We start from the raw sequence: 52,641 nt of genomic DNA, 5'->3' as shown, positions 1-52,641 counted from the left end.
TCTCAGACCTGGAATTAATCCCAGCACTAATGCTGGTTCTAATGCCAGAACATCGCTCAACTGGCTCGTTCAGCAAAATCCGTTCGCCGGACGCTCACAGTTGAGGGATGTGTAGTTCCTGATCAACACAATGCCGGCATGGTTTTTCATCTTTCCGACGACAGGTGACGAGATCGTTCATTAGCTGTCCATGGATCGATGATATCGATTCCAAAACCTTCAAAATCTTTGGTGTTGCGCGTCGCGCGAGTGAGATCGCGAGCTATCGCGATGGCGGCGATCAAACTGAACCACCTCATTCTTTCCGGTGACGATCGAGAGATAATTTCCGCCAGCCATGTATGTTGCGAGCTCGACACGAACATGTGCCCCTCAACACTAAATTAACACTGCCACTCGCGGACCTGGAATAACAAATAATGCGTTAGTGGAAGGCCAGTGGATCACCTGATGGGGAATATTCTATCGTTCGCTCGCGATTAGCCTGACGAGCGTAAGGGAGCAACAACATGCCCGAAAACTCAGCAATGAAATATCGGTTCGAGAAGCAAATGCGAATGATCCCAATGGTTGCCAGTGCAGCGGTTGTATTGGGTTTGATAGCTTGTACCACCTTAACACCGGAGATCCAGCCGCTTCCAGGTAGCCTGACATACGGCGGCACGGTAGTTCATTCTCCGTACAAGCCAGGAACCGTCATCAAAAACACATTCCTCGGGAAGTTCGGCTATCGCATTAATGAGCGTTATGTCGTCCAGCCTGACGGGACGCTAAAGCTCACCTATCAGAACGCCGGGCAGGACTATTATATCGAATGAAGTGGCTGGCTGGCTTTTCCTTCTGACGTGGAGGGGAGGCCACATCCAGAGAAACATAGCTGTGAGAAAACCCATCTCTTGTAGATGCGATAGAAGACACGCTGGTAGGTGCAGACCTGATTGCACTTGTTTCCGGATAAGTGCAAGACGCCATCGATCGGAATGACAGTGCCGTCCAACTTCCTCTCAATTGAGTTCTTGAGCGAGTCCGATGAGAATCCCTTCAGGCCCGCGGATATAGCAGAGCAGATACGCGTCTTTATACTGGACTACTTCGCCTACGAGCTCCGCGCCGCGCTTGCGGAGTCTTTCAAGCGTCTCGTCGATCTCGTCCACGGCGAACATGACGCGGAGGTAGCCTAGGGCGTTGACCGGGGCGTTCCGATGATCTGCGACGACAAGCGGCGTGAGGAAACGCGAGAGCTCGATCCGGCTGTGGCCGTCCGGTGTGCGCATCATGGCAATCTCGACGCGCTGATCGCCCAGTCCAGTGACACGTCCGGCCCAATCTCCTTCGATCGTGGCCCGCCCTTCGAGCTCAAGGCCGAGTTCGCGAAAGAAATCAATCGCCACTCCGAGGTCTTCGACGACAATTCCTACGTTGTCCATCCGTTTGAGCGCCATGTTTCCAATCTCCAATGGGTCGGTCAATCTACAAGGCATTTGCCTCGTTTAACATAGGACGCTTGAGTTGCCTCAACACCGACAGCGACCGTGCGTATTATTGCTCCGTCCCGCGATACGCGAGTCGCCTGTGAATCTCTCCAAATCGCCGCAGGTTTGCTGCAGCGGCTGATCTCGTGTAAATCATGCAAGGGGCCAGCCCTGCAGAACCGCTGCCATCCCTGCCAAGCCGTGGGGTGCACCGACTGCAAAAGCGATGCACGATTCTATACACTCCCATGCTTGAAGTTAGTAGGTCGAGAAATCGGAGGGTGGCGCTTGCTTGACAATTCCACGACAGGACCGATGTCGCTTAGATTTGGGCCCGGCATTCCGGTCTGCACGGTCCTTCTTTCTGGTCGCCTTCTTCCGCCGGGTTGCACTACCCGTTCTGCCGGCGCCAAGGCTTTCATCACATAGCGAAACGAACGCGGCGAGCTGGACCTGCGTCAGGCGGCAAGACTTCCATAGTCCATGGCATTGAGATCGGCGATCAGGCCAGGTCCCACCGGGTTCCATCCGAGAACGCGGCGGGTCTTTGTGCTTGACGCGGGAAAGTCTAGACCTGCAAACATTGCCATCCAGCCGAAATGCCCGGCAGCCTCTTCGGGAGCGATCGACACGATCGGCAGGTTCAGTCCCCGACCGAGGGCGTTCGCAATCTGACGGCTCTCGACACCTTCCTCGCCGACCGCGTTGTAGCGCGCGCCGGGCTCGCCATGTTCTACCGCCAGTCTGTAGAGTACCGCCACGTCGCTCAGATGCCCGGCCGGAAAGCGGTTGCGGCCCGCGCCGACATAGGCAGAGGCCCCTTTTGCCCTGGCAATCTCCACAAGCGGTGAGATTAGACCTTGCTTGACCGTGTTGTGGACCTGCGGAAGCCTTACGACGGAAACGTTCACACCGGTGTCAAGGAGCGCGTTTCCGGCCAGTTCCGACGCGACGCGCGGATTGGGGTGTTCGAAGTTGGTCACGTCCTCCTGTGCCAGCTCCCCGAGCTCGGCGTTGCCGAGGCCAGTTCCCGATGTGATGACGAACGGACGGCTCGACCCCTTAAGCGCCTCCCCCAACGCCCCGATCACGCGCCTATCCTTCTGGCAGTTTTCGACGAAGCGGGAGAAGTCATGGTCGAAAGCAGTATGGATGACGGCGTCCGCCTTCTCGGCACCGAGACGCACGCTGTGTGGCTCTTCCAGTGTTCCGCGGTGGACTTCGACACCGGCCTCTTCGAGCGAGCGCACGCCCGCCTCGGATCGGGTCATGCCGATGACATGATGGCCCGCCTTGACGAGTTCGGTGACGATGGCTGATCCGATGAAGCCAGTTGCGCCGGTCAGAAAAATACGCATTGGTACCTCCGTGTTGAAGAGGACCGATTATCGCGCCATGATTTATGGTGTTAAAGTAGTGATCTTATCCTATTATAAATGCCAACAGGATATCTATGACAGAGACCAAAGCGCTAGGCTCATTCCTCAGAGATCGGCGATCGAGACTTGATCCGGCTACTTTCGGATTTTCCGGCCGCAGACGGACACCTGGTCTGCGACGCGAAGAGGTCGCGCAACGCGCCAACATTTGCCCGACCTGGTACACTTGGCTGGAACAGGGCCGCGGTGGAGCCCCTTCGCCCGATGTCCTAAACCGTATCGCGAACGGCCTGATGCTGACGGAACCGGAGCGCGAACATCTCTTCATGCTGGGACTTGGCCGACCGCCCGAAGTCCGGTTTCGCGCAGCCGAGGGCATCAGCCCGCGTCTTCAACGCCTTATCGACACACTCGAAGCAAGCCCCGCTCTCGTACGGACAGCCGCGTGGGATATAGTCGCTTGGAACCGTGCCGCAACCGTGGTCTTGACGGATTATGACCGTCTCGCGCCCGTTGATCGCAACATCCTGCGGCTGCTATTCTGCAATCCGGCGATCCGGCAGCACCAGCATGACTGGGATGCCATGGCGCGTTTTGTCGTCGGTGCGTTTCGAGCTGACGCGGTACGGGCGGGAGCAACGACGGAAATCGCCGAACTCGTGGACGAGCTCAGCAAGGCCAGCCCGGAATTCGAGGCATTGTGGCGCGAGAACGAAGTGTCCTCCCTCGGCGAGGGGACCAAACGGCTCAAGCACCCGGTCCTCGGTGATATTGAGCTGGAATATTCCGGTTTTGCGGTCGATGGCAGGCCGGACCTTAGTCTGGTCGTCTACAACCCCGTCCATCCCACGGTAGCGCACCGCATCCGCACGCTGGCCCAGTGAAAAGCAGAAAATAAAGCCTAGTCGGGGAGCAATGCAAAGGTGGTAGCGCGCGCCGAGAGGCGCGCCACTCTCTAAAAACACAAGGCTTTTCGCGCGTAAATTGTCCGCGGTTCACAATCGTAGCCATTGCGGCCTTTTTGGGGGCAAGGTCGAGCGAGTGACGGTTCCCGATTTTCCTTGATCCTTTAGTGTTTGAACACCATCGCAAATGAGAGCATCATTCTCCACCAGCGCGGGTGATAGCGATGAAAACTCTCAATATTTCCTGAGAGCTTAGCGACTGATGTCTCGACGTCTCAGACTTATATTCGACTGCATCCGTTTATTTTGGAATCGTCACGGTAGAGTTTGCGTGGGGAAGCATGGAGCGCCGTCTTGCAGCCATTCTGATCGCTGACGTCGCTGGCTATAGCCGCCTGAGCCAGATCGACGAAGAGGCAACGCGTCGCGCATTCCAGGCTGATATGGATGAGATCTTTCGGCCAAAGATCGCCGATCATCACGGCCGGTTGGTCAAGACCATGGGTGACGGCGTTCTCGTCGAATTTCACAGCGTGGTGAACGCTCTTCAGTGCGCAACTGAAATACAGCGCGAGAAGGCATTGCGCCAACCATCTGTTCCCCCTGACCGTCGACTTGAGTTCCGCATCGGCGTCAATCTTGGCGATGTCATCGTCGAAGGCGACGACATTCAAGGCGATGGCGTCAATATCGCCCATCGCATACAGACGCTGGCGGAGCCGGGCGGGATTGCAATTTCGGGGACCACCTACGATCAGGTTAAATCGAAGCTGAACGTGGACTATGTCTCGCTCGGCAAACAAAAGGTACGAAGCATCGCCGAACCCATACGTGTCTATCGGGTCGTCATCGATCCGAACGCCGTCCGATCGCGCTTTCGTCGGTTCAAGATTTCGTTGCGCAGGCTCGTGGCCCTTGCTGCCATCCTGTTGATTGTTGTCGGTTCCGCCGTCGCCTATCGGTGGCGCGCCTGGGACTTTGTCCAGACACAAAAAGCTGTCGAACGCTTCGCCTATCCACTTCCCGAAAAGCCGTCTGTGGCGGTCTTGCCGTTCATCAACGTCAGCGGAGATTCGGAACAGGATCATCTGGCAGAAGGGTTGACCGACGACCTGATCACGGAATTATCCAAAGTGTCGGGCCTCTTTGTCATTGCCAGACACTCGGTCTTTGCCATGAAGAACGGTGCGGCTAAAATACAGGATGTGGCGGCCGAATTGGGCGTGCACTATGTGCTCGAAGGCACTCTGCAGCGAGCCGGGCCAAGGTTACGCATCAATGTCAAGCTCATCGATGCGTTGACGGGGCTTTCCATGTGGGCCGAGCGCTATGACCGCCAGTTTGCGGATCTCTTCGCAGTCCAGGACGACGTGACTGGCAAAATCATCTCCGCGCTTGAGGTGGAACTCAGCGACGGAGAGCGTAGTCAAATCGAGCGGATACCCAGCGACAACCTTGAAGCCTATGACTATTACATGAGAGCGGAGCAGGAGGGGCTAATCTACGGCGACGTGGATACTTATCGTCGGACGCTGTCGTATTATCAGAAGGCAATCGACCTCGATCCCAACTTTGCCGATGCACATGCGGGCATCGCGCGTGTGGCAGTCGACGTTTGGCGCAACGACTACAACTTCCTCTGGTCGGCGGCGGTTGCCCGCAAGATCGCTTATGACGCCGCGGGGCAAGCGCTCAGGCTGGATCGGGACAATGCGCGGGCCCACACTGTCCTTGCTCTTCTCCAACTTGTCGATGGCAGGGATGCAGAAGCGCGCGACTCGGCGGAGCGCGCTGTGGAGGTGCAACCGAACAGTGCGGAGGCCGCTGGCAATCTGGCATTGATTCTTGCCCAAACGGGAGAGCATGAGGATGCGATCGCCGAGATGGAACGAGCGTTGCGGTTAGATCCGTCGCCGTCGCCGAACTTTCGGCTGCTGGCAGGCATTGTGTTCTACACGGCGCGGGACATCGAGCGGGCCATCCCTCTGATGCAGACGGCAAGTGACGCGCTTCCGAACGCGGAGGCAGGACAGGAATATCTCACGGCCGCATATAGTTTCCAGGGCGATAGCATCCGCGCAAGTCAAGCGAAGGCAAGGCTGTTGGCGCAATTCCCGGAAAGCAACCTGAAATACTATGGCTATCTCTACGACTATTGGCGCGAAGATGACCTCGAACGCCACCTTACTGGGCTGAGATCGGCAGGCGTTCCCGAGTGGCCTTTCGGTTTCGTTGGCGAACAGGCGGACCAGATTGCCGGTGGGGCACTGCGCGAGCTCATCAACGACAGGAGCTGGGTTGGAAAGCACAAGAACGGGACGGCCTTCGTCCAGTTCTTTGACAAGGCGGGTAACACGGCTTACCGGAGCGCCAACACGAACATCACCGGAACCGTCGAGGTGCAGGGTGACAGTCTCTGCGAGAGGTTCAGCGGGTATTTCCTGGATCGCATGGTCTGCGGGCGCGTGTACAAAAACAGGGACGCAGACCACACCGATTCCCAGTATGTTCACGTCACTCCGCAGGCGCTGAAATTCTTCTCACCCGCCCCGTGACCCGTTATTCGGCCGGAACATGTTGCCAATCCTTCTGCATTTTATCCGAGATCAGCGTACTCTGGACCTCCGACCAGTGTTTCTGGGAATCGACGACCTTGGTCGGCTTCTTCTCAAAACCATCTGCAGCGCCCGGGTCGTAGCTGAGATAGAGCTTCCCATCGATGATCCGCCAGGCTTGCGGGTCGATGTTGGTGGTGACCGTTCCGAACGAAACGCCATCGGCGCAATAGCCGCCATATTGAGGGGCATACCTACCCGGATCTGCAATAAAGAGGTCGCGGTTCTTTACGCTGGCAAAATGCCACTCGGCACCCAGCCACCGGTACGTGAAGGTTGGCGATCCCTCGATGGCCTTGCTATCGGTGAAATATGCCACAGGATCATAGCCCTTTATTGCGACGTCCCCGAAATAACCGGTATTCACGGCTTCTTCGGCCGATACTTGCGGAGCGACCCCGAAAGCGACAACGGCGATGATACAGGCACCAAGCCCGACCCTCGATTTGTAAAACATAGTCTCCTACCTTTCCTGCGTAGCAGCGGGCAGCCTTACTTTCGTTTGGTGCATTCGCTGTACAGCCAGTCGCCAACGATGGCGGCTTCCTGACAAACAGCGCCCGCTTTTAGCATTACTTCTGCAGCATCCCAGTGAGAGCGCCAGCCGGCTTGCGTCAGCGGCGTGTAGCCGTTGCGTTCCTTCGCTTCGATATCCGCCTTGCTCGTCAGCAGGAAAGCGACGACGTCTGCATGTCCTTCCTCGGCTGCGGCGTGCAACGGTGACATATGGTAAAAGTTCTTGTCGTCATTCACCTGCGCACCCTTTGCGACCAGTGTCTCGGCGATTTCGAGATGACCGCCGTAGGCAGCCGCATGCAACGCGGTAAGACCTCCCTTGTTCCGAACGTTGATATCGCCACCATTCTCCAACAAAAGCAGAACGACATCCCGATGCCCGGAGAGAGCCGCGATGATCAACGCAGGTTCGCCAGCGTCGTTCAGCTCGCCGATATTGGCATGTGCGGCAAGCGCCTGCTTGGCACTCTCTATATCCCCGCTTTTGGCCGCGTCATGCAGCGCCCCCGCCCAAGTGACGGAGATTCCGAAAAAAAGCCCCAGAAAAAATGAGCTGGCAAATCGCATCGTATGCCCCGGCGCGTCACAGCGGCCAATCAGTGCAAAGCTCTATGAAGTTACCATGCATATTGGTATTCTACCAGCTTCGCCTCGAGCATCCGCAGGCAGAACCGAGCCTCGGCCCGCATCCAGGCTCGTAAAGTCAATGGTGCCCTCTCAGCCATGTGCAACAAGACGGACAAGCATGACGCTCGTGGCATTGCCCAAATCTTGCGTTCGGGGTGGTACAGTCGGGTTCATGTGAAAAGCGTGCCAACGACCATCAGAAAGAGCTTGCCCTGATGCCCGATTAGAGGAGCGGTCATTGGGAAGGCCATTGCGCTTGTACTCAAGCTTTGGTCGCCTCCGCTCTGGTCGTTGGCTTCAGCAGGATGATGAGAAGCAAGCCGGCGACTATGAGTGCCGCGCCTTCGAGATGATAGCGTTGCAACTGTTCGCCGAGGAACAGGTAGGCGAGCACGGCGATAAAGATCGTCTGAATGTAAAGCAGCGCGCCCGCCCGCGCCGCTCCCAGAGCCTCGATGCTGCGATTGAAGAGATAATACATAGCCGCGCCGCCCGGGATCGCGACATACCCGAGCGCGATAAGGCCGCTGGCATTCAGCGTCGAGCGCTCGTCGGAGACAAGCTCAAATAGGTAGAAGGGCAGCGCCGTCAGCACCGCAGTACCAAGGAGCAGCACCAGGAGCGCAAGGCGATTCACATCGAATTTCGCCCGGCGGAGCAGGACGGAATAGAGGCTGAAACAGAACGCGCCAGCGACGATCCACAACTCCCCGGGATTGAGGTCGAGACGCAAGAGCGCAGCCGGGCTGCCCTTGACGATGATGACCACGATCCCGAGAAAGGCGAGGGTCGATCCGATCACCTGCCAGCGTCCCATCGGCTCAGCCAGAATGAAACGGGCAAGAACCATGGTGATGGTCGGGATCAGGGCGATGATGATGCCGGCGGTAGTGGCATCGGCATGTTCGAGGCCGACAAAAATCAGGCCCTGGCAAATCGCAAGCCCTATACCGCCGATGGCGAGTAGCTCGAGGCCGCGAGCCCGCATAAGCGCGATCATGGCGCCGAAATGCCGGTACACCATCGGCATCAGGATCGCCCAGGCGATCAGTACGCGCCAGAAGCAAAGCGCCCAGGGCGGCATCTCCGAAGAGACCCATTTCGCGGCGATATAGACGCCGGCCGACAGCAGCCAGCAGAGAACCCCCACGGAATAGGCGGCGGCAAGTGAACGGCTCACCACCTGTTCCGTCCCGACCGTGTCGCGATGGACCGCCAAGACATGTATCGCCATGGACCAATTATGCCACAGTTTCCGTGCGCCGCACAGATGAAGGCGGCGGCACTTTCGCCTATTGTGCGAGGACGACCCCAGCGTCGGCGCGCCCACTACGATTAGAACACAGCATTTCCCGATGAATAGGCGCTGACTGCTTGGGACGGATCGTCGACGAGCCTCGGCCGCTTTGCGCCACGAGCGGTCGTCCAACAGCCGATACCTGAGGAGTTCCTTTCAAGGCCTGCCGTCCGTGAACTCAACCAGGTCCCAGAGATTTCCGTAGAGGTCTTTGAAGACAGCGACCAAACCGTAATCCGCTTCCTTCGGTTCACGTGCGAACTCCACGCCGCGATCAACAAGCAGCCGATAATCCCGCCAAAAGTCGTCGGTTCTCAGAAATAGGAAGACGCGCCCTCCCGCCTGATTGCCGATCCATTGCGCCTGATGATCGTCGGAAGCGCGGGCAAGTAGGACTGAACAGCCCTTACTTCCACTTGGACCAACAACTACCCAACGTTTTTCCTGCTCCGGCTGATAAGTGTCTTCGATCAGATCAAAGCCTAGCTTCCCGACGAAGATCAAAATCGCTTCATCGTAGTCTCGGACGACCAGTGCAACGTGAGCGAGAACCTGCGGCATGAATCACTCCTAGGTACAGCGCCATGGAACACATAACCGCCAGCGGAGCGACTGTCACCACGTCGGTGACGCGCCAGAAACGGACCTTGTGACCGTCGCAAAAGTTGGGAAACAAGTGCCGGTTTCGCGAATTCTTGCGAACCGCTTTTATTCCTGCAACGCTTATTGACTTGTTCGCAGCCAAGGAAGTCTTTTCGGCCCAGTTCCCTACACTTGATGCCCATGAGAAACCTATAGAACACCCGCTTTTAAGGTAAACGTCAGTATAGTTCACCCCGCCGCGGAAACCGTAGAATTTGTTACAAGGATTGTTTCACTGGGTTACAGGGAAATAATTTGCTCGACATCCCTGGTATTGGAGCTGTTCTTCCGCCTCGGACCTGGAAGCTCACTCGCCATCGTCGTGGAAGGCCCGATTCTAGATACTATCTTCCATTTCACACCCTTGGAAGTCCGTACTGCATCGGAAGCCGATCAGCAAGGTTCGGTCAAGTATCAGCACTTCGGGCTCAATCGAGCCGTCCCAGCTGGTCTGCAGTCCTGGGGTATGCTACTTTCACGAATGCGATGGCTTCTGGCGTTGTTGATGGCTGGGTTTGCTATGGCGAGCACGGTTGCATTGGGGCAACCGTTGTTCGATGCGGTGGCGTCTGGCGATACGCAGGCTGTTGCGCAGGCCTTGGCGAGTGGCTCCAATGTCGACAGCCGGGCCGCTGATCAGGCGACGCCACTCATAGTTGCAACACTGGCCAATCAACCTTCCATGGTCGAATTGCTGCTGAGCAAAGGGGCCGACGTGAAGGCGCGCAACTCCGGCGGCTTCACGCCGTTGCACGCAGCGGCCTATGTCGGAAGCGCGTCGATAGCACGACAGCTCCTCGCCAAAAGTGCTCCGCTCGATGATGCAAAAAACAAGGCGGGCGTCACGCCGCTTATGGTGGCAGGAGAGGAAAATCATGCCGACGTCGCCAAGTTGCTGATCGCGCAGGGAGCCGATCCGCGCCACCCTGAAATTCATGGCTACCTTCCGATCACACGCGCTCTCTGGAAAGGGAACGCGGATATCGTTCACCTCTATAAGCAACATGGCGTAACCTGCCCGCCCGTAAATATTCTCGGCGGCGATGCGTGGTATCAAAAGTGCATGAGTGACTGATCGGAGGACGGATCATGGTCAATAAGGTCTCGGACCGCAAATACGCAGATCGACTGCACCATGTGACGGGGGCCGCGTTCTTGGCCGTCGCGCTGGCCTGTGCCGTACCGGCGCGGGCGGACGGCACAGTCAACACTGGCTATTTCGGTGGAGTTGCCATCGATGGCTACGACCCTGTCGCCTACTTCCTGGATAACCGCGCTGTCAAAGGGTCAGAGAAATATTCCTACGATTGGCTGGGAGCGCCCTGGTATTTTGCCAGCGACGAGCACCGCGAATTGTTCAAGAATAATCCATTGAAATACGCGCCTCAGTATGGCGGTTATTGCGCTGCGGAGGTCGCAGGCTCCGGCTCCGTCACCGTCAATATTGACCCGGAAGCATTCGCAATCATCGACGGCAAGCTTTATCTTACATATGATAAAGTGGATACGCAGGATTTTGCGGCGCATTCCAGCGAAGCCGTGCCGAAGGCCGAAGCGAACTGGCCGAAAAAGCAGGCTGAACTAGCGAAGAATGATTTTCGGTGAGGCGCACGCTCTTTAGTCGATTACAGTGAAGTGGAAGATGGTGCCTGAGTTGACGTAGGTATAGCCTCCACTAAGTTTGTAAACGGGACCGCAATCGGGCCGCCCGAAGAGATTCTCGCTCTGTTCGCACAAGAGGTCCTGATCGACATACAGTTTCGCGGTGTACATTCGGGTCACGGAGCGAAATGCCGCGTTTCCATCTTGTCCGATCTGCAGGATCGCCGGTTGACCGCCGGGTTCGAGCTGGCCCTTCAACGTGTGGCCGAGAACGAGGGACGCTAAGGCAGCGCCGTTGACCCGGTCCCTTTCGTCAGCGGTGAATCCAAACGGCCACTCTGGCAAGCCCGCCTCCCGCAGGGCGTCAATGATGAGCGCCAGATCCTGGGCGTTACGAAAATGCGCAAAGGCGATCCGCCAATCCGACAAAGACCGTTGATTGGATTCAGAGCCGGCTACAAGCTGTAAGCCGCCAGCGAGTGCGGCGCGCGCATCCGGGAGGCGATTGGCGCGTGCATAGGCCGCAGCGAGCATTATCCAGAACTCGCTGACCGCCGGCGCGTCGTCACGTGTGCGTTCGAGGGTTTCGACGGCACCGGCGGTGTCACCTTTCAGCAGAAAGACGAGGCCGGCGATTTCCCGGTCGACGGGCGATAGACTAGGGTCGAGCCTCAACGCCGTTTCGACGGCCACGCCCGCCTCTGCGTGATTGCTTGCGAACAGCTGAACGTAGCCCAGTGCGATCTGTGCGGCCACATCGCCCGGGCCGAGCGCGACGGCGCGCTCCGCCGAGGCGATCGCTTCCTCGTAGCGGCGATCCACGACCTGCATGATGCCAAGTATGGCGTAAGGCGATGCGAGGTCCGGATCGAGCTTCAAGGCAACGCTTGCCTTCTCATACGCTCTCTTTCGTGCGGGAGCGCTCTGAATGATGCCGTTAAAGTTAGCGCGCCAGATATTGACGGTTGTGCGCGCATCAAAAGCAAAGGCCTCGGCGAAGGTGGGGTCGAGCTCTTCTGCCTTGCCATAGAACGCCAGCGCCTGTTGCAACCCGTCGCGCTCACCGGTGCGCGCTGTCTGCTCACCACGCAGAAAATAGTCGTAGGCCTCAAGATTGGCCGTCGGCGCACGCGACAGTCGTTTGGCTTCCGTCGCCGAAGGCTTTAGTCCGAGCGCGCTCACCAACTCTCGCCGCAGGTCGTCCTGAATGGCGAACACGTCAGCTACATGGCGGTCGAAGCGGTCAGCCCAGACGCTCTTGCCACTCGTCATGTCGATGAGCTGCGCATTGATGCGAAGCTGTTCCCCGGACTGCTGAACGCTGCCCTCGACCAAGTAGCGCACGCGGAGTTCGTGCGCTGCATCCGCCAGCACGACAGGCTTGCCCTTATACGCGAAGACGGAATCCCGGGCGATGACATCGACGCCGGCAAGCTTGGCAAGGTCGGTGATAAGATCTTCGGTGATGCCATCAGAGATGTAGTCATGCTTTGGATCGCCGCTCAGGTTGGCGAACGGCAGGATCGCGACCGACGTCCGGCTTGGCGCCAGGGGGGCACGCCAATCGAATGTCAACACAGCGGTTGCGAGCAGGGCAATCAACAGCGCCGCAATCCCGATCGCCGGCAAGATCACGGTGCGGGCGATCGGTCGACGGGACCTTCGGGCAACCTCACTCGCCTTGCTGGAATCCAGCAAAATGCGGTAGACGCGAACAGGATCGGGAATGTTCTTGAGCCGCTTCTCGCCAAGGCTCGTGAACCCCACATCGGCCTTGTGAAGCACGTGATCGAAGGCGGTGCCCGATATACAAATACCACCGGGCTCAGCCAAGCCTTCCAGCCGCGCGGCGACGTTGACGCCATCACCATAGATATCGCCGTCCTCGACGATAACGTCGCCCAAGTTCACACCGATGCGGAAGCGGATCTTCCGTGCTTCCGGGATAGCCGGATCGTGTCCCGCCATCCTCCGTTGGATCGCCGCGGCGCACTGCACTGCATCGACCACGCTGGCAAACTCGACCAGGGCACCGTCACCCATGAGTTTTATGATGTGGCCGCGGAACTCCGCCACGGCAGGGTCGAACAGCTCGCGGCGGCAGAACTTTAGCCGTTCCAGCGTGTCAACCTCCTCGTTTCCCATGAGGTTGCTGTAGCCGACTACGTCAGCGGCGAGGATCGCGGTAAGCCGTCGCTCCATATTTTGTGCCTTGCGCGTTCCACGCTGGCTCAGGCGTCTGCCGGGTGGCTTATTCTAGTCCTATTCCGGAAACCTGGATGTGTCCAGCCGATACGATCTGAGTGTAGCGCGCTTCGCGATACGCTTAGCGCCCACGCCCCCCTGACATCTTTGCGGATGGGTGTCCATCCTACACCGAGGCGGGGGTTTTCGCGGCCGTCCCAAAGAATCACCAGCGCTTCGCCGCGCTCAATTCCTGACATATTTGCAAGGAGACAACCAACCGTCATGGATATCGCGTCATGAACTTGCAAACACGTGGAAAAAGCAACACGCGTGCACCGACCGGGTCCGTTACAGGGCTTTGCTCTGCGTCCGCCACCATGTTTGCAGTGGGAATGGCGCTTCTCGGTTACTGGGGAGTGTATGAACAAGGGCGCTGGCATTCAATCGACTATCTTGTGATGGTTGTAGCTATCATCGGATTTGCAGCACTGGGTTCCGTGCCTTGGATTGTGACCACACCTGTAGCTGAGGAGGATGCAGACAAAGTCGTCGACGCCAGGCGAGCGATGGCACTGGGGACGGCCTTAATCTGGACGGCCGTCTGTGTTGCCGTATTTGCCTAGTTGCCCTGCACCTGATCCCATGCGACCGCCAATGGATCCATTTGAAGTGATAGCCCAGACCGACGTCTCACCCCGAGCCGCTGACGAGCCCAAATCGGTCAACGATATCGTCAAGCGACGTGCAACGATGGCCGGGCTTGCGGACTTGCCTGACCTGTTCCCGTATCGGCTCTTCCTCGTAAAGCCAAAGCGGCGTACCCGCGCTCGAGCCGATGTGAGCGCAGCGTCTGTCAGGTCAGATCACAGGGATTGTGGTCTCATTTCGATCATGCTCGCTGCTCGATCCTTCCCCTCCGCTCATAACCCCAGTCAAAAAATGACTTCTTTGCGATCGCATGAAGGATCAGCAGTCGTATCCGCTGGTGTGAGCCGAGGATCCGGCACCACCGATCTTAACTCAGCGGCGATTGTCTCTGCGGCCTTTCGAGGTAAAGGTCCGAGTAGGATGACATCGTCGCCCCGCTCCAGCTCCTTCAATGCACTGAAGACTGTTTGAATGATTGTCGTCCTACACTTTCGGTTCAAAAGATCGGGGTGGCTCTAGGTGGGCACTCGGGTCGGCGCTCCGAGCCTCATCAAGGGCGTCTTCTGGTGCAAACGAAGCTTCGAGACGGTATGCCAAATCCGAGACACAATCCCGTCGCGAAATGCAGGTTCAAATACCAGCGAAGTCTGGCGCTTGACCCCCCGCCAGAAACGTTGCCGCTTGCGCTGATCGACCACCTCATTGGGTCGCCGTTTAGGCGAGGACACGCGAAGACGTCCGCCACAGATGAACACCCACGATGTCCGAGTGTCGTCCAGAACTCGCGCCGCAACAGCTGCAACGTCCTGTGGACGCCGCGTCGAAGGGCGGCGCGTGACGCAGTTGGCGATGACGTTCCCATCGTCTTCGATAGCGGTATTCGCCGGGGTAGCGATATTGCCGCCGCTGTCGCGTCGGCCACCCAGATCTCACCGTCACTTGCGGCTGTGCGCACATGGAAGGCCAGGAATGTGGCGCAGTAGGCCTGCGCCTCCTGCTCGAGCGTATCGAGCATCCGCGGCAACCAGGCAATCCGGCCCGCCGCATCAATATCGCCTCGCGTATTATCGAAGGACGTTCGGCCGGCCCGTGCAGCCAGTCTGATCGGTGAACCATCGTGAAAACAAGGCGTTGATGGGTCGAGGGTTCGCTGCCATATTGCCGGCGAAGAAATCCAAATCGCAAGCTCCCGAGAAACGCATGACCGATCTCACATCCTCCCCGGCACTTTCAACCTCAGTCAAAGCGCATGTCCCGCGTCCCATCGCAAAGGTCAGTCTGAAGTGGACGATGATCGAGGAGGATCGGCTGTCGATCCTGGAGAAATTTCAGATCGTGCGGGATCTCGGCTTCGATGGCGTCGAGCTCGACTCTCCAAATGAACTTCCCGTCGACGAGATCTTGAATGCTCGCGAAAAGACAGGCCTCGCCATCCCGGGCGTGGTGAATTCAGTGCACTGGAAAAGCCCGTTGACGGATAGCGATCCTGCAACCCGCCAGGCATGTGTTGCATCCATGATAACTGCGCTTCACGATGCCAAGCTCTATGGCGCCGATACGGTATTGCTCGTCCCGGGTGTGGTCCGAGACGGCACGAGTTACAAGGCGGCCTATGACCGGTCACTCGAAGAGATTGCGAAGATGCTCCCCCATGCGGAGGAGACGGGTGTTTCAATCGCGTTGGAAAACGTCTGGAACGATTTCCTTATAAGCCCGCTGGAGGCGGCCCGTTTCGTCGACGCGTGTGACCATCCCCTGGTCGGATGGTATTTCGACGTCGGCAACGTGCTGCGTTACGGAAGGCCGACAGACTGGATCGAGGCGCTCGGTGAGCGCATCCTCAAGATCGACGTCAAGGAATTCAGCCTGGGCAAGATGAATTCACAAGGACCATGGAAAGGGTTCGATGTGGAGTTGGGCGATGGCGACTGCGATTGGCCGGCGGTCAATCAGGCCCTGTCGGAGATCGGCTATTCGGGCTGGGCCTCGGTCGAGGTGCCTGGCGGTGACCGAAAGAGACTGGCGGCCATCAAGGAACGCGTCGATCGTATCGTCGCGGCGTGACGATACGATACGATCGCCATACGGTGTCAGCTGGCGAGTTCGGCAAACAGCCGGCGCGCGTTCGCAAGGCCGGTTTCGCAGCCCAACAAGGTCGGTTCATTGCCCTCGTATTCGAGCGATACGAACCCGTCATAGCCGGATTCGACCACGCTCTTGAGTATCTCCGTGACCGGCATGTCGCCAAAGCCGAACACCGAGCCCCGAATATGCTGGCCGCCGAGCGTCTCAAGCCACCCCGGACCCGGCTTGGTCCGGCGGATGTAGAAATCCTTCAAATGGACAAAGCTCGCATGTTTGATCGCTGCTCTCGTTCCCATCAGTGGGTCTTCGTCCACGCATAGAAAATTGCCGACATCGAGCGTCATCTTAAAGCTTGGAAGGTCAACGGCATGAATCAGGCGCTTGATGCGTTCGCTGGAATTCATGAAGAACCCGTGATCCTCCACGCTCGCCGTAACACCCAAGCGTTCGGCCTGCACCGCGATCTCGTGGCACGCCTCGGCGATGATGGGGAAAGCCTTCTCGAACTCCGATGTCTCAGTCGCCCGCAAGGACCAGGGCACGACATCGTGGCGAAGAAAGCGCACATCGAGGCGGTCGCAGAGTTCGACGTAGCGCTTGACCCGCTCGATTTGCGGGCGGCGGGCATCGGAATCGATGAAGTTGGCGGCGATACAAATGCCCGACAGGGGAATGCCGGTCTGGCGGGACGCTGCGCGCAGACGCGCGAGGCCTTCCTGATCAGCGCCAAGCTCGTAATTCATATCCTCTCCGGGCGGCGCGATCGATAGCGTCGCAAGCTCGAGATGCTCGCCGCCATGGTCCCTGATCCAGGTGAACAGATCCTCGATCTGCATGGCGCCATCAAGCATCAGAGGGCGAAAACTGTAGGAACTCAGGCCGATTTTCATGGGGACTCCTCAATGTCTGTGAGGCCAGCATCGAGAACATGGTTGAGACTGTCAACATCGTGATTGACAATCGCTTCGATACATCTTTCTTTGTTATCAAAGAGATGAAGCGTTTGGAGACCAGCCGCAATGTCCGAGAAGTCTGCCGATGTCGTCATCATAGGAAGCGGCCCGACAGGGGCAGCCTATGCAAGGGTCATACGCGACGAATGGCCGGAGGCGCGGATTCTGATGGTGGAAGCCGGCCCCCAGATCAAGTCTGAGACCGGCGCTCATCTCGACAACATCCTCGATGATCAGGCCCGCGCAGAAGCCGAAATCAAAGCGCAAGGCCCGACGCCATCGCCCTACGCGCCGATCACGCGGGCTGAATGGGATGAGCGGCGGGCCGGTCGGTTCGATGCTTCGCTTTTGCGCCGGCAGGGCTTGTACATGGCCAACGACGGCGACACGAAAGACGACACCCTGTTTGCGGGTTTTTCGGCTGCCAACGTCGGCGGCATGGGAACGAAGTGGACGACAGGGTGCCCCAGGCCATCGGCAGCCGAGCTGGTTCCCTTTATCCATCCTGAACTGATGTCGGAAGCGCTCGGGCGCGCGGAAACCCTGCTGAAGGTCAACGCGGATCTGCATCCGGGCGACGCTATTGCCGACAATGTTCGCGAGCGGTTGGCCGGTCTGTTCAATTCTGGACGGCCTCATGATCGCCGTGTCCGGCCCATGCCGTTGGCGAGCACGCCTATCCCGGGCGGCTTTTTGCGGCACGGAACGGATGTGATCCTCGGACCGATGGTTGACGAGCCGAGAGACCTGTTTAGGATTGCAACAAAGACAGCGTGCCGGCGAATTCTTCACGAAGGGGGGAAGGCCAGCGGGGTCGAATTGGTCTCATTGGAGGACGATACGGTCTGGCAGGTTGAGGCAGGCACAGTGATCGTCGCCGCCGACTCGCTGCATTCCCCACAATTGCTTTACGCGTCAGGTATCCGTCCGGACGCCCTTGGTCGATATATCAACGACCACTACCAGGTGACCAAGCTCATCGAAATGGACACCGATAAGCCGATGGAATCAATGAGCTGGATTCCCCGTGCCGATGATTGGCCATTTTCGGTGACCATAGCCCCGACCAGCGCCCATACACTGCCTTTCTCCGCAACATTCAACGGCCAGCCTGTCTTTATTGGCGTGTTCTGCGCGTCCGATGTCATACCGGACAATCGTGTTCTCTTCGACGAAAGCAAGAAAGATTGGCTTGGGTTGCCATCGATCTCCATCAAGGCGCACAAGACGCCCGACGATCTCGAACGGCTTGAGCAGGGCAAGGAACTGGCTATGCGAATTGCCAAGACGATCGGACGCCCGGCGGATGGGTTTGAAACCAGCGTTCTGCCTGTCGGCAGTTCGCTGCATTATCAAGGCACGATGCGCATGGGCGCCGAAGATGATGGGTCAAGCGTCTGCGATCGGGACAGCCGGGTCTGGTGCTTCGACAATCTCTATGTCGCCGGCAATGGCATCATCCCGACGATGACCGCGACAAATCCGACGCTGTTTTCCGTGGCCCTGGCTATTCTCGGTGCGCGCCGTATCGCCGCCCTTAAACGCCACGCAGCTTGAAGAACGCCCGCGGATACAGCAGTGTCCGCCATTCGATCGAGAACAGATCCGGAGAATCCTATTGCAAGCAGAACCCCTGTCGGTCCTCGTCGTCGGTCTCGGCCAGATGGGACGCAGTCACGCGCTGGCCTATCACAAGCATGCCGGCTTCGACCTGGTCGGCTTGGTCAATCGATCCACGCCGGTTCTGCCGGAAGACCTTTCCGGCTATCCGCTGCGCCATGACTATCTGAAAGCGCTGGCGGAATTGTCGCCGCGCGTCGTTTCGATCGCAACGCACACCAACACACATGCAGACATGGCAGTCGCCGCACTCGAAAGCGGCGCGCATGTTTTCGTCGAAAAACCGCTGGCTTCCAATGTTGCAGATGCGGAGCGCGTGGTGGCGGCAGCCAGGGCCAATGGTCGGAAACTGGTCGTCGGCTACATCCTGCGACATCATCCGTCCTGGACGCGGATGATCGACGAGTCACGTCAGCTCGGCGGCCCTTACGTGTTCCGGATGAATCTCAATCAGCAGTCGAGCGGCAGCGCCTGGAATATTCATCGCTCAATCATGCAATCGACGTCCCCGATTGTCGATTGCGGCGTTCACTATGTCGACGTCATGTGCCAGATCACCGATTCAAAGCCGGTCGAGGTTCGCGGCATGGGCCTGGGGCTGGCCAGGGGGCTGCCGGCGGGCATGTATAACTATGGCCACTTCCAAGTTCTGTTCGAGGATGGAAGCGTTGGCTGGTATGAGGCGGGCTGGGGACCGATGATGTCGGAGACCGCGTTTTTCGTCAAAGACGTGATCTCGCCGCGAGGCTCCGTCTCGATCGTCATGGATGAAGGTGCGAGTTCTGCAAGTCTCGACGCGCATACGAAGACTTCGCGGCTGCGGGTTCACCACGCGGAGACCGATGAGGCGGGCAGTTTCGTTCGGAGCGACGACTGGCTGGACATGCATGACGAGCCTGATCATCAAATGCTGTGCGATCGCGAGCAGGATTTTGTGCATCGGGCCGTCACCGAAGACCTCGATCTTACACGCCACATGGACGATGCCGTGACCTCGTTGAAGATCTGCCTTGCCGCGGACGAAAGTGTTCGGTCCGGTCAGCCCGTGAAGCTATAGGTCCAATTTAAGGCTGGCTGGCCGAACCGGCAAGCCGCGTCGTTGTGCGTCTGCCGAATCCCAGGGCCGAACAGACCGGTGAGGGGATCCAAGGTGGCGGAGACGGTAGGATTTTAGCTTTCGATACGCGAGTGGCCCGGCAGAGGATTCCCCGGCCGGGCTTCGACACGGCAGTCGGGCAGATCACTTCGGCGTAACGTCGAAGCCAAACCACTTTTCCGAAAGCATCTTGATTGTGCCGTCTGCCTTTGCAGCTGCGATCGCGTCGTTGAACATCGCCTTCAGTTCGGAGTCGTCCTTGCGCAGGCCAACGGAGCTACCGCGCCCCAAAAAACCGCCCTGGAAGCGCGGGCCCGTCGTCGTCATGTCCTCGTTGCCCGGTTTCTGCGACGCGGTGGTGAGGTAGGCCATGGATGCCATGACAAGATCGACCCGGCCGGCCTTCAGGTCGAGATCGTGCTCTTCAGTCGTCTTGTATTCGCGAACCTCAACGACATCCTTGAGATACTTGTTGACGAAGGCCGCCCCGGTCGAAGCTGTCTGCACGCCGATTGTCTTGCCCTGCAGCATCGGCTTGATCCTGTCGATTTCAGCAACGGCGCCTGCTTCATCACTGGCGAGCGAGAAAACCTGGCCCTTCTGTGGCAGGTTTGCGAGTTCGCTCGACTTGGATGTTGCAAATGCCTGGCCCGTCGAGCCATATGAGTCGCTGAAGGCGATGACCTCTTCGCGCTTGGCAGTCGCCGACATGCCGGAGATGATGGCGTCGAACTTGCCGGCGTTCAGCGCCGGGATCATGCCGTCGAAGTTCTGAACGACAACCTTGCACTCCACTTTCATGTGATCGCAGAGATACTTGCTGAGCTCAATCTCGTAGCCGTCGAGCGTGCCGTCCGGCTTGGTGAAGTTGTAGGGCTTGAAGGCGCCTTCGGTGGCGATCGAAACTGCCGTCCACTTCTTGTCTTCGCTGTGCGCAGCCGTTGCGGCTGCAACCAGGACGGTGGCGGAGATCGCCGCGAATATCCGTGAAGAAATGATCATGTTTTGTCCCCTTTTTCGTTGCTTGGGTTGAACTCTACTTGCTGATGAACTGTCTGAAGCGCTCTGAGCGCGAACTGACGAAGACATCCTGCGGCTTGCCGTCTTCCTCGACGACGCCCTTGTGCAGGAAAACGACACGGCTGGAAACGTCGCGGGCAAAGCCCATTTCATGAGTGACGACCAGCATGGTGCGGCCTTCCTCGGCAAGGCTGCGCATGACACGCAGCACCTCGCCGACCAGTTCCGGATCAAGCGCTGACGTCGGCTCGTCGAAGAGCATCACCTTCGGACGCATAGCAAGCGCGCGGGCGATCGCTGCGCGCTGCTGCTGGCCGCCGGACAAATGGGAGGGATAGAAATTGCGCTTCTCGGCGATTCCGACCTTGGCAAGCAGCGCTTCGGCTTCCTCGATGCATTCCGCCTTCGACCGGCCCTGAACGTGCACCGGCGCCTCGATGACATTTTCGAGCACGGTCTTGTGGGACCAGAGATTGAAGCTCTGGAACACCATGCCGAGATGAGAGCGAATGCGGTCGACCTGCCGGCGGTCGGCCGGGCGACTGGCGTGCTTGCCATCAGGGACCATCCGAATGGTTTCGCCGCCGACGGTGACTTCGCCGGAATTCGGCGTCTCCAGCAGGTTGATGCAGCGCAGGAAAGTGGACTTTCCCGAACCCGAGGAGCCGAGGATCGACACGACGTCGCCCTCATGCGCGTCGAGCGAGATGCCTTTAAGGACTTCGACGGAGCCAAAGCTCTTGTGCAGGTTGCGGACGCTGAGCGCGACCGGGGGCAGGAAGCCGTTCGCCACGGTCATCGGGCGTCTCCTTCAAGTGCGGGGGCGGCGTCGGTCGCCGAATGGTGGGGAAGGGGGAGGCGCAGATGCGGGCTCAGCCAGTATTCGACGAGATGAACAAGCCGCGTCAGCAGGAAGTTGATCGCGAGATAGATGGCACCGGCGACGATGAAGACCTCGATGGCGCGGTAGGTTTCGGAAATAATTCTCGCCGCTACGCCTGTCACTTCCATCAGGGTGATGATCGACGCGAGCGACGTTGCCTTCACCATCGAGATCATCTCGTTGCCGTAGCCGGGCAGCGCCTGGCGGATTGCCAGCGGCAACACGATGCGGCGGAACTGCATGAACCGCGGCATGCCGCATGCGCGCGCCGCCTCGATCTGGCCGAAGGGCACGGATTGCAGCCCGCCGCGAATGATCTCGCTCGCATAGGCGGCAGTGTTCATGGTGAGCGCCAGGACTGCGCACCAGTAAGGTTCCCGCAGGAGGGGCCACAGGAAGCTGTGCCGCACCGCTGCAAACTGGCCAAGGCCGTAGTAGATAAGGAAGATCTGCACGAGCAGTGGCGTGCCGCGGAAGACGAACACATAGGCGCGCGCAAACCATTCGAGCGCAAGCACGCCGGAAAGCCGGCAAAGGGCGATGGCCAGCGCCAGGACCGCGCCGAGAGCGATCGAGCTTACCGCAAGCGTCAGCGTGAGCGGGATCGCCGAGATGAGGTTGAGGAAGGTTTCGGTGAGAAAGCCCCAGTCCATCAGACCCTCCTTACGCCGCGCGACAGCTGCTTTTCAGCACGTCGCAGAAACAGGCCGGAGCCGGTCGAGATGACGAGATAGATCCCACTGGCAATGACGTAGAAATCGAAGGGCAGGCCGGTGGACCCGGCGGCGATCTGCGTCTGGCGCAGGAGTTCGGCGACGCCGGTGATCGAGACGAGCGCCGATTCCTTCAGAACCACCTGCCAGACGTTGCCGAGCCCGGGCAGCGCGTGACGCAGCGTCAGCGGCGCGATGATGCGGCGGAAGCGAAGGGCGCGTCCCATGCCGCAGGCAACGGCCGCCTCGATTTCGCCCGGATGCACGGCCCTGAAGGCGCCACGGAAGATTTCGGTAAATTGTGCTCCGGAGGTCACTCCAACCGCGAGCGAGCCAGCGAGGAAGCCGGGAAAGCCAAAAAAGCCGCCGGCGCCGAACATATGGCCGATGGCGGTCACAAGCGCGCTTCCGCCGAAGTAGAAGAGGTAAATGACCAGAAGGTCGGGGATGCCGCGCAAAACGGTCGTATACGTGTCTGCCGCCATCCTGAGGCCGCGACCGCCCGAAATCTTTGCCCATGCGCCGAAAGAGCCGATCACGGCTCCGATCGAATAGCCGGCCAGCGCGATCAGAATCGTCATCCACGCACCGGCCAGCAGCGCCTTGCCCCAGCCGTTAGGGCCGAAGCTTACGAGTTCCAGGATGCCGGGCTGGTTCATTGCGCCTCTCTTTCGGGCAGCGGCGGCTGAACGTCGTCGGGGATGGGGTTGACGAACCGCGTCCCATCGAGGCGAGCCTCGAGGTCCGCCTTGGCTGCCTCGATAAGCGCCGGGTTGCGGATGAGGTCGATGGCGGTGCCCGCCATCACCTTTGCCGCATGTTCCATGCCCTTGTGGGCGGCGGGAAGCTTGCCTTGGGCGACCAGCTGCCACGAGTGGCCGGGCGTCCCGATCGCATACGTCGCGCCGCGCATCTGCACCGTCGGCACGACCCAGCTGACGGTGCCGACATCGGTCGAGCCGACGATCGTGCTGTCGCCGGCATAGAGCGGAAAGATTTCCTCGCAGAGCGGCTGGTCCTTCTTCGCCCTTAGTCCGAAGCGCTGATAGGAGGCGGAGATGTCCTCGGCGCTCATGGTCTGCTGGAACGCGCGGGCCGTCTTACGGTCCAGCTCGTCGAAGACCGGGGGGCCAAGCCGTTGCAGGTTTGCGAACATCAGCTCCTCGAGGGGACGGTTGCCGACGAGGTTGGCGTCGCCGCTGATCACTTCGCTGCGCACGGACGTCTCCGTCATTAACGCCGCCCCTTCCGCCACCTTCCTCACGCGGGCGACCAGTGAATGCAGTTCGGGCAGGTTTCGCGCGCGGATGAGATAGCGGACGGCTGCACGCGCCTGAACGACGTTGGGTGCATGGCCGCCGGTGTCGGTGACGGCATAGTGGATGCGGGCGGTCGAGGGCATGTGCTCGCGCATATAGTTCACGCCGACATTCATCAACTCGACGGCGTCAAGCGCGCTACGGCCGAGATGCGGTGTCGCGGACGCATGCGAGGCACGGCCGGTAAAATGGAAGTTGAGCTCGTTGCATGCGAGCGAAACCGGATTGTTGATGCCGGCAAACGCTGCCGGATGCCAGCAGATGGCGATGTCGACATCGTCAAAGACGCCCGATCGTACCATGAAACCCTTCGACGAACCGCCTTCTTCCGCGGGGCAGCCGTAGTAGCGGATACGGCCTTTCAGGCCGTTTTCGGCGAGAAAATCCTTGACGGCGGCAGCGGCCAGCATCGAGCCGGCGCCGAGCATGTTGTGCCCGCAACCGTGACCGTTGCCGTTCGGCGCGGCCTCGCGCTTCTCGGGGAGTCCGGCTACCTGGCTCATGCCGGGCAACGCGTCGAACTCGCCAAGGATGGCGATCACCGGACCACCTTCGCCTGCTTCGCCCATGACTGCCGTCGGAAGGCCGGCAAAGCTGCGCTCGACGCGAAAGCCTTCGGCTTCGAGCCGGCGTGCATGCTCTTCCGCCGAGCGGTATTCGCAGTAGTTCGTTTCCGGCATGTCCCATATACGGTCGCTCAGCGCGAAGAAGGCCTCGCGCTTGCCTTCGACGATGTCCCAAACGGAATTCGAGTTTTTCATGGCTTTCAAAGCAATCCGGTTTCACATAGTATCCAAAATTGGTGCCAATTTAGGATACAAAAATTTATTGCGCAATCCGTGTGCATGAATAATTTTTGGCCTTCTTAAGCACCTCGCGCACATACAGAAATTCGATCTGGCATGATAAGAGTGGTGGAAAATTGGGGGTGTGAATGGCGGACGCCGTAATCGATTCGAAGTCGGAAGTATCTGACGCACGGGACGTAACAGATCTTGTGCTGCAGGATATTCTCGCAGGGGTTCTATTGCCGGGAACCTGGCTGAAGCAGATCGACCTCGAGCGGCGCTATAAGTGCACGCGCCCGGAAGTGCGCCGGGCGTTGGATCGCCTCGCGCAGAAACGGCTGGTCGAGCATGTTCCCAACCGTGGCTACCACGTCTATGAACCAGACGGACGGCGGGCGCGGGAGGTGAGCGAAATCCGCATTGTTCTCGAGACCGCCGTCGCGGAGGCAATCGTCGAGAAGGCGTCGTCGGCCGAGATCGCGAGACTGCGGCAACTGGCGGAGCATTTCGATCGTATGGTGCTGAACGGCACGACGCTGGAACTCTATGAAGCCAACCTGGCGTTCCATCGCCATCTGCTGACCCTCGGCGGCAATCTTGAACTGGTGGAACTCATCACGGAGATCCGTCAGCGGACATCGTCCGCTCCGGTCTCCCAGTGGCGGACGCGTGCGCGTGTGGAGCAGTCCGGCCGCGAACATCACATGATGGTCGATGCAATCGCAGCCAGTGATACCGACCGGCTTAAGGTTCTGGTGCGTCAGCACATCCTGCAACGCTGATCCTTAGAGCGCGAAACACTGGCGGACGCTGGCGTCTTCATGTTGGGTTGCGCGCAAGGGCGCGAGACCAACCACGCGACATCTCACGCCGGCGCCCTATGTCCCTCCCTCAGACCGATCGTCCCAGTGGGTCATGTCATAGTGGTAGAAAGAGTTGAGAGCATGTGCCTCACGTTTGCCGTCGGCGATGTCCATGGATGCTACACTCAGCTGGAAGCTATGCTTCGCCGGATTGAGGGCTACGGCGCTGGGACCGTTGTTTTCCTTGGCGATTACGTCGATAGAGGTCCCAACAGCTGCGGAGTTGTCCGGAGGCTGATTGAGGGTCCAAATTCGGCGGACTGGAAGTGGATCACCCTCATGGGCAACCACGAAGACATGATGGTCGGCGCTCAAGATGGCCGCTATGACGAAGGCTGGTGGCTTGACAATGGCGGTCTGGAGACGCTGACATCATACGGGAATGACATCCCCGCAGTCCATCTCGGATGGGCCGCTTCCTTGCCAATGATACATCAGGACGAACATCGCATCTTCGTGCACGCTGGCGTCAGGGATGGCATCTACTTTGAGGACCAGACTGCCAACGATTTAATGTGGACGCGCTTCCCCGCCGGCTACTCGGGGGAATACTGGGGCAAGCATCTCGTGCACGGCCATACACCCTCGCCTAAGAACCCGCAGACGACTGGAAACCGAACCAACCTCGATAGTGCATGTGTTTTCGGAGGCCGGTTATCCTGCGCGGTTTTCGATGACCGCATCCCCGGAGGCCCAATCGAATTCATCGAGGTCTGTTCCTGAGCAGAAGCAGGATCGACTCTCGTTGGCCAGTGGCGCGTGCAAAACGCGACTAATGGCCTTTGCCCGGACGCTTCAGAACGCTGACAATTTCCTTGTTCAAGAGAATCAGGAAATGATCGTCATCGAGACGGTTCGCGATTTCCCCGTCCTCCGTCATGTAGTCCGTTCTTGGCAGGCCCAGTCCGCGGGCCACTTTGATCTGTTCGACAATAACATACGATCTCCCTGCTTCACCCTCGCAGCGAAACCGGCGTTTGTCTTTGTATCGCGCCATCTTCAATTCTCCCCGTGTCGCCCCATCAAAAAGGCATGCGCGAGAGAATTCAAGCTAAAAATTAGAGAATACTAAAGGACGGCTCGCTTTCGGCGGGCCGGTCGTCCGGATAACGAACGCAGATCACATCCCAAATATTCTACACGCGCTGCGGGATCACGTTTTCTGCAAAGTGTGTCGAAAGCAGAAGTGGATGTGGCATTTACTCCTGTCGCGGGGAGCATAGGTCGAAGTCGCTCGCCTTTGACGGGCTAGAAAGTCGTTTCCCGAACTATCCACCAAACAGGGAGAAATGCGAGCGCAATAGCTGCAAGCCAGACCGAGGTAAACATTATCAGATAATGCCGTCGCTCTTTGACTTCATTCCACTCGCAATACATCGCCAACTTCCCACACTTCAGCTCGACTACTGAAGCATCGCTCCAACTAAGAGCCGAGTGCGGAACTACAACACTCACTGGCTCGCTTGGAGCGAACCTTTTTATTTCCAGGCAGCGCTGAGTTCGCGTGCGGCGTTCTGAGCATCTGCTCACGACTGGGAGCAGATGTCATGCCACGGTTATTTGCCACCCCTATAAGTCCAAGCGAACACCAATCAACTGCAACGGGGAAGCAAGCTTGAGCAATTCACTTTGGCATCGGCATGAAAGGGGCCCATGCGGCGTTCTGAGGTGGCGGGCGACGTCCGCCTGTCCGTTCGTGCAGACCGATGCTGCGATCACTCCGCTCGCCCAGTTTTTAAGACGAGGTAACCCATGACGAAGATCGTTGGCCATCGCGGCGCACGCAACCAATGGCCCGAAAACTCGATGGAGGGGTTCCGGAAGACATTGGAGCTGGCAGTCGATGCCATCGAATTCGACGTGCACCTTACCGATGCGGGTGAAGTCGTCGTCATTCACGACGCCATGCTCGATCGCACGGTCGAGGGAACGGGCAAGGTGAGGGCGCTATCGCCCGATAAGCGTCGGACGGCCTGCCTCAAAGGATCGCATGAACCTATCCCGACGCTCGACGAGGCGCTTTCGCTGTTTGCCTCCTCACGGCCTTTGGGACTTCACGTCGAGCTCAAGGCCGACGTCGATGGCATACCTTACGAAGGGCTTGAAGCATTGGTTGCTAGTACGCTCCGGCGCCACGGTATTGCCAAGCGCAGCTTGCTCACGAGCTTCAATCTTGAGGTTCTTGCTCGATGCCGGCGTGTCGCCCCGGATATCGGTCGTCTGTGTTCGATCAACGCGAGGTCTGCAGAGCCGCTTGGTGTGGCTGCAACAGTCGCGCGGGCTGCAGAACTTGCTGACCTCGTCGCCGTGGAGAAGACGCTGCTTGCCGCTTCGTCTTCCGACATTGAGGCACTCGTGTCGCGCGAACGTCTTTGCTGCTGGGTATTGAACGAGCGAGAGGAACTCGAACAATGGCTTGGGGCGGGCGTCGGCTGGATTACCAGTGACGACCCCTCGCTTGCCTTGGCCGTCCGCACCAGATCGCGCGACGCGGCTGCATAGTGCGATTGTCCAAAAATCGGTTTGGTTGTCGCTCAGCTCCGGCGAGAAATAGGTGCCCGAGCGGATTGCAGCCACGAAATCCTCAACAGAACTGTGCGTTTTATGACCAATGTAGACCTTCTGATTTTTGACTGCGACGGCGTGCTTATCGACAGCGAGCCGATCGCTGCTCGCACGCTCGCTCATGCCATATCAAATGCAGGCATCAAGATGACACCGAGAGAGGTTCTCGTTGAATTTACCGGCAAGGCAGAGGTTGAGGTGCGAAGCATACTCGTCGAACGTGGCCTGTCCGACGTCGACTCCGTCTTTGCTGGATGGCATGTCGAGATATTCGCGGCGTTCCGGCGTGAGCTCCGGGAGATGGACGGCATAAGCGAAGTCCTGCGTGGGCTCGATATCGCAAAGTGCGTTGCGTCGAACAGCTCCGTTAACCGTCTCAGGATGAGCCTTGGGCTTCTCGACATTTGGGCAAACTTCGCGCCTAACGTTTTCAGTGCCGAAATGGTGGCGGCGCCTAAGCCCGCCCCGGACCTCATCGAACTCTGTCTGTCCAGGATGGGTATGAGCAGCGCGCGCAGCGTCGTAATCGATGATAGTCCGGCCGGCATCCGGGCGGCACGCGCTGCCGGCGTCAAGGCAATCGGCTTCGTGGCACACGATGATCCGCGCCAAGGCAGGCTCGAAGCGCTGCTCGCGGCCGGTGCGCAAGAGGTCGCTATCGGTGCCGGGGAACTGCAGCGGATACTACATCGCCTCATCCCTAGCCCGTACAGAGCCCGGCAGGCGATCGGGGTCGAAGCATGATGGCGTTCGACGCTTCGACAGGAGAGATGGCTCTTTGCGCACCGGATGGCGGACGCTGCCTTGAGCGGAGAGCAGTGGAGATCGCGAAATGATTGCACGGCGGGACGATCATGGCAATCGGCTCGACTTCACCGCGAAGGCCGGCTGGCTTTACTACATAGGCGGCCACAGCCAGGACGAGATCGCTCAGAAGCTGGGCGTTTCCAGGCAAACCGCTCAGCGGCTCGTGTCCCGCGCCGTCTCGCAGGGTCTGATCAAGATCAGGCTCGACCATCCGGTCGGACATTGCATGAGCCTTGCGGCCCGGCTGAAGTCCAGGTTTTCGCTTCAGTTCGTGGAGGTGATCCCATCCGGCGACCAGGACCAAGGCTTGAGTGGCGGTCTCGCCCAGGCTGCAGCTGCCGAGATCGAGCGGCGGCTGGCATGCGACACGCCAAAGGTTATTGCCATCGGAACCGGCCATACGCTCAAGGCTGCGATCGAGGAAATGGTGCCGATAGAGTCGCGCCAGCACAAGATTGTCTCCCTGACCGGCAATATCACCCGGGAGGGATCAGTCTGGTTCTACAACGTCGTCTTCAAGCTAGCAGATCTGATCACAGCGAAATGCTTTCCCATGCCGGTTCCCGTCATTGCGTCGTCGCGGCAGGAGCGCACGATCCTTCATAGCCAACCTGTCATCCGCCAGACGTTGTCGCTTGCCGCCCGCGCAGATGTGGCCTTCGTTGGCATCGGGGACGTCAGCGCTCAGGCGCCTCTCTTCCTCGACGAATTCATCCTTAAGGACGAACTGAAATTGCTCCAACAGGCAGGAGCGATTGGCGAAATTGTCGGCTGGACCTTCGACAAGGACGGCAGGCTGATCGAAGGGGTTACAAACGACCGGGTCGCGAGCGCCCCTATTCCCTCGTGTAGCAGAACGCTCGTGATCGGGGTGGCGAAGGGCGAAAGAAAGTTGGCAGCCATTCAAGGCGCGCTTAGGGGGCGTCTCATCAACGGTCTGATGACTGATGAAATCACCGCGAAAAACCTGCTTGGCCGGTGATCGTCGTACCTGCTGAATGCATCGACACGAGTTGATTGCGCCTATGGCTGACCCTCGTTCGATAGAGCCACCTTGACCGAAATCCAAGAGGATTTGGGCCAGGGGTGGTGTTGATATGCAAAATTACATAGCAAATACAATAGCTTGAATGTCACATAAAGTTCATCGGATCATCAAGAAAACGACACGCAACCGGCCCTAAAACACCGCGATATCAGGACCGGCCCGTGCCCGGCAAAACGTCGCCAAAGGAGAGACTTCCATGCTTTCAATCAATCGACGCAGCGTTCTTGGGCTGCTTGGTGCAACAGCCGGCACGGCGATCCTGCCGCGCATTGCAATGAGCCAGGGCAAGCGGTCGTCCGTGACGATCGCGGTGCAGAAGATCACCAACAACAACACACTTGATATCTGGAACGAGCAGTCGAATGTTGGCGAACGCGTGTTCTTCCCGAACCTTTGGGAAGGTTTGATCCTGCGCGACTGGATGGGTAATCAGGGTCCGGTTGCCGGTCTTGCCACCGACTGGAAACGCATCGACGACAAGACGCTTGAACTGACCCTTCGCCAGGGCGTGAAGTTCCACAACGGCGACGAGCTGACGGCTGACGATGTCGTCTTCAGCTTCTCCTCGCAACGCGTCTTCGGCAGCACACAGCCGGCTGGCGGCAAGACCATCTTCGAAGGCGACAACAAACCGACCTCCGTCAAGGAGCTGCCGGCAACGGTTCCTGGCGTTGGCCGCCGTCTGTGGCCGGCACTCGCCGGTGTCGAGGCGGTCGATAAATACACGGTCCGCTTCCACAACGCGACACCTGACGTGACCCTTGAAGGTCGCCTCTACGCCTTCGGCAGCCAGATCGCCAACCGCCGCGCCTGGGACGAGGCTGCAACCTATGTCGACTGGGCTCGCAAGCCGGTTACGACGGGTCCCTATATGGTCTCCGAGTTCAAGCCTGACGTGTCCCTGACGCTGGTGGCCTTCGATGACTACTGGGGCGGCCGTCCGCCGGTCGAGCAGATCCGTTTTGTTGAAGTTCCGGAAGTCGCCTCGCGCGTCAACGGCCTGCTGTCCGGTGAATATGATTTTGCCTGCGACCTTCCGCCGGACCAGATCGCCACCGTTCAGAATACGCCCGGTTTCGAAGTGCAGGGCTCGACGATCAACAATCATCGCATCTCGGTCTTCAATACCCAGAATTCGGTTCTCCAGAGCCCGCTGGTGCGCCGCGCCATGACCCATGCGATCGACCGCCAGGCGATCGTCGAGGCGCTGTGGGCCGGGCAAACCAAGATCCCCGCGGGTCTGCAGTTCCCGTTCTACGGTGACATGTTCGTCGAGGGCTGGTCCGTTCCGGAGTACAATCCGGCACTCGCGCAGGATCTCCTGAAGCAGGCCAACTACAAGGGCGATGCGATCCCCTTCCGCCTCCTCAATAACTACTACACCAACCAGACCGCCAACGGTCAGATCATGGTGGAGATGTGGAAGCAGGTCGGTCTCAACGTCGAGATCGAGATGAAGGAAAACTGGGGGCAGATCCATGATCCCGCAGGCGTCAAAGGCGTCCGTGACTGGTCGGCCGGGGCAAGTTTCAACGACCCGGTATCCACAATCGTTGCCCAGTTCGGCCCGAATGGCGAGGTCCAGCAGAAGAAGGACTGGTCGAACGCCGAGGTCAACCAGATGTCGTTAATTCTGGAAACCAGCACCGACCATGCGCAGCGCAAGAAGGCATTTGCGCGCATGCTGGAGATCTGCGAGCGCGAAGACCCCGTCTATCAGGTCCTGCATCAAAACGCCGTCTTCACCGGCATGAAGTCGTCGTTGAAATGGAAGGCCGCTCCGGCCTTCGCCATGGACTTCCGTTCCAACAACTGGCCGAGCTGATTTCGGCGGTGAAACGGGGGCCGGCGGCGCGCGCTGTCGGACCCTATCTCGTTCGTTACGGACGCAAACGATCGACAGGAATGGCGAACAGATGAGCACCACTTCCACCAAGCTCGTGGAGATGCGCGGGCTGAAAGTCGCTTTCGACGGTGTGCAGGTTCTGCACGGAATCGACCTCGACATCACAAAGGGCGAGGCTGTCGGCCTGGTCGGTGAATCGGGTTGCGGGAAGTCCGTAACCTGGCTTGCGGCCCTCGGTCTGCTTCCTGGTAAGGCAAGCGTTGCCGGCTCGGTGAAGATAGATGGACAGGAGCTGCGCGGAGCCACACGCGCAACTCTTGAACACGTCCGCGGCGGACGTATCGCCATGATCTTTCAGGACCCCTCGAGTTCGCTCAATCCGGTTCTGAAGATCGGCGGTCAGATCACCGAGGCGCTTGCCATTCATCGCGGCCTGCGCGGCGAGGCGGGAAAGGTCGAGACGTGGCGGCTGATGGATATGGTTGGCATCCCGGATGTCCGGCGCCGTTTCGATCTCTATCCACACGAGTTCTCGGGCGGACAGTGTCAGCGCCTGATGATCGCCATGGCGCTGGCCGGAGCACCGGACCTTTTGATTGCGGACGAACCGACCACGGCGCTCGATGCCACGATCCAGGCACAGATCCTGGATCTGCTGATCTCTCTCAGGGCCGAAACCGGCATGGCCACCGTTTTCATCAGTCACGATCTCGGGGCCGTGTCGCAAGTTTGCGACCGTGTCTGCGTCATGTATGCCGGACGCATCGTCGAAGAAGGTAGGGTGGGTGAGCTTTTCGCCGATCCGCGTCATCCCTATACGCGCGGCCTCTTCGACGCCATCCCGAACATCGAGGGTCCTCGCCAAAGGTTGATTCCGATCGCCGGGACCGTTCCCGATCCGAGGTACTTGCCGAAGGGCTGCTCGTTCTCGCCGCGCTGTTCTCGCGCCATCGAGACCTGTCGCCACGAATTGCCACCGCTTGTTTTGATGGGTGAGGGCCGCCGGCTTGCGTGCGCTAGACCGGTTGCGCAGACGGCGATCGCCGTCGAAACAAGAGGCCTGATCGTAGAAGGGGCGGTGCAATGATGCCATTGATTGAAGCCCGCGACCTTGTTCGCATCTACCATGTCCGCCGCGGCCTGTTTGGGCATCCTTCGCCGGTGCGCGCGGTCGACGGCATCTCGCTCACCGTCACGCCGGGCGAAACGCTCGGCATCGTTGGGGAATCCGGTTCTGGAAAGTCGACACTTGGGCGCATGCTCCTCGGGATCGACGACGCAGACGAAGGCGAAGTTCGGTTCGAAGGGCGGGCAATGCCTGTACGGGGCACGTCCGATTGGCGGAAGCTCCGGGCGAAGATGCAGCTCGTCTACCAGGACCCGCTCGCCGCACTCGATCGTCGCCTGACGATCGCCACGCAGCTTGCTGAACCGCTGGAAATTCACCGGCTGATTCCAAATGAGCATCGCTCGGCCCGGGTATCGGAACTGATGAACGCGGTCGGCCTACGTCCCGATCAGGCCACGCGTTTCCCGCACGAATTGTCCGGTGGGCAGCGTCAGCGTGCCGTGATCGCGCGCGCAATTGCTTCCCGGCCAAAGCTTCTGGTTTGCGATGAACCCGTGTCGGCGCTCGACGTTTCGATCCAGGCGCAGATCGTCAATATGCTGCGCGATCTGCAGCAGCAATACAGCATCGCCATGGTATTCATCAGCCATGACCTCAAGGTGGTACGCAACGTCGCCGATCGGGTTGCGGTCATGTACCTCGGCCGCGTCGTCGAAGAGGCTTCGTCGGATGTCATCTTCCGCTCGCCGATGCACCCCTATACGCGCGCGCTGGTATCGAGCGTGCCACGTCCGGGGTCGCCCCTTCAGGCGCGCACGATTCTCCAGGGCGAGCCGCCCAATCCGGCAGATCGCCCGTCAGGCTGTGCTTTCCATCCGCGCTGCCCGCTGGCCCAAGACCTCTGCCGTGCGACGGCTCCGGTGCTGAGGCCGATAGATGACGGCCGTACTGTGGCCTGTCACGTGACAACCGGCAACGACGCCCAAAAAGCAGCATAGGGAAGGCATTCATGATCCGCTTCATTCTCGTGCGTTTGTTCCGGTCGCTGATCACAATCCTTGCCGTCGTCACATTCGCCTTCGTCGTGTTGCGGATGTCGGGGGACCCTGCGCAGGTCATGCTGGGTCCCGATGTGCCCCAGGATTCCGTCGACGCCTTCCGAAAGACCTGGGGCCTCGACCAACCGCTGTGGATCCAATATGTCGCCTATCTCAAATCGATCTTCACCGGCGATTTCGGTGTGTCGATGCGCGATAAAGCTTCGGCGCTGCACCTAGTTATGGAGCGCGTTCCCGCGACGTTGCAGTTGACGGTGCCGGCACTGCTCCTCAAATTGATCATCGGCATTCCAGCGGGCGTCTATGCGGCGTTGCATCGGCAGAGCTTTGCCGATCGGGGCGTGATCCTTCTTGCGATCTTCGGCTTCACCATTCCCTCCTTCGTCATGGGACTGGTGCTGGTGTTGATTTTCTCCGTGATGCTCGGCCTTCTGCCGTCGGGGGGCCAGGATACCTGGGCACACGGCATCCTGCCGACGATCACGATGAGCATCGGCGGAATCGGCATTCTTGCCCGCTTCTCGCGCAGCGCCATGATCGAGGTTATGGGGCAGCCCTACATCCGCACGGCGGCCGCGAAGGGTTTGAAGTGGCGTGACGTGATTTGGACCCACGCCTTGCCAAATGCGGCCGTCCCAATCGTGACCATTGTCGGTTTCATGGTCGGATCGCTGATCGCCGGTGCCGTCGTTGTGGAATCGATCTTCTCCTGGCCCGGCATCGGCCGTCTGCTGGTTGTCTCCGTAAGCAATCGTGACCTGGCGGTCGTTCAATGCATTCTCCTGATTATTGCCGCCACGATGGTTGTCTCCAACCTGATCGTGGACCTGCTCTACGGTTGGCTTGATCCGCGGTTGCGTTCGCACGCGGGACATTGAGGAAAATAACGATGGCTACTGCCGAATTCAGTGAAACGATGCCTGCCCGAAAGGCACCTGCCTGGATCTCGCGCCTGCGGCGAACCGTGCCGCCGCTCGTCGCGCTTTGCATCTTCTGGCTTATGGCCATGGTCGTGATCGCAGTCTTCGCCGATCAGGTCCGACCCTACCACATCACGGCCATGGACCTAAGCAGCCGCCTGACCGCACCGGGCACGGCCAAACACTGGCTCGGCACCGATGAACTTGGTCGCGACGTTCTTTCGCGCCTGATCCAGTCGATCCGTATCTCATTGGTCATCGCTTTCGGCGCGACGTTGCTTTCAGCAGTCTTTGGCACATTGCTTGGTTTTGCCGCCGCCCGCTTCCGCGGCTTTGTCGAGCATCTTGTGCTGATGCTCGCAGACTTTCAGGCGGCGTTGCCATTCCTGGTGATGTCGTTGGCGGTACTAGCATTCTTCGGCTCCTCCATGATCCTTCTCGTCTGCCTCATGGGCTTTTACGGATGGGAGCGCTATGCGCGTATCGCACGCGGCCTTGCTATCGCTGCCGGTGCTCAGGGGTTTGCTGCAGCCGTGGTGCAGCTCGGCGCTACCCCGATGCGCGTCTACCTACGGCACATTCTGCCCAATGTCGCGTCGACGCTGATCGTTTCAATGACACTGACCTTTCCGGAAATCATCCTGATGGAAAGCGGCCTCTCTTTCCTTGGCCTCGGTGTCCAGCCGCCCGAATCCAGCCTTGGCAACATGGTCGGCTTCGGACGCGAATACCTGACGCGAGCCCCTTGGATCATGCTGGCACCTGCCACCGTCATCATGTTGACGACGCTCTCCATCTCGCTTGTCGGCGATTGGCTGCGCGACAAGCTTGACCCCACCGTTACCTAAACGATCGTTCCAGGTCTCAGACCCGGCCGATTTTCCACGCGGCGCACTCGTCGCCGCTGCCACTGAGCCTCTAGTCTTCAACAAGGGATCTGCCATGACCAACATCATTTCGACCGGCTTCAATTCCGGTTCCACCGACGGAGAACTCGACAGCCTCGAAGCCGATCTGCGCCGCCTTGCCGCCCTTGGTGTCGAGACCGTGGAACTTGGCCTGACCAGTATCGACCTGATCGCCGGCGGTCGTGTCGTCAAGGAACGGACCGAGCGCCTGGCGGCACTGACGGTGCAGTTTCCGTTCCGCTACACGGTCCACGGGCTTGTTTCTTCCAATTTCATGGATCCGGCGACGGCGCGCTTCCAGATCGATGCTGCCAAGGCGCTCGTCGAGGTTTGCGACAGGATCGGTGCAAAGGTGATCGTGCAGCACGGCGGCCACCTGCGTGCCGACCAACTCTTCGAACGCGCCGGGGCAGATCAGCGCGAGCGCGAGGCTTTGTTCGAACTTGCTGAATTTGCAAAACGCTATGACGTTCGCGTTGCATTCGAAAACATCTTCACCACGGATCCGGGACAATACCGCCAAACGCCGGCCGAGGTCGCGGAGACAGTCAAGGCCGTTGGTCACCCGAACCTGGTGGCCCTGATCGATTTCAGCCACGCCTACATCGAGGCAACGTATCGCGGCCTGAACTTCCGTGAGCAGATCAGCGCCATGGCGCCGGTTGCCGGCCATCTCCATGTCCACGATTCCTTCGGCCGACCGCAGGCGTTCTACAAACCGTACCATCTGCAGGAATCGACCGCCCTTGGCATCGGCGACCTGCACATGCCGCTCGGCTGGGGCGATATCGGCTGGGAAGACATTTTCAGTGAACTCGAGTTTCTTCCGGGCACCGTCCTGATGATGGAAATCGGCGCGCGCTATCGCAACGAGCAGAGCGCGTCGCTGGAACGCGCAAGGCGACTGATCGCCCTAAACGGAGAGCGAGGGGCGATCGCCGCCGAATAGTCCGTCGACCAAGCCGCATGGCGACCCGTGAAAGGTCCGAAACACGGGTCGGCTTGCGGATTGATGGTGGATCGGCATGTCTCGACCGAGACTCCGGCCTCCATCATTCTCAACCGTATCCTACCCGCAGGTCGGTATTCGCGACCAGCGAAAGCCGTTGCCTCGCCGCAACGCGATGCGACCCGCGCACCACTGCCATGTATCAACTCAGTGCTCGGGTATCAGACCATCGGGCAGGTTGTCACAGGTTGGCGAGGACTGCGGTGGTGTCATGTTCGGGGATGTCTCCGATCTCGGCCATCTTGGCATCGAGCCTGGCAAGCATCTCAGCAAAGACATCAGCTAGAGCGGGGTCGTTAGCCCGGTTGTGCAGCTCGAACGGGTCCGCCTCACAATCGAAAAGCTCCCACTCGGGCGGCTCGTCGCCGGCATACGCTCCAAGCTCACCAAGCGGGTCATTGTACCAATAGATCAACTTGTAGCGGTTATCGCGCACCCCATAGTGAGCAAATGCATTGTGGAAATCATCCTTGTGCATCCAGTAGCGATGATAGGCGACGCACTGTTGATCATGGTCGGCTGTCTGCTCCAGCGTCGCGCGGATGCTCTTGCCCTGCATGTAAGTTGGCGTCGCCAGCCCCGCGTAGTCGAGGAATGTTGGTGCAAAATCGACATTGGTCGCAATTCTGTTCGAGCTCGTGCCTGCCTTGATTCCGGCCGGATAACGGATCAGAAACGGCATCTGCAGCGATTCCTCATACATGAACCGCTTGTCGAACCATCCATGCTCGCCGAGGAAGAATCCCTGATCGGATGTGTAGATAACGATGGTGTTCTCGCTCAGGCCCTCGGCGTCGAGATAGTCCAGAAGCCGGCCGACATTCTCGTCCACGGCGGCGACTGTCTGCAGATAGCGCATCATGAAACGCTGGTATTTGAACAGATCCAGTTCATCCTTATCGGTGAAAGCGTAGACCTCGCCCGTGTTTGTGTCGATCAGCCGCAGTTCCTTGCCCTCGGTGATCCCGGGGACCTTGCGCTGCGACCAGCCGGGCAGAAGAAGTTCACCGACTTCCTCTCCGCCCTCCGGCTGCACGAGCCCCAGATCCTTGTAGGTCATGTCCGAGCGGATACGCATCTTGGCAGCCGCCGCCGCCGCGGCGCGGTTCGAATAGTCGTCGCCGAACGTCTCAGGCACGGGCAGCTTGCCATCGGCATAGAGATGGCGATGACGAGGGTGCGGCTCGAAGCTGCGATGTGGCGCCTTATGGTGACACATCAGGAAGAACGGCTGCTCGCCGTCGCGCCGGCGCAGGAAATCCAGACATTTGTCGGTGATGATATCCGTGGCGTAGCCTTGCTCTGCGTGGGGGCCGGCCGGGTCGATCATGACAGGATCAAAATATTCTCCCTGGCCCGGCAGGATGGACCATTCATCAAATCCGGTTGGCTCGTGAGCCTTGCCTTCCCCCAGGTGCCACTTGCCGAAGATTGCAGTCCGGTATCCAGCGGCTCTCAGATGTTTGGCGACGTTCGGCAGCCGATTGTCGATATGTGTGTCGAGCGTCGTGACCAGATTGACGTGATTGTATGTGCCGGTAAGAATTGCCGCCCGGCTTGGCGTGCAGATCGAGTTGGTCACGTAGCATCTGTCGAGACGCATGCCTTCGTTGGCAATGCGGTCAAGATTGGGCGTACTGTTCAGACCCGAGCCATAGGCGGAAATCGCCCTGGCGGCATGGTCGTCCGACATGATGAAAAGGATGTTGGGCTTCTTGGTCATACGAGGCTCGCTGAGGGGTGCCCGACGCGCCACGCCGGGCAATGGGAAACTAGTTGCCGGCGTAGAGGTCGGCCAGGTAGTAGTCTTTCGGGTCGAGGGGGGCCTGCAGCTTGCCGAAGGCGACGAACTGGTCATTCAAGTCCTTCAGCCAGTTGAACACAGTGCCATCCTTTGTGGCGGCGACAAGCTCGGCCGACGTCAGGAACTGACCGTTCTGGCTCTCCGTCAAAAGAGGCTCGGCAGGAACACCGAGGAACTTGGCTGTTATATCGACCGAGCGCGGGACATCTGCGGCGCGATAGTCATTGGCGTCTTTCATCACGGCGATGAACTTCTTCACCAACTCGCGATCCTGGTCAGCTACCTCATTGCGCGCCACAAAGGCTGAGGGGAAGGAGTTGGCGGGATAGAAATCAGCGCTTTTGGCGACCTCCACAAGATCCGGCACCGTCTTTTTGATGATGCCAACCAGCGGATACCAGATGCCAGCGCCATCGATCTGTTTCGAGGCGAAAGCCGATACGACTGTCGGTGGATCCATCTTGATCACTTCGACATCGGAAAGCTGCATGCCGGCCTTGGCCAGTGCCAGCCGCAGTAGCATGTCGCCCGAGGTGCCCTCGGGTACGCCGATCTTCTTGCCCTTCAGGTCTGCCATCGAGTTGAGGCCGGCCTGGGCGATAACACGGTCGGACAGGCCGAGCGCGTTCATTGCGACAAGCTTGGCCTTGCCGGTCGCCGGCAGCCAGAGGGCACCCGGACCGACGTAGCCAAAATCGAGGTTGCCCGTGCCCAGCGCCTGAATCTGGATGGGGCCGTTGGTAAAGACCTTGAGCTCCGGCTCGAGACCATGCTTGGCCCAAAGGTCCTGAGCGCTCGCGATCGCTGTGAGGCTCGTACCGAAATAATCGGCGATGTAGCCGACCCGCACTGGCGTGGACTGGGCGAATGCGAAGCGCGTCGTCAGCGAGAGCGCTGGAACGGCAAGCGCGCCGGCCGCCGCTGTGGCCAGCAAATGCCGTCTGGTGAGTTTCATGTCGGGGTTCCTCCTCTTAGATGCTTGGTTCGCTCTGGGGTTTTTGATGATACACAGCATGCCAGACCCGGTTGCGGATATCCGCGAACGTCTGTGACAGACGGATTTGTTCGGTGCGCGGGTATGGCAGATCGACCGGGATGATATCGTGTAGCCGGCCGGGGCGAGCAGCCATGACAATGACGCGATTGGCGAGGTACACCGCCTCATCGACGTCATGAGTGATGAAGATCACCGTGCGCCGCTCTCGGGTCCATGTATCGAGCAGCTGATCCTGCATGTTCACGCGGGTCAATGCATCGAGTGCGCCAAAAGGTTCGTCCATGAGCAGGATTGAGGGGTTGACCGCGTAGGCGCGCGCAATAGCACATCGCTGCTTCATACCACCCGACAGGGTCTTGGGCAGCGCGTCGGCAAAGTCGGTCAGTCCGACCAGATTGATGAAGCGATCCGACACGCGCCTGCGCTCGGCTGCCGGCATGCCCTTTATACGAAGGCCGAATTCGACATTCTGGCGGACGGTCAGCCAGGGGAACAACGCATACTGCTGGAAGATGACGCCGCGTTCCGGTCCCGGACCGTCGACGCCCTTGCCATCGACAAGCACCCTGCCGTCGGACACTTCGGTGAGGCCGGCCGCGATGTTCATCGCCGTCGACTTGCCGCAGCCAGATGGTCCAACCACGGTGACGAACTCGCCATCGGCGATGTCCAGCGACAGGCGGTCCAGCGCAAGAAAGGTGCTGTCGCCCTCGCCAAAGCGCCGACTGACGTTTTGAAACGAGATCTTCGGCTCGGCTGTATGAGAAATGGTCATTGGACGCGCTCCTGCCATTGCGTGAGCCGGCGCTCCGCGGCCTGAACCAGGCGGTCCATGAAAAGCCCGAGAATGCCGATGCTTATCAGGCTGACGAAGATTGTCGGCAGGTCGTAGTAGAGTTGTGCCTGCTGCATCCGAAACCCGAGACCCGACTGCGCCGCGATCAACTCCGCAGCGACGACCGTCGCCCAGGCCGAACCGAGACCGATGCGCACGCCCACCAGGATGAACGGAGTGGAAGCCGGAATGATGACCCTCGGGAAAATAACGCGATCCTTCGCGCCCAGTACACGGGCGGCATTGATCAGCGTGCGGTCGACGCTGATCACGCCCTGATAGGTGGCGACGACACAGGAGAGGAAGGATGCGAGAAATATGACGAAGACCTTTGGCGCTTCATCGATGCCCATCGTGACGATCGCCAGCGGAATGACCGCCAGCGGCGGGATCATCCGGAAGAACTGGATATAGGGTTCGATCAAGGCACGCGCGACACGGTACCATCCCATCAAGAAGCCCACGGGGATGGCCAGTGCGACACCGAGAAAAAATCCCGTCAGGACACGACGCAGGCTGGACACGATATCGACCAGCAGCTGGCCACTCACGATCAGTTCGATGCCGCGGTGGAAGACGTCCATCGGCCCCGGCAAAACCACCAGCTTTGCCGCCGTGATCGCCCACCAGACGGCGACGCCGAATGCGAACGCAACAAGGTTGAGGATGATCGGAGGCCAGTCGGCGAGCGATCGGCTCCGCGCGCGTTGGGCGCCAGCGGACACTGCGTTCATTGCCTCACTCCCGAATAGAAAAAATGATCCAAAGCCACGGCCACGCCGCCGATCGCGCCCGAAAGCGGGCCAAAACCCGAGCGTTCAATCCGCAGGACATCACGCATATGCGGCATGACCCTGGGCGGCAAATTTCTGAGCAAATGGTCGAACAGGCTATCCGGGGCTTCACCCAGATGACCACCCAGAATGATCAGGTCGGGAGCCAGAAGATTGATGGCAATGGCCAGTGAGTCGGTCAGCCGGTCGAGCGTTGGCGCCCACGCTTCCGTTGCCTCAAGACGCTTCAGGAGATTGTCGGGTGCCTGACCCTTAAGGCCAACCGCGCGCATAAGCACGGCTTCGTTGACATAGCTTTCCAGGCAGCCGTGGTTACCGCAACTGCAGAGCGGACCATCGGTCGAAATCTGGATATGGCCCAGTTCGACGGCGCCATGGCCGCCTGGCCGAAACGGCATGCCGTCAACCACCAACCCGGCGCCCAGCCCAGTCCGTAAGTACACGTAGAGTACCCCAGGGACCTGGCGCCCGATGCCATATCTCACCTCGGCCAATGCCATGGAACTGACATTGTGCTCGAGGACGGCGGGTAGGCCGGTTTTCTCTTCGAACATGTCGGCCAACGGCAGGTTGCTCCAACCGGTGTTGATCGACACAAGAATGGAACGCTGGTCGGCATTCACGGGGCCCGGCACGGCAACACCGACGCCCAAAAGTCGAGGCTCTCCCAGCTCGCTCCTCAATCTGGATAGCGTTTCGGCAGCACGAGACACGACATCGTCCGGCTCTGTTTCCCGGACCGAAAAATCAAATGAAGCTATCGATTTAGCGCCGGCCTTAAGATCTGTGATCGCGATCTGAACGAGCCCGGCGCCGAGATGAATTCCGGCGACGTGGAAAGCGTCGGGGACGAGCCTGATTGCCTGTCCCGGCCTGCCGATGCCCGTGGTTTCCGTTACATCGCATTCCGCCACCACGCCAGCGCGCAACAATTGGGCGGTGACATGAGTCAGTGTGGTAGCCGACAGCTTGCTAGACCGCGCTAAGGACGCCCGGGACTGAGGGCCCCCATCCCGAAGAATGCAAAGTATTTGGCCGTGATGGACTCCCATCGTCTACCTCACGTTAATTTCTAAAGTTTAGAAATTAATTCGCTCTGCCTGTCAAGCGGAACCCTCGCGACTCCTCCCAGGCCCGATAGCAGATCCGGCGTAATCGTGCCGGGAGGCCTGAATAAGCTCGTCCGCGGAAAGGCTATGGAGCCGTTGGGTGGATATTGCGCGACGTGAGCTAAACGCCCGGCACTAGTGACGTCGACGCAGTGGAACAGCCGGATCGACGTGGATTGGATGCGGGATGAAGATGGCGACGTCCACGCCGTTACAAACTGGACGAAAGACCAATTGAAAGAGATGCCAGAACATCAAGACTGACCGCGTCAGGTCCGAGCTTACGTCTACACCGAAACGACCCCGGCGGAGCCGCCAGGTCGCGGCTCGGCAACGGATTGACGTTTTACCAGTGAACATTCGAGCTTTGCTATGGGATAGCGTCTTTTGCCTGGAGGCCGCTCCGGATGGAGATGTTCGATTGCCCATTGCCCCATGGCAAGATGTGGAAGGACGGAAGTCGTCAACGCCGGTACGAGATGTCGCGAGATTTCTTCGTCGTCGTAACCTACGACCGACATGTCCTGTGGGATGTGCAGTCCAGCATCTTTGAGCGCTTCGTAACACCCGACCGCAGTGCGGTCGTTCTGGCAGAATATTGCGGTCGGTCGGTCCCGCAAAGCAAGCAGCTTCTTCGTTGCGGTGTAGCCGGCGCTGGCAGACCAGTCTCCTTCGATAACCAATTCTGGATCGAAAGGGATATCGGCGGTCGCGAGCGCTCGGCGATATCCTGTAAGCCGGTCCTGCGCAGCCTGCATCCAGATTTCCCCAGTAATCGTCGCAATGCGCCAGTGTTTGTGCGCGATCAGATGCCGGGTTGCGCTCTGGCCTCCCGCAATCTCGCTCGGCACCACGGCGGGAAATGCAAAGTCTGCCGTGTAGCAATTCACCAGTACTGTAGGAATGTCGAGCTCATAGATATAAGGAGGGAGCTCCACCTCGCGAGTATAGATTGTCATGTAAATGAGCGCCGATATGCCGCCGTTTGTTAGCGCCCTTATTGCTCTTGGCTCCATGAAGGGATCGCTGAGTGTCTGCGTTACCAACAGCACATTGCCCGCCTTCCAGGAGGCCTGCCGCGCGCCTTCGATCGCAACGACCGCTTCGGGGCTGGTGGCGAGTTGATCGACGGCGAAGCCAATCACATTGTCCAGGCCGGAGTAGGTGGCCGCTGCCGCATAGGATGTTCCCACGTAGCCAAGCATGCGTGCCACGTCCAGAACGCGATCGCGGGTTTGCTGGGAGATGCGGGTGCCGGGTGTGTTGTTGAGAACGAAGGATACGGCTGCCTGGGAGCAGCCAGCCGCGGCAGCGATGTCCATCATTGTCACGCGCTCCCCGGGGCGAGACCTTCGTCGAGCCAGTTTATCCCTGGCAGGTTCACTTGCTTCCGGCGTCTTAGGTTTTCGCATTTGAGGTCTCGGCTGAGCGGAATAAAGGAGGTTCGATGTTCGTCATGGGTTATTAATATTAGCTTAAACTGGATAGGGCCAGCGTTGTATGGAGCAACGCAGTTTTGCCAATAGCTGCGCCATTTCCATCAATCCAGTGCCGCCAAGAGCCCAATCAAATAGTTTTGATCGGCATTGATAATAATTATTTACTAATTAAAAATCTTGTATACCGTCGGGGGGTGATCGGAGCTTATGCCCATTCTCGTCTGGTGACGGCCCTTGGAGGGGGCGTGTGCATTTGGCCGGCCGCAAGGCGAAACGGGCCCTCGCAATTGCGGCCCTGGGAGGTCTATTATGAAGCAGCTGAAGCGCAATGCAGCCCTATTTGTCGCCGGCTTGATGCTAAGCGCCGCGCCGATTGCGGTATCGCATGCAGCCGACAAACCCACACTGGCATTCGTCGTCAACGGGGCCTCGGACTTCTGGAAGGCCGCCGAGGCTGGCGTGAAGAAGGCCCAAGGCGAAATGCCGGACTATAACATGGAGCTCAAGTATCCTGAGCAGGCATCGGTTGCTGTTCAGCAGCGCCTGATGGAAGACCTGGTCAGCGCCGGCGTCAAGGGGGTCATGGTCTCTGCGGTTGATCCAAAGACCCAGACGGACGGCTTGAACAAGATTGGTTCGCAGACTGCTCTCTTCACCACGGACAGTGATGCGCCGCAGACCAACCGCGTGGCATATATAGGCTCGTCCAATATCGACGCTGGCCTGCAGGCCGCCGAAATAGCCAAGAAGGCAATGCCGGACGGTGGCAAATGCATCGGCTTTGTCGGTCTTCCCGGCGCTGACAATGCCAAGGAACGTATCCAGGGCATGAAGGATGGATTGAAGGGTACGAAGATCGAACTGACAGACGTACGTGGCGACGATATTGACCAGACGCGAGCCAAAAAGAACGTCGAGGACGCACTTGTCGCGAGCCCTGACATCACTTGCATGGTCGGCTTCTACTCCTACAACACACCGCGCATCTATGAAGCGTTGCGAGATGCGGGCAAGCTCGGTCAAATCACAGTCATCGGTTTTGATGACGATCCGATCACGCTCGGGGGCGTCAAGGAGGGAACGATTGCTGCCACCGTCGTACAGCAGCCGTTCGAATGGGCCTACCAGGGCATGAAGCTGATGGTCTCCTACCTCAAGGGCGACAAGTCCGGTGTTCCTGCCAACGGCTTGATCATCATCCCGACGGTGATCATCGGTAAGGATGACGTTGACAAGTATGCTGCCAGCCTGAAGGCTATGGCCGGGAAATAATCCTCCATCGCGGCGGCGGCATCTGCCGCTGTCGCGTCGGTCTTTTCATTCCGACAGCATACAGCCATGGACAGGCGATGAATCACAGCTCGGACATTCGATCACCGGACGCGCAAGCAACGCCATTCCTTTCGCTATCCGGTGTTGGCAAGACCTATCCAGGTGTCCTTGCGCTCGACGGCCTTTCGATCGACATTATGCCTGGAGAGGTCATTGGCCTCGTCGGCGAAAATGGCGCTGGAAAATCGACGCTGATGAAGATCCTTGGCGGCGTGATCGCTCCCGACCGGGGCACGATTGTGCTCGATGGCGCAGAACTTGGTTCTCTCACAGTTGGATCGAGCATCTCATCGGGTATCGCGTTCGTCCACCAGGAGCTTAATCTCTTCGAGAATCTTGACGTCGCTGCGAACGTCTTCCTAGGTCGTGAACCACTAAAGGCGGGACCGCTGAAGCTCGTCGATCGCGAACGGCTGAGAGAGATGGTGAAGCCGCTCTTGAAGCGCGTCGGTGCCCGCTTTTCTGCTGACACCGCCGTATCATCCCTTTCTCTGGCCGAGCAGCAGATGGTGGAAATCGCCAAGGCCCTTTCCATCAATGCACGGCTCGTCATTTTTGACGAACCCACGTCCAGCCTTCCACTGGCGGAGACCGAGCGGCTCTTGAGCGTCATCAAGTCGCTGAAAGCCGACGGTATTAGCGTGATCTTCATCTCGCACCGTCTCCACGAGGTCGAGCGCGTTGCCGATAGGGTCGTGGTGCTGCGAGACGGAACGCTTGCAGGCACGCTTGCCAAGGATGAGATCGGCCACGACCAGATGGTCAAACTGATGATCGGGCGCGTACTTACGGCCCGTACTGCAAAGCCGCAACGTGCGCCAGGCTCCGTCGCGCTGAAGGTGAGCGCTCTTCGAACCGAGGCTTATCCAAGCCGGCCCGTCGATCTGGAGATCAGGTATGGAGAAATCCTCGGACTTGCGGGCCTTGTAGGATCAGGGCGCACCGAGCTTGCAAGAGTACTCTTCGGGATAGACCGGAGTTACGGGGGAGCTGTTCTGCAAGACGGGCGAGAAATCTCGGTTGGTTCCGCGCGGGATGCCGTCGCTCACGGAATTTTCCTGGTGCCGGAGGATCGCAAGCGCAACGGTATACTTCTTGATTTTCCAATCGCCCAAAACATAACGCTTGCCAATCTTCCCGAGCTCGCCAGTCGCTTCATGCTCTCCGCCGAGAAGGAAAAGGCGGCTGCCGAAAAACAGCGGGCTCGCCTCAGCATCAAAGCGCCCTCTGTTTCGACGCGAACCGGCACTTTGTCCGGTGGCAACCAGCAGAAGGTTGTGCTGGCGAAATGGTTGTCGATGAGCCCGAAAGTGATGATTTTCGACGAGCCGACACGTGGCATTGATATCGGCGCAAAGAATGAAATCTACGGTCTTATGCGAGCACTTGCCGATGCCGGGGTCGCGGTTCTTATGATCTCCAGCGACATGGAAGAGGTGATCGGTGTGTCTGACCGAATTGCCGTCATGCACGAGGGTCAGATCGCCGGTATTCTGGATGACGACGAATTCAGCCAGGAAAGCGTCCTTTTGCTGGCTGTCGGCAAAAGGCCAAAATAGTTGCGATGGCGAACATGAACGAGCATCGGGGAATGGGTCTCGAATGACAAAAAAAGATCTGGGGCTGCTGCTGTTGATCGTGGTCGTCGGCATTGTCGTCGCCATCATCAATCCGCGCTTTCTGTTGCCAATCAACCTGGCGAATACCGCCAACCTGATCGGCCTATTCGGCATCCTGTCAATCGGCCAGGCATTCGTCATCATCACGGGCGGTATCGAACTTTCCGTCGGCTCGCTCGTCGCACTTCTCGGGGTATTGTTTGTCGATTTCATTGCGGTCCAGGAGATGTCCTGGATGTTGGCGCTTCCCCTTATTCTGGTGCTGGGAGCGGTCATCGGGGCCGTTCATGGCTGGCTGATCACGCGGCTGAACCTACAACCCTTCGTCGTCACCCTCTGTGGCCTCCTGATTTACCGCGGAGCGGCGCGTTTTTATACTGCCGACGGGACGGCGGGTTTCGCGTTCGGCCAGAATTTCCCAGACCTGGAATTCTTCACCGCCGGACGGTTCTACGGAGTTCCTAACACCTTCATCGCGCTCGTCATCATTGCAGTCGCCATGTGGGTGGTGTTGCATCGCTCCGTGTTCGGGCGCTACCTCTACGCGATCGGCAAAAATGAGGAAGCTGCCCGCTATTCCGGTATTCGCACCGACCGGATGGTTATCTCGGCCTATGTCATCTGCGGACTGCTTACCGCGCTTTCGGCGGTCTACTTCGCGATGTATACGCGCTCGATCTCGCCCGCGAGCCACGGCCAGTTCTACGAGCTTTACGCGATCGCCGCGGCCGTGTTGGGCGGGTTTTCGCTTCGTGGCGGCGAGGGATCGATTGTCGGCGTCGTGCTTGGCACCGTCCTGCTCCAGGAGTTGCAGAATCTCGTCAATCTGCTGGGCATCCCCTCATCGCTTAATTTTGCCGTAATGGGTGGCGTCATCCTCATTGGCGTCCTCATCGACCAGCAATGGCACGCCATCCGAGGCAAGCGCCGGATTGTTTCCGCCGCCCGCCGCACCGAAACCCGCCCTACCGACGAGGGCAAGTTGCCAGCGGTCGCCAATCAAGATTAAGGCTATCGGTCAACTTCGAACGCGGTTTTCTTTGAGTCAGTGTCGCATGACCCTCGAAACGATCGGTGCTTTCTTATCTGCTGCCGAACTCGAGCACTATCAGGACATTATAAGGTGGAAGGGCGACGAAGGATCAAGGTTCCGCGATCTGGTCGTCCTCCTCGCTCGCGGCGCGCGAAGACCCGCGTCGAAAAGATGACGCATGCCGACGGAAAATCAGCTCGTTGAGCAAAAAGAGAAGGAGGTTTCCCGAAGCTCTCAGGATTGCAATGTGGAACGCAGCGGCCTGCTCGACCCGGTCGTTTTCGTCCAGATTGGCCGCCATGCGGCGCGCAGCGCACGCCGAACTGCTGTTTCGTCGCCCTGGCTCTAGTTGCGCGCCGCCTTCGGCTCGGTCGCCATGCGCAGGGCGTAGAGGTCCGAGATCGAGAAGTCGGTCCCCTACCGCTAAGTTCGGCGCCGCGTCTGGCGCGAATTCAGCATCGAGGCCTTTTACGTCGCAACGTTAGGACTTCTCGCGGGAGATCAGTTTTGCCCCGACGGGGTGTGGCGGTGTCAAGCGGACAAAGATGATTGTCCCCGGGAACTGATCAAAGTCCGGCCCGTTACCCTCGATTGACAGGAGGATGAAATGTCGAACGTCTCAAGAGCCGGCAACGGCGAGGTCAATGACGCCACAAACTCCAACACCTTCGGGCGGTCCGTCGAAAGCTTGGGACAGATCGCAGACGCTGCCGCGGAAGGTGCACCCGGAACAAACGCTGAAGCGCTCGGAATCTATCGACTGGAGCCCATAGCTGCACCAAGCGACCCGCGATGGGCAAATGCTCCCGGCCACGGCATCGTGGTTGTCGCGGCAAGAACGTCAGGTGACGCACGTGTCGTCGCCGCAAGCCGCGAACTCGATTTCATGGAAGTCGACGCAGCGCCGGCCGACGACGTTACGACCGTCAATGCCAGCGCGTTCCGCGACGACAAGCTTTACACGGTAATCCAGATCGATCGCGGTAGGACAGACGTAGCTCGCGGTGTTCTGGAAGGCACGATTGGAGTCGATACAATACGGCCTACACAGCCAGATTGACCGCGTCGTGCAACTTCATGGGATTGCCGGCCAAGCCTATTCTCAGGTCCCGCGAGGATGACGACTTCGAGGGGACGGGGAGGTATTTCAAGTGTGGATGAGGTAAGGCGCGAGGTTCTCCAAGTTGCTGTGGCCGAGCCGGCTTTGCAAGGCTTAAATATTCGACGTCGAAAGCGAAAAGGAAGAAACCGCGCACCGTGGAAATCCAGGTTGCTAATACTTAGGTGAGAGCTTCGGTAAAAAAACAGCGATCAGGAAAAGGAAACCGCAGAGTCGAATGCCTGTAGCGTTTGTGGCGGTTGCGCCGGCCGCTAAGGCATCTGTTCCCAAAAATTTGCCCATCGAACGCCTCTGCCTGCGAAGCGGATGCCGCAGACATGGGACCGCTCGCGGAAGTGGACGGTGCAGATTTTCTGAAGCTCGAAGGGGAGCACCAGAAGCTGAGCCAGTCACTCTCCGACACGCCCAACACCGAAAACGCCGACCTCCGCCCGAAGCTCGATTTGATCAACACCGGTGGCTGCTATATGGCCAATCGACAAGTAATGACTGCGTTCGCATTGCAAGCTCGGTCTCGCGCCCGGTATTGTAGTGCCAAGGAACCGAGTCGGGAGATGAGGGATGAGATCACCGTGGCAGCTGATCAAGGGTTTTGCATCGGGCCGCAAGCCGGAAAAAGCGCGCGAACCGGCTGATGAGAGCGTGGGGATGGCTGATCCACGCGCCGAAGATCTTCGGGCATACCTTACTCTGCGGGCCGAATTGGTGAATTCCTCCGGTACGGGTCCGAATTCGACCGTTGACGTGAAGGAAGCGAATTGGGGGCCAGAATCTGTAGGTTTAACGGTCGACCTACCCGCACGAGATCAGTCGGATCCTCTGCTTGCCGAGCCGGAACAAGGCGGTTCTCTGGAGAGTCGTGATCAACCTTCGCCAGCCGCACCTGTTGTTCAGTCTGCCAAAGATGAAGCGGGGACGGGCGTCCTCACAGGAGGTCAAAAAAGGCAAAGAGAAAATGCCGTTCGAGCGCAAAAAAGTGCCTGGAAACCGCCTGTCATCACGATTGAGGTGGAGGAGCAAAGGGCGGCGAGGGAAACGTTCGTTAATGAAGCCACTGAATTGGAAATCGAAATTAAGGTGCTTAGATCGCAGCTCTCTGGGAAACTACGTGACCAGAACGCGCAGTTACGTCGCATGCTTGAGCGTTACGACGACAAGTAAGAGCATCGCGACATGGGGCTTGGCGCCTCTGTCGACGAGCATTTTGCGCCAAGAATTATGAGCGCCGCTGTGGTAGTATAAGTAATCGAACACCACGTTGCGCCAAATGCCCATCCGGCCGTTCTCGCAAACAATTGCTCCAACTCGGGCAGCACGGCATCTGGTCCGGACACCGCTGCGTCGTGTCAGAATCGGAAGCTTCTGGTTGTTTGGTATCCACTCGCAGAACACAGGTTTGAGTTTGCTCGATACGGTCCTTCCGCTCCACCGTGGCAATTGCCATTCCCTTCAGCCGCGTGGCATCTTCGACATTCGTTTGCAGTCGGGCGAAAGATGCGGCTGCTCGATCGCATCAGGGTCTCTATTTTACGTATATTCCTTGTGTGCTCGGTCCGGATCGTGAGCAAAGCCGTATATCAGCTGTCGCCAGAATGGGATGCAAGCTCAGGTGCGCCCGCCTGTCTCTGCCCTTCACTATTTCTCCAGTGCGCGCTCCAGGCCAAGTCCCGTTTCGCCTTTTCGCTGTCCACGGTGCCATCGTCTTCTGCGATGTTATAAATCCCGCTAGAGCCAAGAAGAACGGCCTGGGCGGCTGCCTTGGCGGCCGCGTCGACATGAAGCGGGGCTGGTCCTCCAGGTACTCCAAACCCAGTGCCTGGTCCGTACAAGCGGCCATAGCGGAGCACGATACCGATCAAGGGAGCCGCGATCACTTGCTGTTCCAGACTAGCGACCCCTCTTGCAGATACACCGGCCCGTCCTTCGGAAGCAATCGCCAGCGGATCGTCCTCGTGATACGGCAACTTCTTCTCGGCATACGCGAAAGCAACACTTTGGGCGATGAACCGCGTCACGCCTGCCTTGACTGCGACATCTACAAGGTTGCGCGTTCCGACTTCCCGGATTCTAGCATTGCGAATAGCTGCCTCAGCCATTCGAGAAGGATCCAGGCCAGGCGGCAGGTCAGTGAGTTGGTGAATGACCACAGAGGCATTCGCGTTTCGGAGAGCGCCCGAAAGTGCGGGTGCATCAAACACGTCGACGATCCTTGGTTCTACGCCAGCTGCTTCAAGAAGGGCCGCCTTTTCTTTTGATCTCGTGCTCCCCACCACCCGCCAGCCCTCGGCCACCAGCAAAGGGACCAAATGGCGTCCAATGGCCCCGCTTGCACCTGCCAGGAAGACGGTCTTGGTCATCTCAACCCCCTTGTTCGACTGGATTCTAGAAACGCAACATGTTATCAGAGCTTTGGCAACATATAAGAGCTCTTATAATATGAAAAATCAACCTGGCAAACCTCGCCTCCCGGATCCCGGGGAAGGAAAACGCGGTAACGATGGACACATAGGTTATCTACTGAGACAGGCCGCTGGTGCGTATCGAAACAGCCTTGAGCGTGCGTTGGCAAACCTCTGCGTCACGCCGTCTCAATTTGCCGTCATGACGATGATCAAAGCATATCCTGGTCAATCCAGCGCGGACCTCGCGCGAATGGCACTGCTTACGCCACAGACGGTCGGTGTCATTGTCTCGAACCTGGAGCGAGCACAGATCATTCTCAGGGAAAGTCATGCCGTGCACGGGCGCATCCAACAGATCGCGCTCACTGAAGAGGGCACATCGCTTCTGGCTCAGTGTCGGGAGCGTGTAGACATGTTGGAAAACAAGCTTATCGAGGGGTTCGCCGATGGCGAAGAAGCAGCCATTCGTCGGTGGCTCGTTCGCATTGCAACCGCCCGGTAATACGCCTGCCTAATGGAACGGATCTCGCGGTCGGCGTCTGATCATACCGTCAACCCACGCGTTTCATAAAGCGTGTTGACTTTTCTGTGGCTCGGGAAGCTCGATCTCGGTGGCACGAATAGCGGGGCTGAGTGCAAACAAATCGTGGAGGATATGATGCCAATCGATTTCCAGGGAAGCTACATTGATAGAGCGGCTCTCGTCATTATGCACTATCAAGTTGATGTGTTCGCTATCCTCTTCGGGGAGCAGCCCTCGCCGTCGCTGGATCGGTGTAACGCTTTGATCAGGCAGTGGCGCGCCACTGGCCGGCCCGTGCTGTTCCCTAACTTCTCGTTGGGCAAAGAGTATGAACATGCCCCGCCCGCAAGCAACCGCCAAATTTCACCGTATGCACAGTCCGGATACTTTCGTACCGGTTTGCCCGTCGCAGGGCTTGCGGTCGAACAAGGTGACCTTTTCTATGCATGTCGGCGGGCGAGTGTCTTTTATGGCACCTCGCTCGATGCGGACCTCCGGACGCGCGGCGTAAGCACGCTCGTCATGGCCGGGATAAGCACCACCGGTGTTGTTCTTTCAAGTGTTGCATGGGCCTGTGATGCAGACTACGACGTGCGCATGGTTCAGGATTGCTGCTATGACCCGGATCAGGACGCACACGAGGCTCTCTTTCGTTCCGGGTTCGGTGGACGCGCGCAGATCGTGTGACGCTCGCGTATCGCGCGGATACACACGACGCCGATGTACGGCCTGGCAACGCCGGTTTTTGCCGATGGTGGCGCAGTATGACGCGCCGCCTCCTGCCAGACCCTGTCCCGACGGTCATTTTCAGGCTCCAGATCGATAAAGAACAGCGGATCGGCGAGCAGTTGAGCCCGCGGGGGGCAAGCTGTATTTTTAGCATTCTGAACATGGGTGACAGTTTTGCTTCGAAAGTTAAAGCCCGCCGCTTGACGAGCTACGCAACAACAAGATGCCTGCCACCCATATTTTGTGAGGCGGTAGTCGCCGCTTTGCACGGCCTTGATTACCGCACCGAGAGCGTCTTCGCGGGTAAACGCACCTATCGACATAGAATGCCGTTCGAGCTGGCGCAGCGTAAGCGCCGTCTCCGCCCCATTGGATTGGCTATATTTTGAGGCTTGCTGCGTGTGCGAGAAGGTTTCCAGGACTAACTGGAGATTTGCATGGCAGA

Annotated in this window: 50 protein-coding genes and 2 pseudogenes; 30 read left to right on the top strand and 22 right to left on the bottom strand. The window is 58.9% G+C overall.

The genetic code is table 11. The features are described from left to right. The first annotated feature begins 566 nt into the window (after positions 1-566). Complete coding sequence (locus tag ASC97_RS22350; RefSeq protein WP_057470554.1) at positions 567-818, top strand: hypothetical protein; 252 nt, start codon at positions 567-569, stop codon at positions 816-818. A 186-nt stretch (positions 819-1,004) separates the two neighbouring features. Here the strand turns inward: ASC97_RS22350 and ASC97_RS22345 are convergent, their stop codons facing one another. Continuing rightward, the gene (locus ASC97_RS22345; protein WP_057470546.1) at positions 1,005-1,442 is read right to left on the bottom strand and encodes a VOC family protein; all 438 of its coding nucleotides are present in this window, start codon (positions 1,440-1,442) and stop codon (positions 1,005-1,007) included. 488 nt (positions 1,443-1,930) lie between these two features. Then, entirely contained in the window at positions 1,931-2,830 is a 900-nt protein-coding gene (locus tag ASC97_RS22340) for an SDR family oxidoreductase (RefSeq protein WP_057470545.1), read from the bottom strand. Between the two features lie 95 nt (positions 2,831-2,925). Here ASC97_RS22340 and ASC97_RS22335 point away from each other — a divergent pair, with 95 nt between their 5' ends. Further along, complete coding sequence (locus ASC97_RS22335; RefSeq protein ID WP_057470544.1) at positions 2,926-3,735, top strand: helix-turn-helix transcriptional regulator; 810 nt, start codon at positions 2,926-2,928, stop codon at positions 3,733-3,735. 362 nt (positions 3,736-4,097) lie between these two features. Beyond that, complete coding sequence (locus tag ASC97_RS22330; RefSeq protein ID WP_057470543.1) at positions 4,098-6,311, top strand: adenylate/guanylate cyclase domain-containing protein; 2,214 nt, start codon at positions 4,098-4,100, stop codon at positions 6,309-6,311. Between the two features lie 4 nt (positions 6,312-6,315). Here the strand turns inward: ASC97_RS22330 and ASC97_RS22325 are convergent, their stop codons facing one another. From ASC97_RS22325 to ASC97_RS22310, 4 genes are all read right to left on the bottom strand, one after another. Further along, positions 6,316-6,828, bottom strand: a complete 513-nt coding sequence (locus ASC97_RS22325) for a YHS domain-containing (seleno)protein (RefSeq protein WP_057470542.1) — start codon at positions 6,826-6,828, stop codon at positions 6,316-6,318. A gap of 35 nt (positions 6,829-6,863) precedes the next feature. Next, positions 6,864-7,454 (bottom strand): ankyrin repeat domain-containing protein, encoded by a 591-nt coding sequence (locus tag ASC97_RS22320; protein ID WP_057470541.1) that lies wholly within the window; start codon positions 7,452-7,454, stop codon positions 6,864-6,866. Positions 7,455-7,776: 322 nt separating this feature from the next. Further along, positions 7,777-8,748, bottom strand: a complete 972-nt coding sequence (locus ASC97_RS22315; protein WP_057470540.1) for a DMT family transporter — start codon at positions 8,746-8,748, stop codon at positions 7,777-7,779. Positions 8,749-8,967: 219 nt separating this feature from the next. Next, positions 8,968-9,372, bottom strand: a complete 405-nt coding sequence (locus ASC97_RS22310) for a VOC family protein (protein ID WP_057470539.1) — start codon at positions 9,370-9,372, stop codon at positions 8,968-8,970. A 562-nt stretch (positions 9,373-9,934) separates the two neighbouring features. Between ASC97_RS22310 and ASC97_RS22305 the strand changes: the two genes are divergently transcribed. Then, positions 9,935-10,528, top strand: a complete 594-nt coding sequence (locus ASC97_RS22305) for an ankyrin repeat domain-containing protein (protein WP_057470553.1) — start codon at positions 9,935-9,937, stop codon at positions 10,526-10,528. A 14-nt stretch (positions 10,529-10,542) separates the two neighbouring features. Next, complete coding sequence (locus ASC97_RS22300; protein WP_113000787.1) at positions 10,543-11,058, top strand: YHS domain-containing (seleno)protein; 516 nt, start codon at positions 10,543-10,545, stop codon at positions 11,056-11,058. 12 nt (positions 11,059-11,070) lie between these two features. Here the strand turns inward: ASC97_RS22300 and ASC97_RS22295 are convergent, their stop codons facing one another. Beyond that, positions 11,071-13,257, bottom strand: coding sequence for an adenylate/guanylate cyclase domain-containing protein (locus tag ASC97_RS22295; RefSeq protein ID WP_057470538.1), 2,187 nt, complete (start codon positions 13,255-13,257; stop codon positions 11,071-11,073). Between the two features lie 281 nt (positions 13,258-13,538). Between ASC97_RS22295 and ASC97_RS22290 the strand changes: the two genes are divergently transcribed. The 3 genes and pseudogenes from ASC97_RS22290 (at position 13,539) to ASC97_RS22285 (ending at position 15,954) form a co-directional block, all read left to right on the top strand. Further along, a complete protein-coding gene (locus ASC97_RS22290) occupies positions 13,539-13,865 on the top strand; it encodes a hypothetical protein (RefSeq protein WP_057470537.1) in 327 nt (108 codons plus the stop codon). A gap of 858 nt (positions 13,866-14,723) precedes the next feature. After that, a pseudogene (locus tag ASC97_RS35490) lies at positions 14,724-15,001 on the top strand (alpha-hydroxy-acid oxidizing protein); the annotation flags it as partial. A gap of 89 nt (positions 15,002-15,090) precedes the next feature. After that, entirely contained in the window at positions 15,091-15,954 is an 864-nt protein-coding gene (locus ASC97_RS22285) for a sugar phosphate isomerase/epimerase family protein (RefSeq protein WP_244481541.1), read from the top strand. 26 nt (positions 15,955-15,980) lie between these two features. Here the strand turns inward: ASC97_RS22285 and ASC97_RS22280 are convergent, their stop codons facing one another. Then, positions 15,981-16,865, bottom strand: a complete 885-nt coding sequence (locus ASC97_RS22280) for a sugar phosphate isomerase/epimerase family protein (RefSeq protein WP_057470536.1) — start codon at positions 16,863-16,865, stop codon at positions 15,981-15,983. Positions 16,866-16,994: 129 nt separating this feature from the next. On the opposite strand from ASC97_RS22280, the gene ASC97_RS22275 reads away from it, so the two are divergent. Further along, positions 16,995-18,485, top strand: coding sequence for a GMC oxidoreductase (locus ASC97_RS22275; protein WP_057470535.1), 1,491 nt, complete (start codon positions 16,995-16,997; stop codon positions 18,483-18,485). Between the two features lie 61 nt (positions 18,486-18,546). Beyond that, complete coding sequence (locus ASC97_RS22270) at positions 18,547-19,605, top strand: Gfo/Idh/MocA family protein (RefSeq protein ID WP_443216766.1); 1,059 nt, start codon at positions 18,547-18,549, stop codon at positions 19,603-19,605. A gap of 183 nt (positions 19,606-19,788) precedes the next feature. Here ASC97_RS22270 and ASC97_RS22265 read toward each other — a convergent pair whose 3' ends face one another. From ASC97_RS22265 to ASC97_RS22245, 5 genes are read right to left on the bottom strand one after another with little or no spacing between them, the layout of a single operon-like run. Further along, on the bottom strand, positions 19,789-20,646 hold the full coding sequence (locus ASC97_RS22265; RefSeq protein WP_057470534.1) for a transporter substrate-binding domain-containing protein: 858 nt from the start codon (positions 20,644-20,646) through the stop codon (positions 19,789-19,791). Positions 20,647-20,680: 34 nt separating this feature from the next. Continuing rightward, positions 20,681-21,463, bottom strand: a complete 783-nt coding sequence (locus ASC97_RS22260) for an ABC transporter ATP-binding protein (protein WP_057470533.1) — start codon at positions 21,461-21,463, stop codon at positions 20,681-20,683. Further along, positions 21,460-22,200, bottom strand: a complete 741-nt coding sequence (locus ASC97_RS22255; RefSeq protein WP_057470532.1) for an ABC transporter permease — start codon at positions 22,198-22,200, stop codon at positions 21,460-21,462. Before ASC97_RS22255 ends, ASC97_RS22260 begins: the two co-directional genes overlap by 4 nt. Further along, positions 22,200-22,919 (bottom strand): ABC transporter permease, encoded by a 720-nt coding sequence (locus ASC97_RS22250; protein WP_057470531.1) that lies wholly within the window; start codon positions 22,917-22,919, stop codon positions 22,200-22,202. The genes ASC97_RS22255 and ASC97_RS22250 overlap by 1 nt, the downstream gene beginning before the upstream one ends. After that, positions 22,916-24,340 (bottom strand): M20 family metallopeptidase, encoded by a 1,425-nt coding sequence (locus ASC97_RS22245; protein ID WP_057470530.1) that lies wholly within the window; start codon positions 24,338-24,340, stop codon positions 22,916-22,918. Before ASC97_RS22245 ends, ASC97_RS22250 begins: the two co-directional genes overlap by 4 nt. A gap of 173 nt (positions 24,341-24,513) precedes the next feature. Here ASC97_RS22245 and ASC97_RS22240 point away from each other — a divergent pair, with 173 nt between their 5' ends. Both ASC97_RS22240 and ASC97_RS22235 read left to right on the top strand, forming a co-directional pair. Next, on the top strand, positions 24,514-25,149 hold the full coding sequence (locus tag ASC97_RS22240; protein WP_057470529.1) for a GntR family transcriptional regulator: 636 nt from the start codon (positions 24,514-24,516) through the stop codon (positions 25,147-25,149). 162 nt (positions 25,150-25,311) lie between these two features. Continuing rightward, on the top strand, positions 25,312-25,953 hold the full coding sequence (locus ASC97_RS22235) for a metallophosphoesterase family protein (protein ID WP_057470528.1): 642 nt from the start codon (positions 25,312-25,314) through the stop codon (positions 25,951-25,953). Between the two features lie 49 nt (positions 25,954-26,002). Here ASC97_RS22235 and ASC97_RS22230 read toward each other — a convergent pair whose 3' ends face one another. Then, positions 26,003-26,227 (bottom strand): hypothetical protein, encoded by a 225-nt coding sequence (locus ASC97_RS22230; RefSeq protein ID WP_057470527.1) that lies wholly within the window; start codon positions 26,225-26,227, stop codon positions 26,003-26,005. A gap of 755 nt (positions 26,228-26,982) precedes the next feature. Between ASC97_RS22230 and ASC97_RS22225 the strand changes: the two genes are divergently transcribed. From ASC97_RS22225 to ASC97_RS22185, 9 genes are all read left to right on the top strand, one after another. Continuing rightward, positions 26,983-27,732 (top strand): glycerophosphodiester phosphodiesterase family protein, encoded by a 750-nt coding sequence (locus tag ASC97_RS22225; RefSeq protein ID WP_057470526.1) that lies wholly within the window; start codon positions 26,983-26,985, stop codon positions 27,730-27,732. 102 nt (positions 27,733-27,834) lie between these two features. Next, complete coding sequence (locus ASC97_RS22220; RefSeq protein WP_057470525.1) at positions 27,835-28,539, top strand: HAD-IA family hydrolase; 705 nt, start codon at positions 27,835-27,837, stop codon at positions 28,537-28,539. An 88-nt stretch (positions 28,540-28,627) separates the two neighbouring features. Further along, positions 28,628-29,584, top strand: a complete 957-nt coding sequence (locus ASC97_RS22215) for a sugar-binding transcriptional regulator (RefSeq protein ID WP_057470524.1) — start codon at positions 28,628-28,630, stop codon at positions 29,582-29,584. Between the two features lie 262 nt (positions 29,585-29,846). Continuing rightward, a complete protein-coding gene (locus tag ASC97_RS22210; protein ID WP_057470523.1) occupies positions 29,847-31,475 on the top strand; it encodes an ABC transporter substrate-binding protein in 1,629 nt (542 codons plus the stop codon). Between the two features lie 91 nt (positions 31,476-31,566). Beyond that, positions 31,567-32,583, top strand: a complete 1,017-nt coding sequence (locus ASC97_RS22205) for an ABC transporter ATP-binding protein (RefSeq protein WP_057470522.1) — start codon at positions 31,567-31,569, stop codon at positions 32,581-32,583. Beyond that, a complete protein-coding gene (locus ASC97_RS22200; RefSeq protein WP_057470521.1) occupies positions 32,580-33,563 on the top strand; it encodes an ABC transporter ATP-binding protein in 984 nt (327 codons plus the stop codon). The genes ASC97_RS22205 and ASC97_RS22200 overlap by 4 nt, the downstream gene beginning before the upstream one ends. Before the next feature lie 11 nt (positions 33,564-33,574). Then, positions 33,575-34,501: an ABC transporter permease gene (locus ASC97_RS22195; RefSeq protein ID WP_057470520.1), complete on the top strand. Its 927-nt coding sequence runs from the start codon at positions 33,575-33,577 to the stop codon at positions 34,499-34,501. An 11-nt stretch (positions 34,502-34,512) separates the two neighbouring features. After that, entirely contained in the window at positions 34,513-35,391 is an 879-nt protein-coding gene (locus ASC97_RS22190; protein ID WP_057470519.1) for an ABC transporter permease, read from the top strand. A 94-nt stretch (positions 35,392-35,485) separates the two neighbouring features. Further along, positions 35,486-36,400, top strand: a complete 915-nt coding sequence (locus ASC97_RS22185; protein ID WP_057470518.1) for a TIM barrel protein — start codon at positions 35,486-35,488, stop codon at positions 36,398-36,400. A 241-nt stretch (positions 36,401-36,641) separates the two neighbouring features. Here ASC97_RS22185 and ASC97_RS22180 read toward each other — a convergent pair whose 3' ends face one another. From ASC97_RS22180 to ASC97_RS22160, 5 genes are read right to left on the bottom strand one after another with little or no spacing between them, the layout of a single operon-like run. Continuing rightward, positions 36,642-38,183: a sulfatase family protein gene (locus tag ASC97_RS22180; RefSeq protein ID WP_057470517.1), complete on the bottom strand. Its 1,542-nt coding sequence runs from the start codon at positions 38,181-38,183 to the stop codon at positions 36,642-36,644. Between the two features lie 49 nt (positions 38,184-38,232). Beyond that, positions 38,233-39,219: an aliphatic sulfonate ABC transporter substrate-binding protein gene (locus tag ASC97_RS22175; RefSeq protein WP_082530100.1), complete on the bottom strand. Its 987-nt coding sequence runs from the start codon at positions 39,217-39,219 to the stop codon at positions 38,233-38,235. A gap of 16 nt (positions 39,220-39,235) precedes the next feature. Continuing rightward, positions 39,236-40,036, bottom strand: coding sequence for an ABC transporter ATP-binding protein (locus ASC97_RS22170; protein ID WP_057470516.1), 801 nt, complete (start codon positions 40,034-40,036; stop codon positions 39,236-39,238). Then, positions 40,033-40,830 (bottom strand): ABC transporter permease, encoded by a 798-nt coding sequence (locus ASC97_RS22165; RefSeq protein ID WP_057470515.1) that lies wholly within the window; start codon positions 40,828-40,830, stop codon positions 40,033-40,035. Before ASC97_RS22165 ends, ASC97_RS22170 begins: the two co-directional genes overlap by 4 nt. Next, the gene (locus tag ASC97_RS22160) at positions 40,827-41,942 is read right to left on the bottom strand and encodes an ROK family transcriptional regulator (protein WP_057470514.1); all 1,116 of its coding nucleotides are present in this window, start codon (positions 41,940-41,942) and stop codon (positions 40,827-40,829) included. The genes ASC97_RS22165 and ASC97_RS22160 overlap by 4 nt, the downstream gene beginning before the upstream one ends. A 225-nt stretch (positions 41,943-42,167) precedes the next feature. Here ASC97_RS22160 and ASC97_RS35485 point away from each other — a divergent pair. Further along, positions 42,168-42,263 (top strand): annotated as a pseudogene (locus ASC97_RS35485) (PRC-barrel domain containing protein); the annotation flags it as partial. Between the two features lie 23 nt (positions 42,264-42,286). Here ASC97_RS35485 and ASC97_RS22155 read toward each other — a convergent pair. Further along, a complete protein-coding gene (locus ASC97_RS22155; protein WP_057470513.1) occupies positions 42,287-43,411 on the bottom strand; it encodes a LacI family DNA-binding transcriptional regulator in 1,125 nt (374 codons plus the stop codon). A gap of 336 nt (positions 43,412-43,747) precedes the next feature. Between ASC97_RS22155 and ASC97_RS22150 the strand changes: the two genes are divergently transcribed. From ASC97_RS22150 to ASC97_RS22120, 6 genes are all read left to right on the top strand, one after another. Further along, positions 43,748-44,710, top strand: a complete 963-nt coding sequence (locus tag ASC97_RS22150) for a sugar-binding protein (protein ID WP_057470512.1) — start codon at positions 43,748-43,750, stop codon at positions 44,708-44,710. 77 nt (positions 44,711-44,787) lie between these two features. Continuing rightward, positions 44,788-46,329, top strand: a complete 1,542-nt coding sequence (locus ASC97_RS22145) for a sugar ABC transporter ATP-binding protein (RefSeq protein ID WP_057470511.1) — start codon at positions 44,788-44,790, stop codon at positions 46,327-46,329. Between the two features lie 43 nt (positions 46,330-46,372). Beyond that, positions 46,373-47,398 carry an ABC transporter permease gene (locus ASC97_RS22140; RefSeq protein ID WP_057470510.1) on the top strand — a complete coding sequence of 342 codons (1,026 nt, stop codon included), beginning with the start codon at positions 46,373-46,375 and terminating at the stop codon, positions 47,396-47,398. Positions 47,399-47,600: 202 nt separating this feature from the next. Then, the gene (locus tag ASC97_RS34120; protein WP_156390418.1) at positions 47,601-47,771 is read left to right on the top strand and encodes a hypothetical protein; all 171 of its coding nucleotides are present in this window, start codon (positions 47,601-47,603) and stop codon (positions 47,769-47,771) included. Positions 47,772-48,029: 258 nt separating this feature from the next. Beyond that, a complete protein-coding gene (locus tag ASC97_RS22130; RefSeq protein ID WP_057470508.1) occupies positions 48,030-48,482 on the top strand; it encodes a hypothetical protein in 453 nt (150 codons plus the stop codon). 621 nt (positions 48,483-49,103) lie between these two features. Further along, positions 49,104-49,703: a hypothetical protein gene (locus ASC97_RS22120; protein ID WP_156390417.1), complete on the top strand. Its 600-nt coding sequence runs from the start codon at positions 49,104-49,106 to the stop codon at positions 49,701-49,703. A 416-nt stretch (positions 49,704-50,119) separates the two neighbouring features. Here the strand turns inward: ASC97_RS22120 and ASC97_RS22115 are convergent, their stop codons facing one another. After that, a complete protein-coding gene (locus ASC97_RS22115; RefSeq protein WP_057470505.1) occupies positions 50,120-50,899 on the bottom strand; it encodes an NAD-dependent epimerase/dehydratase family protein in 780 nt (259 codons plus the stop codon). Between ASC97_RS22115 and ASC97_RS22110 the strand changes: the two genes are divergently transcribed. Further along, complete coding sequence (locus tag ASC97_RS22110) at positions 50,892-51,446, top strand: MarR family winged helix-turn-helix transcriptional regulator (protein WP_338012532.1); 555 nt, start codon at positions 50,892-50,894, stop codon at positions 51,444-51,446. The two genes, ASC97_RS22115 and ASC97_RS22110, sit on opposite strands and share 8 nt — an antisense overlap. Before the next feature lie 156 nt (positions 51,447-51,602). Continuing rightward, positions 51,603-52,154: an isochorismatase family cysteine hydrolase gene (locus ASC97_RS22105; RefSeq protein ID WP_244481540.1), complete on the top strand. Its 552-nt coding sequence runs from the start codon at positions 51,603-51,605 to the stop codon at positions 52,152-52,154. Here the strand turns inward: ASC97_RS22105 and ASC97_RS34910 are convergent. Further along, positions 52,094-52,641: hypothetical protein (locus ASC97_RS34910; RefSeq protein WP_210171775.1), on the bottom strand; the 548-nt coding region annotated here is incomplete at its 5' end. The two genes, ASC97_RS22105 and ASC97_RS34910, sit on opposite strands and share 61 nt — an antisense overlap.

The sequence above is a fragment of the Rhizobium sp. Root1203 genome, from assembly GCF_001424945.1.
Taxonomy (GTDB): domain Bacteria; phylum Pseudomonadota; class Alphaproteobacteria; order Rhizobiales; family Rhizobiaceae; genus Rhizobium.
Note: the sequence above shows the minus strand (reverse complement) of the source record. Positions and strands in the feature narration are given on the sequence as shown.

Excerpts from the sequence above, each read along its gene's own strand:
- ASC97_RS22255 (WP_057470532.1), bottom strand. The coding sequence starts at position 22,200 with ATGGACTGGGGCTTTCTCACCGAAACCTTCCTCAACCTCATCTCGGCG.
- ASC97_RS22165 (WP_057470515.1), bottom strand. The coding sequence starts at position 40,830 with ATGAACGCAGTGTCCGCTGGCGCCCAACGCGCGCGGAGCCGATCGCTC.
- ASC97_RS22250 (WP_057470531.1), bottom strand. The coding sequence starts at position 22,919 with ATGAACCAGCCCGGCATCCTGGAACTCGTAAGCTTCGGCCCTAACGGC.
- ASC97_RS22295 (WP_057470538.1), bottom strand. The coding sequence starts at position 13,257 with ATGGAGCGACGGCTTACCGCGATCCTCGCCGCTGACGTAGTCGGCTAC.
- ASC97_RS22160 (WP_057470514.1), bottom strand. The coding sequence starts at position 41,942 with ATGGGAGTCCATCACGGCCAAATACTTTGCATTCTTCGGGATGGGGGC.
- ASC97_RS22245 (WP_057470530.1), bottom strand. The coding sequence starts at position 24,340 with ATGAAAAACTCGAATTCCGTTTGGGACATCGTCGAAGGCAAGCGCGAG.
- ASC97_RS22215 (WP_057470524.1), top strand. The coding sequence starts at position 28,628 with ATGATTGCACGGCGGGACGATCATGGCAATCGGCTCGACTTCACCGCG.
- ASC97_RS34120 (WP_156390418.1), top strand. The coding sequence starts at position 47,601 with ATGCCGACGGAAAATCAGCTCGTTGAGCAAAAAGAGAAGGAGGTTTCC.
- ASC97_RS22200 (WP_057470521.1), top strand. The coding sequence starts at position 32,580 with ATGATGCCATTGATTGAAGCCCGCGACCTTGTTCGCATCTACCATGTC.
- ASC97_RS22340 (WP_057470545.1), bottom strand. The coding sequence starts at position 2,830 with ATGCGTATTTTTCTGACCGGCGCAACTGGCTTCATCGGATCAGCCATC.
- ASC97_RS22300 (WP_113000787.1), top strand. The coding sequence starts at position 10,543 with ATGGTCAATAAGGTCTCGGACCGCAAATACGCAGATCGACTGCACCAT.
- ASC97_RS22290 (WP_057470537.1), top strand. The coding sequence starts at position 13,539 with ATGAACTTGCAAACACGTGGAAAAAGCAACACGCGTGCACCGACCGGG.
- ASC97_RS22345 (WP_057470546.1), bottom strand. The coding sequence starts at position 1,442 with ATGGCGCTCAAACGGATGGACAACGTAGGAATTGTCGTCGAAGACCTC.
- ASC97_RS22240 (WP_057470529.1), top strand. The coding sequence starts at position 24,514 with ATGGCGGACGCCGTAATCGATTCGAAGTCGGAAGTATCTGACGCACGG.
- ASC97_RS22220 (WP_057470525.1), top strand. The coding sequence starts at position 27,835 with ATGACCAATGTAGACCTTCTGATTTTTGACTGCGACGGCGTGCTTATC.
- ASC97_RS22280 (WP_057470536.1), bottom strand. The coding sequence starts at position 16,865 with ATGAAAATCGGCCTGAGTTCCTACAGTTTTCGCCCTCTGATGCTTGAT.
- ASC97_RS22285 (WP_244481541.1), top strand. The coding sequence starts at position 15,091 with ATGACCGATCTCACATCCTCCCCGGCACTTTCAACCTCAGTCAAAGCG.
- ASC97_RS22350 (WP_057470554.1), top strand. The coding sequence starts at position 567 with ATGGTTGCCAGTGCAGCGGTTGTATTGGGTTTGATAGCTTGTACCACC.
- ASC97_RS22185 (WP_057470518.1), top strand. The coding sequence starts at position 35,486 with ATGACCAACATCATTTCGACCGGCTTCAATTCCGGTTCCACCGACGGA.
- ASC97_RS22105 (WP_244481540.1), top strand. The coding sequence starts at position 51,603 with ATGCCAATCGATTTCCAGGGAAGCTACATTGATAGAGCGGCTCTCGTC.
- ASC97_RS22140 (WP_057470510.1), top strand. The coding sequence starts at position 46,373 with ATGACAAAAAAAGATCTGGGGCTGCTGCTGTTGATCGTGGTCGTCGGC.
- ASC97_RS22155 (WP_057470513.1), bottom strand. The coding sequence starts at position 43,411 with ATGCGAAAACCTAAGACGCCGGAAGCAAGTGAACCTGCCAGGGATAAA.
- ASC97_RS22180 (WP_057470517.1), bottom strand. The coding sequence starts at position 38,183 with ATGACCAAGAAGCCCAACATCCTTTTCATCATGTCGGACGACCATGCC.
- ASC97_RS22330 (WP_057470543.1), top strand. The coding sequence starts at position 4,098 with ATGGAGCGCCGTCTTGCAGCCATTCTGATCGCTGACGTCGCTGGCTAT.
- ASC97_RS22225 (WP_057470526.1), top strand. The coding sequence starts at position 26,983 with ATGACGAAGATCGTTGGCCATCGCGGCGCACGCAACCAATGGCCCGAA.
- ASC97_RS22335 (WP_057470544.1), top strand. The coding sequence starts at position 2,926 with ATGACAGAGACCAAAGCGCTAGGCTCATTCCTCAGAGATCGGCGATCG.
- ASC97_RS22170 (WP_057470516.1), bottom strand. The coding sequence starts at position 40,036 with ATGACCATTTCTCATACAGCCGAGCCGAAGATCTCGTTTCAAAACGTC.
- ASC97_RS22310 (WP_057470539.1), bottom strand. The coding sequence starts at position 9,372 with ATGCCGCAGGTTCTCGCTCACGTTGCACTGGTCGTCCGAGACTACGAT.
- ASC97_RS22115 (WP_057470505.1), bottom strand. The coding sequence starts at position 50,899 with ATGACCAAGACCGTCTTCCTGGCAGGTGCAAGCGGGGCCATTGGACGC.
- ASC97_RS22175 (WP_082530100.1), bottom strand. The coding sequence starts at position 39,219 with ATGAAACTCACCAGACGGCATTTGCTGGCCACAGCGGCGGCCGGCGCG.
- ASC97_RS22190 (WP_057470519.1), top strand. The coding sequence starts at position 34,513 with ATGGCTACTGCCGAATTCAGTGAAACGATGCCTGCCCGAAAGGCACCT.
- ASC97_RS22145 (WP_057470511.1), top strand. The coding sequence starts at position 44,788 with ATGAATCACAGCTCGGACATTCGATCACCGGACGCGCAAGCAACGCCA.
- ASC97_RS22320 (WP_057470541.1), bottom strand. The coding sequence starts at position 7,454 with ATGCGATTTGCCAGCTCATTTTTTCTGGGGCTTTTTTTCGGAATCTCC.
- ASC97_RS22120 (WP_156390417.1), top strand. The coding sequence starts at position 49,104 with ATGAGATCACCGTGGCAGCTGATCAAGGGTTTTGCATCGGGCCGCAAG.
- ASC97_RS22210 (WP_057470523.1), top strand. The coding sequence starts at position 29,847 with ATGCTTTCAATCAATCGACGCAGCGTTCTTGGGCTGCTTGGTGCAACA.
- ASC97_RS22195 (WP_057470520.1), top strand. The coding sequence starts at position 33,575 with ATGATCCGCTTCATTCTCGTGCGTTTGTTCCGGTCGCTGATCACAATC.
- ASC97_RS22260 (WP_057470533.1), bottom strand. The coding sequence starts at position 21,463 with ATGACCGTGGCGAACGGCTTCCTGCCCCCGGTCGCGCTCAGCGTCCGC.
- ASC97_RS22205 (WP_057470522.1), top strand. The coding sequence starts at position 31,567 with ATGAGCACCACTTCCACCAAGCTCGTGGAGATGCGCGGGCTGAAAGTC.
- ASC97_RS22130 (WP_057470508.1), top strand. The coding sequence starts at position 48,030 with ATGTCGAACGTCTCAAGAGCCGGCAACGGCGAGGTCAATGACGCCACA.
- ASC97_RS22275 (WP_057470535.1), top strand. The coding sequence starts at position 16,995 with ATGTCCGAGAAGTCTGCCGATGTCGTCATCATAGGAAGCGGCCCGACA.
- ASC97_RS22235 (WP_057470528.1), top strand. The coding sequence starts at position 25,312 with ATGTGCCTCACGTTTGCCGTCGGCGATGTCCATGGATGCTACACTCAG.
- ASC97_RS22305 (WP_057470553.1), top strand. The coding sequence starts at position 9,935 with ATGCGATGGCTTCTGGCGTTGTTGATGGCTGGGTTTGCTATGGCGAGC.
- ASC97_RS22265 (WP_057470534.1), bottom strand. The coding sequence starts at position 20,646 with ATGATCATTTCTTCACGGATATTCGCGGCGATCTCCGCCACCGTCCTG.
- ASC97_RS22315 (WP_057470540.1), bottom strand. The coding sequence starts at position 8,748 with ATGGCGATACATGTCTTGGCGGTCCATCGCGACACGGTCGGGACGGAA.
- ASC97_RS22150 (WP_057470512.1), top strand. The coding sequence starts at position 43,748 with ATGAAGCAGCTGAAGCGCAATGCAGCCCTATTTGTCGCCGGCTTGATG.
- ASC97_RS22325 (WP_057470542.1), bottom strand. The coding sequence starts at position 6,828 with ATGTTTTACAAATCGAGGGTCGGGCTTGGTGCCTGTATCATCGCCGTT.
- ASC97_RS22230 (WP_057470527.1), bottom strand. The coding sequence starts at position 26,227 with ATGGCGCGATACAAAGACAAACGCCGGTTTCGCTGCGAGGGTGAAGCA.